Here is a 55,737-nt window from a genome sequence, read left to right on the forward strand (position 1 = left end):
CCAGGCGCCGGAGGAATCGGCCTTGCCGTCGGCACCGGTGTCGGCGGGGGCTTTCGCGGCAGTGCCGTTCGCCGTGCCGGCGCCGTTCGCGGTACCGGAGTCGGCCGTGGCGGCGGTCTTGGTGGGCGTGGCGTCGGGTGCGGGGCGGGGTTTCGGCGAGTGGGGCTGTGGCCGGGGTACGGAGACGCCGCCCTCCTCGGCGCCGTGCCCGCGCGCGGGACGGTCACGATCGGGGGTGCGGTCGCTTGCACCGTGTGCGCCGTGTACGCCGTCACGGTCGCGTTCGCCCCTGCCGTCCCGCGCGGTGTCGCGGTCCCATTGGTCCCGTTCGTCGTCGCGGCCGGCGTTCTCGTCCTTCACGCGCGCGGGGGCCCTGCCGCCGGCGTCCGGGCTCGTGCCGCGACTCCCGTCCAGGTCCTTGCCGTGTCCCCTTTCCGGGCCGTCGTCCTCGCCCCCGTGGCCGCCCTCCCCGTTCCCCTCGCCCTCGTCCCCGGAGAGGGCGACGGTGGCCGGTCGCGGCGCGTCCGCGCGGTGACCGGTGCCGGGAGCGTCGTCCCCGCGCTTGGCTTTTGCGAGGTCACGGTGTGCCTCCAGAAGGCCACCCGCGCGTTCGGCGCCACCCTTGGGGCCGCGCTCGGCACCGCCCCCTGGGTCGCCCTCGGTGCTGCCCTTCGGACCCGAGCCGGGGTGACCACCGTGCTCTCCGGGCCCCGTGTCACCGCTGTCGCTGCCGTGGTCCATGCGCCTCATGTGCTCGGTGTGATCGGTGTGGTCGTGGTCAGTGATGGCGGTCACCGGTCACCTCTCCTTCTGCAGTACGGACAGCGCGGCGATGAGTTGGGCCTGGGGTTCGGGATGGACGTCCAGGGCGTCGAGCGGGGCGAGGCGCCGCTCGCGTTCACGCTGCATGACGCGGTCCACGTGTTCGACGAGCAGCCGGCCGGCCCGGTCGCGCAGCCGCAGCACGCCGTGGGCCCCGAGCCGCTCGGCGAGCCCCTCGCCGGCGGTACGCGCCCGGCGCCCGCCGAGCACGGCCGTGGCGACGAGGGCGGCGACGACCTCCGGATCGGGTGCGCCGGTCCGCTCCAGGACGCGTACCTCGTCCTCGGCGTACTCCTCCAGCTCGCGCCGCCAGCGCCGGGCCGCGAGCCCGATGCGGTGCTCGGCGCTCTCCAGGGAGGCCTTCCGCTCGGCGAGCCCCGGGGCGTCGGCGGCGGGCTCGCGCCGCCAGATGTCGTCGACGCGCTCGTCGGCCGCGGTCACGGCGCACAGCAGCAGGGCGGCCAGGCTGTCCACGAGGGCGTCCAGGAGTTCCCCGGCGGTGCAGTCCAGGGGGAAGGCGCGCCAGCGTTTGAGGGCGTCGCCGGCGAGTACGGCGCCGGACTGGAGGCGCGCCCGCACGCGCGCGTGCTCCTTGTCGTACGCGGTCTCGACGGCGGAGGTGAGCCGGAGGGCCGCCGCGTACTGGGCGGCGGCGGCACCGGCCAGCTCGGGCAGGCGGGACTTGAGCGAGTCGAGGAGGCCGTAGGCCGTACGGGCCATGACGTGGTGGCGGGCCGCCGGGTCCTGGGCGTGGTGGACAAGCCAGCTCTTCAGGGGCGCGACGGCGGTGGCGGGCAGCAGCCCGGCGCCCCAGGCGGATTCGGGCAGCTCGGGCACGGTGAAACGCGGTACGTCCCCGAGCCCGGCCTTGGTGAGCAGGGCCGCGTACTGCCGGGAGACCTCGGAGACGACCTGGTGGGGGACCCGGTCCAGGACGGTGACGAGGGTCGCGTCGTACTCCTTGGCGGTGCGCAGCAGGTGCCAGGGGACGGCGTCGGCGTAGCGGGCGGCGGTCGTGACCATGATCCAGACGTCGGCGGCGCAGATCAGCTCGGCGGCGAGCACGCGGTTCTCGGCGATCAGCGAGTCGACGTCCGGGGCGTCGAGGAGGGCGAGCCCGCGCGGGAGGGTGTCGGCGGTCTCGACGCGCAGCACGCGCGCGGGGTCCTCGTCGGTGAGCACGAGCTCGTCGGCGGGGTCCTGGTGGGGCACCCACACGCGGGTGAGGTGCGGGAGCACACGCATCCCGCTGAACCAGTGATGATCCTCCGGATGGCAGACAAGGACCGGCGTCCGGGTGGTCGGCCGCAGCACACCGGCCTCGCTCACCCGTCGGCCGACGAGGGAGTTCACGAGCGTGGACTTGCCCGCGCCGGTGGAGCCGCCGATGACGGCCAGCAGCGGCGCCTCGGGCTGCCGTAGGCGGGGTACCAGGTAGTCGTCGAGTTGCGCGAGGAGTTCGTCGCGGTTGGCACGCGCGCGTGGCGCCCCCGCGAGGGGCAGCGGAAAGCGTGCGGCGGCGACACGGTCGCGCAGAGCGGAGAGTGTGTCGAGCAGCTGAGGCCGTACGTCCAAGGTCACCACATGCGAAGAATGCCCAATTTTAGGGGAATTCTGAAGCATATAGACATGTCTGCGCGCCGACAGGACAGAACGGGCAGAAGGGATGACCGGGACACGCGCACAGTCCAGGCATAACGAGTGCACAACACCCGGTGCGTCAGGCGCCAAAAGCGGTGCACGATTCGTACCTGCCTGCGATTATCAGGACCGCTTCACCGAACCTCCACATCGAGCCACGGAGGCGAAGCGACAGGGTCGAGGAACCGGGAGCCCTATCCTTGACCCCGGCAACGTCACGGATCAGCCCCCACCAGGGCACCAAGCACGAGGCCACCCCACCGGCCCCCGTAGCTCAGTGGATAGAGCAGGCGCCTTCTAAGCGCTTGGCCGCAGGTTCGAGTCCTGCCGGGGGCGCCAGTATCCGCCCTCCCGCTCGGGAGGGCTTTTCGCAGGTCAGAGCGGATGTCAACGAGTACGACGAAGCCCCGGACGCCCCTCTTGATGATCAAGGGCAGACTCCGGGGCCGTCCGGTTGTCACCGGGTTCTCGCGAGTGGCCGTATCGAATACGTGTCGAAGTTCTCGACCGGCCGAAGATCAGCCGGCGCCCGACGCCTCCGCCTCCGGAAGGTCACCCGCGGCTTCCAGCCGCCGCTTCAGGTCCGGCAGCTGCCCGTCGATGCACCGGGCGTACGTCGCCAGCAGCACGGCAACGCTGTTCCCGGCCCACTCGGCCACCTGAGCGGGCGGGATGCCGTCGTTGAGCCACTTCGTCAGGCGCGTGTTCCGGTTGTCGCAAACGCGCCGTCCGGTGGGTGACTCAAAGACGTGCGGGGGCAGTACGGCCTTACGCGCGCTGCGCCACGCCCGGCGGATGACGGAGCCGGCGAGGATGCCACCGAACTCGCCCTGGAAGAGCAGATCACCCGGCTGGAGCTGTTCATCGGCGATGTGCTGCCGCAGGATGCGCGTGAGGGCCGGGTGCCCCGGCACCGTGCGCGTCTCGCCCTCCGCCCGGCCCTTCAGGTCACGTTGCTCGTGAATCTCACCCGTGTCGGTCCACTGCTTCCCGATCTCCGGCGTCGCCGTGTGGATCAGCAGCTCGCACCACTGGTCGGTGGCGTCGGGCTCAGGCAGGGTCACGTCCTCCACCCGCATGGCTACGGCTTCCTCGGGCCGGGGGCCGCAGTAGTACAGCGTGGCGAAGAAGGCATGGAGCCGCTTGCCGCCCCGAGGCCGGCGGCGAATCCAGTCGAGGATGGCCGCCGCCTGCTCGGGATTCAGCAAGGACCGCTTGTCCACGGGTTCGTGGTCTTCGTGGCTGCTGTCGACTCCTTACCCTTGGGAAGGGGGTTGGCCCGAAGGATGCGCCGCCGGATCGCGTACTTCATGGCGACGTTGAGGATCCGACGGTTGCGCTTGCGGGACCAGGCCGCCGCCTGCTTGCCATCGAGGCGGGTGTCGATGGCTTGCAGGACCTGGTCGACCTTCTCCGGGTCCTCCCAGGCGGAGACGGGCAGGGAATTCCGCTCGACCCACTTGAGGATGGCCACCACGTCTCGGGGAGCGTCAGGACGTCTGTTGGTGTTGAACGCCCATTCGCGAAGAGCCGTCCGCACGGCCGCAGGTGCGAACTGGGTGGGCTTGGCCCGCAGCAGGGCAACGGTGGTCGCCGTCATGGTCTTGGCGATGTTCTTGCGGCTGTTGCCGCCGAGTTGAGGCCAACGGGCGTCCACGTACTCGACGGCGAACTTGTACCAACTCATGGCAGCCGACTTGGAGCGATGGGACACCGGGAGACCCGTGGCGACGACGAATGCCTCGCCCTTGCCCGTGGCCCGGATGAGTTCCGAGCGGAAGCCCCCGGCGAGCGCGACGGTGTTGAAGGGCTCACGCCAGCGCTTGCCCGCGACTACCCAGCGCACGGTGTACGTGGTCTTCCGGGCACCCTTGTAGGTGAGGATCTTGTAGATCTTAACGTCGTACGTCGTCTCCATCAGGCGGCGTCCTCGCAGTCGTCGAGCCAGTGGTCGAGGTCGCTCCGCCGGATCCGGAGGTCGCCGTTCGGGAGCTTGATGCAGCGTGGCGCACGGCGCGTGGCCCGCCAGTCGTAGAAGGTCGAGCGGGAGATGGCCAGTTCCTCGCAGACCTCCGCGAGGGTGAGCATGGTTCGGCGTGACCGGATGGCCGTGGTCATTGCGTGCTCCCTTCGTTCAGGAGGGCGTCGCGGGCGGTTTCGCGGTTGGTCTGGAGGTCACGGGCGATGGTCGCGGCGAGTGCGGCTTCACCCGGGGTGTGGCCGTGGCCGGCGTACTGCCAGTCCGCCAGGACGAGGACGGTGTCCGGCTCGCGGTCTTCGAGGCCGAGGACGGATGCCTCTTGGGCTGCGCGGTAGTCGGCTCGTTCCTGACGGAGGGCGCCGAGGGTGGTGGAGTAGGTGCGCGACTTGGACGAGAAGTGCCCGCGGAAGCCGAGCATGTGGGCCCAGGCCCAGAGGCGCCGGTCCGGGTAGAGGCTGTCCAGGTCGCGGCACGCGGTGATGAGCCGCCGGGTGTGGTCGGGGACCTGGTGGCGGTCGAGTTCGGCGAGTTCGCCGATACGGCGGTCCAGGGTGCCGGTGTTCTCGGCGGCCTTGGTCGCGTACTTGGCCACATAGAGGCGACGGCCTGCTCGGTGATGTCGGAGCCGTCACCGAACGCCTTGACCGGGCGGACGTCAAGCTGTCGGCCCCAGCGGAAGGTACGGGCGGGCTCGTCACCGGCAGCCGGGACCGACACGGACGTGTACGAGTGCGCTGCGGCGGCACGAACGGCGTCCGTGAGGAGGTCGACCGTGGCCCAGACGGGCGGGGGTGTCCCGGGCCCCTCCGGGCCGTCGAGGCGTACGACGGCGTGGAAGTGCAGGGCGCCGCGCTTCTGGAACTCGGCGACCTTGCCGTACGAGACGCGGAGGTGTTCGGCGAGTTCCCGGCGGGGCAGGCCGGCGCGCGCGGCGAGTTCGCGGCGAAGTCGCGTGGTGAAGCGCTGCCAGAGCTGACCGGCGTGGTTGTTGAACAGCACGGCGCCCGCGTAGTCGTAGCTGTCCGGGTCGAGGGCGATGCCCAGTTCCGGAGCGTCGGACGCGTGCGGTGTGCCGCAGCGGCAGGTGCCGTGATCGGGGCGGTTGTGGACCGGGCCGAACGAGGGGGCCGTGAGGGTGGCGAAGACGCGCGGGTGATCGCGGACGGTGGCGGGGATGTCGCGGCGGTCGTCTCCGGCCAGGCCGGCGCGGATCAGGTGGTACGTGTCGCCCGCGTAGGTCCAGGCGCAGGACGGGCAGCGGGAGGCGCGGCGGTTTCCGCAGGCGAGGCGGAGACGTCCGCCCGGCTCCTTCTCGGTGGAGTAGTGGTGCAGGGTCTCGCCGGTGGTCTTGTCCTTGTGGAGAACCCAGCCGGTGAGGTGGATCGGGTCGGAGCAGCCGCCGGTGCGGCGGATCTGGTCCTCCCAGCGGGTGTAGTCCGAGGCCGAGGCCACCCGGAGCACGTCTCCGAGAGTGATCGGGTCAAGCAATGTGTCGGGCATGGGCGCACTCGGTGTCGCGGGTGAGGCGCGGTGGGCCATGCTTGGGGTTCCTTCCGGTTGCGAGATCGGACAGGGTCGGCGCCCGGGCGGCGGATGCTTGGCGGTATCGAGACCGCCCGGGGGCCGGTCAGCGACGCTTTGTGTCGGAGGCGAGCAGGGAGCGCAGGACGACCGCGCAGACGGCGACCGAGGCTCCGGTGATGGCGACCGCCAGGAACAGGGAGACCAGGACGGCTCCGAGCACCAGGACGACGGCCGTGCCGCCGCCGACGAGGGCGAGGGCGGTGCCGGGGGTGAGCTGGACCGTGGGCCGGACCGGCGTGGGAGGCGTCGGGGCGACCGGCGGGGTCCCCGCGCTCGAGATGATGGCGGTCGGCTCGACGACGGGCGGTGTGCCGAGTCCAGCCGGCGTGGGCATGGTCGGGATCTTCGGGCGGAACATCGGTGGTCTCCTCTCGCGGGCTGGTTACTTGACGAGGGCGTTGATGGCCGGGGCGAGGACGCTGTCGGCGAGGAGGAAGCCGCCGAGCAGGAGGACGGCGATGAGCCAGGCGGGCGGGCGGATGAGCTTGACGCCGAGGTAGCCGACGACGAGCAGCGCGAGCCAGAGCGGGACCTGCATGGCGGATGTCTCCTAGCGGACGCGGCAGCGGTGGGTGCGGGCGGCGAGCTGGGCCGCGGACTGGCTGGAGTAGTCGGCGGACCAGCCGCAGCCGTCGGAGCTGCACACGGCGGCGTGCTTGGTCTGGCCGTTGCGGTCGCGGTGCGTGCCGATCTGCACGGGGCCGATGCGCATTACGGAGTGGAAGTGGTCGCGGGCGGGCATGTCAGTCGGTCTCCTCTCGGGTCGTGGTCGGGGCGGGGAAGCCGGCGCGGATGCCGGCGGCGGTGGCCGGGTCGGCGGTGAGGCGGGCGGCTTCCTCGGCGAGCAGGTGGGCGAGGAAGGGCCGGTTGGCGGCGGCCATCTCACGGGCGCCGTCGAGGTAGTCGGAGGCGGTCAGGTCGCCCGGGTCACGGATCACTGGTCTTCCTCTCTCGCCGATCAGGCGAGGTGGGCGGCGATGGCGTCGGCGAGGTGGGGCGGGACACCCAGGCGGGAGCGCAGGGTGTCGGGGTCGATCGGGGCCCCGGTACGAGCGCGGTACTCGTCGGCGACTTTGCGGGCGTGGTCGACAAGGACGGCGGGGACCTGAGGAGCGGAGGCCGGGGCGGGAGCTTTGTCCGAAGGGGACGGGGCCGCGTCAGGCTCGGGTACGGCGTCTGTGGCCGAAGCGGCTTCGGCGTCCGGTACCGGCTGCTGAGCCGGAGGCTCCGCGCCCTCCGCCTCCGCGACGGGTGCCGGCGCAAGCGGCTCCGACTCCGCAGCCGACGAGTGAGCGAGGAGCGTGCCGCCGAGGAAGGCAAGAGCAGGCCATCCGGCGATGCCGAGGCGGAGCAAGGCGGGCGGGTCGGTCAGGTCAAGGAACCCGGCGGTGGCGACGTTGGCACCGAGCGAGGCGCAGAGCGCGACCAGGAACCAGCACCAGGCCAGCCGGGACGGGCCCTCACTGCGCAGGCGCCGCCAGGCGGCCACCAGGAGCAGGTCAACGCTGACCGGGTAGGCCCACGCCTTCCACCCGTTCTGCCCGGCGGCGGAGGCCAGGTCGTGCAGATGCGCGAAGGACAGGGCGCCGGCGATGACGGCCTGCACCAGGACCGCGTCGACACGGAGGCCGTGACGAGCACCCATCAGGAGTCACCCGGGTAGGCGGGGCCACCGTCGGGGTCGTAGCCGTCCGGGAACACGCCGGGCGGCGGCTCGGGCAGGGAGACGGCGAGGGACGCACTGACGGTCTCAACGAAGTCGAGATCGGCGCCGACCGTGTCGGCGTAGAGGGCGAGTTGGCCGAGCAGGAGCACGGTCCGGGCGAAGTCCTCGCAGTTCGGGCACACAGCGAGATCTCCCTTCTTTGGGCATGGCGGGGTAGGGACTTGGCGCGAGAGCGGTCACGCCGACCGGTGGAAATCCGAGAAGTCAGGCGGTAGCCGGGGACCGCTTGGCCGCCGGCAAGGGAGCGTCGGCCGAGCCGGAGAGAGCGGGCCGGAACGGAGCCAGCTCGGGCAGGTCCGGCGTCTGATCGGCATGCCGGTTGCAGATGTTCACGGCCTGTCGAAGTGAGGTGTGCGGGGCACGGATGCGGTGCCACCCTCCGGACGAGTCGCCCGCGATGGCCAGCCCCCGCATCTCCGCCGGGATCTGGATGGCGGCGAGGACGGCGTCCGGGGCGATGTCGCCGAAGGCCATGTTGGCGGAGGTCTCGTCGTTGACACGGTGCGCGGTACGGCCGGTGAGCTGGGCGCAGAGCATGGTGATGCCCTTGCCGAGTTCGGAGCCGAAGCGCTGCCCACAGATTTCGAGGTAGATGCCGGCCGCTCGGCCGAGCTGGGCGAGGCGAACCAGGGCGGTGATGATGCGGTCCCGGCGCTTCTCCTCCTCCTTGTTGGCGTACAGGGCGAGTTCCGCAACCTCGTCGACCAGGACCACGACCGGGGTCGGGCGCAGATCGGTCGGCAGGTCCCAGATGTCTGCGGCGATCTCCGCGTCCGGCACGTCCGCGGCGATGCGCTGCTGGGCCCGGATGACCTGATAGATGCGCTCCATCCGGACCACGAGCGCATCAAGCACGTCGGCAGCGGTGTCGGGGTCGTCGGCCAGCGCGGAGAACCGGCGGGCCAGCGGGAACAGTTCGACCCCCTGCTTACAGTCGATACCGACGAGGGCGACGTCCATCGGAGCGAGTCCGGCGACCAGGTTGCGCTGGTAGACGGACTTGCCGGACTCCGTGGCCCCGAGGGTGAGGGCATGGGGTATCGCCCGGTAGTCGCGGTAGTGCACCGAGCCGTCCTGCCGCAGGGCGACCGGCACCCGCATCGGCTGGGTGTCGGTCTGGGCCGGCATCTGCACCCGCTTGAGTACGTCGTAGCCGGTCATCCGCACCTCTACGACGCCGGAGCGCAGCTCCCGCGAGGTCACGCCGTACATCGAGAAGGAATGCCGGAGCCGGTCCGAGGCGGCGGCGACGTCGAAGGCGTCCTGCCCAGGCCGGAGCTTGAGCCGCAGGACCAGGCCGGTACGAGTCGGCCGCAGCCGCAGAATGCGCGGGGCGCGTGGCCCCGGTGTCGGCCGGTTGGTGGCACGGGCGAGGGCGAGCCGCCACCGCGCGGGCGGAACGGTCAGCCCGCACGCGTCCATGACGGAGCCGTACCGGACCAGGACCCGCACCACGGCCAGCGTGACCCCGAAGGTCAACCAGTACCAGGCGGGACGCCGCCACCGCAGAACACCTACGGCGGCGACGACCAGCACCAGGGCGACCGTTAAGGCGGTCATGATCAGGCCGCCTTGGGCCTTGCGGCGGCATCGGCGAGCGAAGTGACCGCGACCGCGCGGAACGCGATGCCGTGCCGCTTCTGGCCGTTGAAGTCGTTCTCCCAGGGCCGGGCGATCAGGCCGGTAAGCGCGACCGGCGTGCCCATGGCCAGTTCGCCGGTGATGCCGGGCTCCGGGACGGTGATGGAGAGGATCTCCACCTCCTCGTTCGCCGCGAACATCACGTCGACCGTCATCAGCTTGGCACCGGTCTCGGCGTCGGTGGCGATCTCGCCGGTACGGCGGTCACGGACCTTGACCTGCGGGGACTTGGCAACCATCACGACGGCGCCGTTGGTGTCGACGGGAATCTGACGCACAGCGATCACTCCTCTATAGATGCTGAACTCCACCACTCATGTATATGAGTGACAGGAAGAAGAGTGCCTGGCTCCTGTACATGAGTCAACCCGCCACGAAGAAGAACTCGTGACGGGGGGCGGAGAGTTGAGTGCGCGTCAGTCGGCGGCGGGGATCCGGTACTCGAAAACGAACTGGTCAGCGGCCATGAGGGTGTCGCACACCTCGACCACGAGACCCGCGGTCGTGCGGGCCTCACGGATCAGGTGAACCACGGGTGCACCCGGACTCAGTGCCAGCTCCGAGGCTTCCGCCTTGGAGGCCGGCCGCGCTTGCAGCGTCTCGACGAACTCCGCGAACTCATGCCCGTGGTCTTCGAGGCGGGCGTAGATGCCACCGCCGCCGGGGTTCTCGCCGAACAGCTCCGGGATGTCCTTCACGACGTCCCAGGGCAGGTACGACGTCGCCGTCTCGACCGGGGTGCCGTTACGGAAGTAGAGACGCCGGCGAGCCAGCACCTGCGTACCGGCGGGGACGCCCAGGCGCTGGGCGGCATCCTCGGGCGCCTCCATGGGCCCGATGTACAGAACGCTGACCTTGGCGGTGGCGCCGGACTGGGCGGACTCCGCAAGGTAAGCGGCCTGCCCGCCCTGCCGGAGCGAGCGCCGGAAGCGATCGGAGGAGCGGTGCCGCACAGGAGGCCGGTTCTTCACGATCGAGCCCTTGCCGTGCCGGGTCTCGACCAGCCCACTCGCGCGCACCTCGACCATGGCCTTACGGATCGTCCCGCCGGACACGCCATAGCGCTCCACCAGCTCAGACTCACTCGGCACCATGTCGCCAGGCTTGAGAACTCCCGCCCGGATCTGCTGCACGATCTCGTCCGCGATCTGCACGTACCGAGGTCCGGACCCGACCCCTCCAGCCGCAGTTCCCATAGTCCTTCTCTGCCTCCTATGCTCCTCTACATGAGTCAAGCACAGGAAGCGACGCCGTCTCCCCTGCACTCCGTATCCGTGGCCGGAGTGGTGGTGCGCGAGGACGGCCGCCTCCTGGCGATCCGCCGAGCCGACAACGGCACCTGGGAGCTCCCCGGCGGCATCCTCGAACTCACCGAGACCCCCGAGGCCGGCGTAGCCCGCGAGGTCCTGGAGGAGACGGGCATCCACGTCGAGGTGGACGAGCTGACCGGCGTCTACAAGAACCTCACCCGCGGCATCGTGGCCCTGGTCTTCCGCTGCAAGCCGTCCGGCGGCACCGAGCGCACGTCGAGCGAGTCAACCGCGGTTTCCTGGCTCACGCCCGACGAGGTCAGCGAGCGCATGTCCGAGGTCTTCGCGGTCAGACTCCTGGACGCCCTGGACGGCAACGGGCCTCACGTACGTAGCCACGACGGCAAGCGCCTCATCCCAGCGGGATAAAACCTTCTCTCCTTCATCAAGCGCCTCATCCCAGCGGGATAAAACCTTCTCTCCTTCATCAAGGCGGCTCGCTCCGCTCACCGCGCGCGGCCCGGCCCCCGGCCGGGCCTGCGCTCCTGTCTCCGCCCCGCTCCAGCCCGGCCGGCGCCCGTGCCGCGCGTACAGCAATCAGCCACCTGATGCCAGAGAAGGGGTACGTCGTGGCTGGGGCGGTCGGCTCCACGGCTTTAGCCACCTCCCCGGTCCGGGTCCCGCGTCGAGCAAGACCAGGGGGCCACTCGTGCACATTGCGGGCAGGTCCAAAGCCTGCCCGAGTTGCCAACCAGCGTACGGCCCCCTGGTCATGCCCGACCCCAGACCGGGCAGGCCACCGGCCAAACCCGCTCCGCCGGCCTTGCGCTACAACAAAACGGCCGTTACTCACCCGCAATATCTCGTGACTCCGAAACGAGAGAAGCGCCAATTCCGCGCAACCTAAGGGCTGCATTATGCGGTGAGTCCGCTAGTTTATAGCGTCCCTTATTTTCCTCTAGGGCGGCAACCAAAGGACTTGAAAGGAAGTCCAAGCACTCCCGCACGGAGTCTGCTGTTGGACGTGGAGTAACTTCTTTCCGAAGCGCGTAAATAATGTTCTCTACGCTGATGAATCCAGATGCAATCGGGTCGTTGTCGACTGCCTCCTGCAAGGCAAGCGCCAGAATCTTTCCGATAAGCAAGGAGCGACGCTCTGAAGCTGCGTATTGCTCAGCGATCTCGTCCCTATGGGCGTCCGGGCGACTGAAAACGTCCCGCATGTCACGTAGGGAAATTGGGCTGAGTGCATGGCGCTTCAACGCGGAAACGAGATCCTCCACCTGAAGCATCACGACACCGTTCTCTACGGACCAATCCTTCAAACGGGTAGCGAAATCAGGACCGATAACCAGTGCATACTCGGCTTTATGTTTCCGCTTATGATCACGCAGAGCGTCAAATTTAACGCTCGACTCGGCTACAATACCGCTCCCGGAGCTTTTAGCGTCGATGATAACGCGGTAGCTATCACCAGGAGCCAACTGGGCTACAGCAAGGACGTCCGTTCTGCCTGGGCCGCCGAGATGTTCGGCATGAAACCCAAGGAACCGGAAAGCTCGGGCAATCGCCTCTTCGAAGGCCTTACTCTCGTTTCCATCCTTTCCGTACTCTTGCAGATCACGGACGATATCTCCGATCAAGGACCTCGGAGAGTCCTCCTGGTCGGGGACCGGATCTGCAACTTGTGCCTCTGCCGCCACAGATTCTTTTTGTAGGCTCAGAAGCTCGGCAAAAGCCTTGCCGACGCCCGTGACACGGAACCTTTGCCAGTCCACCCGCTCGACAAGACCAGCGTCTTGCAGGAAACCCAATCTAAGGCGGATCTCCCCATTGGAAGCTTGTGCGTACCCAAAGCGCTCTTTTGCCTGGGTGGTGAGACTAGACGTCGTCGAGGGATCGTCGATAACCTTCAGAATCTCACCAAAGAACGAATACCGCGAATGCAAGAATGCAACAAGGACTTGCTCATTCCCGACATCGGTCAACCACTGAGCGTCTGCCGTCGGCGCAAATACATTGAATGCCACCTGCTCAATTAGGCCCATGTGCCGCAGCGCATGCAAAGTTGACTGGAAGGATGAATGTGTGATTCCCAATTGCTCGGCGCATGCATTGCGGAAGTCTTCAGTGGTCATTCCGTCGCCAAGAAGTGAGATCAGGTTCCGAACGGCCTCAGAAGCAGACAGTGAAGATTCATCACTATCCCGGCTTGCCGATTTTGTTCCTCGCGGAATATACCCAATCAAGGGGCGCCGGCCCCGGAGTGCATCCTGGTCCATTTCTGGAGTGTCAGACAGATACTGTACGGCTTCCGAATCTACAGTAGCTACCTCCTCGGCAACTGCCACTTCTCCTTTAGCCTCTTCAGGGGAACACAATTCGATTTTACTAAGCAGTGCTTCTCCTGCTGGAGTGCGTACTACCTGAGTTCCCCAGAGTTCCACCATACCCAGACTTCTGAGCCATCCCGTCCGACGGCGGACTTGATCAAGACTGGACCACGGCAAACCGTAGGTATCCCGCGCAAGGTTGAACAGATCCGTTTGGGAAGTCTTCACCCCAATGCCATTAAGGAGCTCACCGATAAATTTTACGTTGTTGTGAAAGTGGATGGCCAAGGCCTCTGGTTCGGGAGCTTCAAGCCACTTCACTGCAAACTCGCTTGCCTCCCATTGGCCTTCTTTCTCGCGACGGACGACCAGACCGGCCGCAGACAATTGACTGCGGCATAGATTTTCACAGCGAGCCGAAACTTCTTTTCCCTCCAAGTTTTTCCAAATCAGAGTCGATTCGCCACTGCACGGCAATTGGCCAAGAATCTGTCGAAGCATGGATGCCTGAGACTCGATGCCGCCAGAAATGTAGCCAAGCGTATTGACGCGATCACGCCAAGACTTCGGAAGGCTTTCAGCTTGCCGGGTCACTTGCGGCTCCTTCTTCAAGGTCGACTCGTGTTGCCTGGAAGGCTAGAGGGCCGGACTGACACTTGGGACCCGATCTGGTGATTAGGCGTCAAAGCCCACCAGACGTCCGCACATCTAGGGCGGACGGCCTTGAGCGTGTGGCGGCTGAGGTGACAACGCCGATGGACAGCGGCGAACAAGCGCGGACGTCTGCGGACCATCAGCGCACGTGAGAGGCCCACCAGCCCAAGGCAGTTCCTCCACCCAAGTTCCTTCGGGGCCAAGAGGTCATCACTCAAGGTCTCACCACCACGCTTCCGCCGGCGCGGCTCACTCTGGTCGACGGCATGGCTGCGTGGCGAGGCCGGCGGGGGTGCGGCGAGGCATACGCGTGTGCGGTCGGTCGGCTGACCCGCCGTCGTGGCTGGCTGTCGCCGGTTGAGGTTCAGACAGGGCGCATCTCTTCGGCCAGCAAAGCCGCAGTTCAGGTACGAGATCACCCAGCCTCTCTCCTAAAGCGGGTGTCGCAGGTTCGAATCCTGTCGGGGGCACAGAGAACACCAGGCCCCTGGCTCTACCGGTAAGTCAGGTCACTCAATGTCGTCTCATCCTGCTCACGCGCGTCAAACCCCAGACCCCGGCCTCCAGACCCGCCTGGACATCTCCGACCCTGCCGGTGAGCACGCCGCGAGCGATGATGGCGTCGACGGAGTTGAATCCGAAATGAGTGTCGGTGGGTGGCAGTACCGTCGGGGCATGACTGCATGGCCGCCAATTGATCGTGACGATCTACGCAAAGCACGCGGTGACGCGGGCTTCGATACCGTGCTCCCGCTGCTCGTCAGGCGCTTGATAGCCGAGACCGCAAGTGGGTTGGCATCCCTGGACATGCCGGGAGGCTCCGGCACCGCGGTCGGAGGTTTCGACGGCATTGTCACAGCGTCGGGACCGTCGGCGTTCGTGCCGGACGGAACCTCGGTGTGGGAGTTGTCTGTTGGTGGCGGCAACAGGAAGGCCGAGGAGGACTACGAGAAGAGGACGAAAGGGCCGAACGGGCTCGCCACCGAAGACGTCACCTATGTGGAGGTCGTCCTCGACACGTGGAGAGATGCTCGAACCTGGGCCGCCCGCCACGCAGAGGATGGTCGGTGGCGGGAGGTACGCGCGTACAACCTCGACGTGATCGACCTCTGGCTGGAACAGGCGCCCGCCACCACGGCATGGCTTGCTGCCCGACTGGGGAAGGCACTGCCGGGCGTGCGGTCTCTGGAAACGTGGTGGACTGACAGTTGGCTCCGTTCGACGCGCGTCCCACTGGACCGGGCGGTGGTGCTGGCCGGGAGAGAGAAGGGGGCTGCCGACTTCAGCGCCGTACTCGCCACCGGGCGGCCGGTGATCGCGCTAGGTGGTGATCTGCGCCCCGACGAGCTTTGTGCTTTCGTTGCCGCTGCTCTAGAGCAGGAAGGCATCCTGGGGTCCAGCCAGGTGGGGGCGCGAGTGTTGTTCGTTTCCGACAGCAGCAGTCTCCAGCAACTGATCACGCAGCGCCAGCCTTTGATCCTGGTCCTCGCAGACCCGGCGCTCGCACGGGACATTCCACAGCAGCACCCTCACCAGCTCGTGTGGGCGGCGATGCCCGGCGGCCCGTGCGACGTGAAGGTGCCCAGGCTCCACAGCCAGGTCATCGAGTCCCTGTTGCGGTCCGCCGGCATGTCGTACGAGCGTGCGGCCCGGTTCGGCACGCTCGGTCGTCGCAGCCTGCTCGCGCTGCGGCGAGCCTTGGCCCACCACCCGGAGCCGCTCACACCGGAACGGGCCTCGACGCTCGATGTGGTCCGCCGACGGCTGCTCCTGCTGAATTCCTGGAACGGGGACAATCGGGAAGACCGCCGTGTGGTCGGACAGTGCTTGGGACTTGAGTACGAAGAGTTGCAGGAACGGGCCCGGGAGCTCGCCGCCGGGACCGACATCCCTTTCCTCGGCCACCTGGAAGAGATCTGGCACGTGCTCGCTGCTGAGGATGCCTGGACCTTGTTCGGTACATCCCTAACCAGCGACGATCTCCACGTCTTCCGAACGGCAGTCTTGGAAGTACTGACTGAAACGGACCCGATTCTCGACCTAGACCCGGGCGAACGGTGGAGGGCCGGGGTGATGGGCGTGAGACGGCGCTTCTCAGACACCCTTCGCACAGGGCTCGCCCAGTCGCTCGCCCTCTTGGGCACCCTGGGCGCGGATCTAAGGGGCCCCCGAGGCGTCACGGGGGATCGATGGGCACGGCTGGTGGTCCGTGATCTGCTGGAGCAGGCCAACGCTGATGACACGTACAGCTTGTGGCGTTCCCTGGGCGATGTGCTCACCTTGCTGGCTGAGGCTGCCCCGGAGGAGTTCATAGAGGCGATGCACGAGGGCCTCAGCGGCACCACGCCTCTTCACGCTGCCATGTTCACCGACAACGAGCCTGACAATATGGGGCTGGGATCCAGCTCTCCCCACACAAGGTTCCTGTGGTCCTTGGAGGTCCTGGCATGGTCTCCGGAGCACCTCGATGACGCAGTCGACGTACTGACCACGCTGGCCGCCGTGGACCCGGGCGGCCGGCTCTCAAATCGTCCCCTCGCGAGTCTGGTGGGGATTCTCAGCGCTTGGGCTCCCAACACAACCGCCGGTGTCGAGGACCGCATCAGAGTGATCCAACGCCTGGCGCGGAGGCACCCGGTAGTCGGCCGCAAGTTGCTCCTTCAGCTCATTCCTGACAGTCACGCGGTGCAGATGAGCCATCCTGGCCCGCGTTTCCGTGACTGGAAAAGGGACATCGCCGTCACGCTCGGTGATCGATGGAGTGTTACCACCGCCGTTGCCGACCTGCTCCTCGACGAACTCAATGCCGCGCCCGAGCTGTATGTGGACCTGATCGGCAAAATCGACGATCTCCCTCCCAAGCACCGCGCTGAGGTTGCGCAACGGCTGACTGAGCTGGCCTACGGCCTGGAAGATGACGATCAGCGTGCGGTTCTCCACCACGCGCTGCGAGATCAAATCTCACGGCACCAGGAGTATTCGGACACCGCATGGGCCCTTCCCGCGGACGAGCTTCGCCCCCTCCAAGCCGCGTGCGAAGCGCTGGAGCCTCGGAATCCGGTGCTGCGGCACGCCTGGCTGTTCCAATCCCACTGGGTCACGCTCGGCGACATCAGGCGTCGTGACGACTTCGCCGCCTACGACGCGGAAATCCTCGCCCGGCGGGCCACAGCGGTCGAGGAGACAGTCGCGAGCGGAGGACTGGGGGCCCTCGTGGCGCTGGCCTCCGCAACGGAATTCGCAGAGCTGGTGGGCATCGCTCTGGCAGAGCACTCCGAGGACCATGACCAAGAGTTGCTGTCGTGGCTCGAGGAGGACGCCTCACCAGCCAAGAAGGTTGCGACAGGGTACCTGCGTCGGCGCATGTGGGCCCAGGGGAATGATCTCCGCGATAGGCTTCTTTCTCTCACCGAGGTTCCACAGACTCAGGCAACGATCCTGCGGCTCGCCCCGGAGCCAGCCACCGCTTGGGCCAAGCTCGCCGAACTCAGTCCGGAAGCAACAGAACATTATTGGCGCGAGTTCTCCTACTTCGGGCTCGGCTCCGACTTCCCGCGAGCTCTTGATGCGGCCCGGTCGCTGTTGAGCGCAGGCCGTCCCGCAGCGGCGCTGGACGTAATCCTCCTATACAACAGAGAAGGGGACAGCGCAGAGGCCGCTGAGATCGTCGCCACCGGGCTTGAAGACCTCATCGCAGCTAGGTTGAGCGATCCCGAACTCGGCCAACTCAGTTCACGCTTCAAGGAGCTCTTCGCGCTGCTGGCCCGGCACCACGAGCACGTCGGACGTAAACGCATCCTCAATCTGGAGTGGCAGCTCTTCCCTACACTCGGATTCGACGCTGAGGCCCCAACCCTCCACAAGACGCTGGTTGAGGAACCTGAGGCATTCGCAGATTTGGTGACGTGGGCCTTCCGCCCCAGCACCACTGCCGAGGAAGACGCAGAAGATCCCGTCGAGCAGGAGAATAGACGCAGTCTAGCGAGCCACGCCTACAGAGTCCTTCGTACTTTGCGTACATGTCCCGGACTTACAGCCGGCGGGACCCTCGACCCGGTTGCACTGCGCACGTGGGTGATGGCGGCACGGGCAGAACTGGCTGCCAGAGATCGTGCCAGGATCGGTGACGAGCAGATTGGTCAGGTGCTTGCTTTCGCCCCACGCGACCCAGACAACGTGCAGGTCCCGGAGGCTGTCCGAGACCTACTTGAAGAGATCAACAGTAGCGATATCGAACGAGGTCTTAGAATCGGTATCTTCAACAAACGAGGTGTGACCAGCCGGGGACTCCTGGATGGCGGAGTTCAAGAGTCGGAGCTGGCCCGGTCCTTCCGGGAACAGGCCGAACGTGCACGCGCGTGGCCGCGAACCAGAAAGTTGCTCAAAGGGCTTGCGGAGTCGTACGAAGCTGACGCCCGGCGGGAGGACCACGAGGCAGAGCGACGGCACCAGGGCCTGGAGTAGGGCGTACTTGCACGACGACGTCGACGCTTCCGCTCTGCACGATCGCACGGGGCGGGCTCACGAGTTCCGGCACCGGGCCGAGATGGCACTAGGAGACGCTGCCGAAGTGAATGATGTCGGTTCTCACCTCGCTGGCGGCTCGTTGCTATACAGCAGCGGAGTACAGCAACCACCGCAACCGCAACCGACCACCAAAGGCCGTCGAAGACCCCACGACCTGCGTGCTGGACCGCAATGGCCGTCTAGCCGATAGTTCGGGACGAAGCGATCGCGCACCTAAGGTGCACTGCATGACCACCGACACCCCAGCCTGTCCCGAGTGCAACCACCCCATGCGGTCCGGCGGCCTTGTTCTCTTCGAACGGGAGGACGACGGCCGGCGGACCTGCCGGACACTGTGGAGGTGTACCGGTCGGCATGTCTGGTGGCGCTGGGCCGACCGGCCAGACGAGCCTTTGGAGGTCTGCCCAGTCCCAGGGTTGTTCCGCTGACGTCCAACGCTGGCATCAGCGACCCTGGACAGCGGCAACCAGTCGTGGCTCCGACTTACGACGCAAGCCCTGACCAGGGCGGTGGCAAAGCGGAGACGCGCTGATGCAGCCGAGCCGTCTCCGGGGCCGCCCAGCAATGGCAGAAGCCCACGGCATGGTGTCCAGACCGTGGGCTTCGTCGGGCTTCTTGTTCGGCGGGACCAGCAGTCAGGAGACCGGCATCTCAGGTCGCACGCAGTAGGCCGCAGCAGAGGAAGCTGCCTCAGCCTCTGAGACGACGCAGCGACCCCCTTCAGGGTCGATGAGGGTCGCTCACCGCCAGGAGGTGACCGCGACTGACCGCAACGCGGAGAACATCCCGCAACGCCCTGGTCAGTTCCTTCGCCAGCCGTCGCAAGTCTTCCGGGCCAGCGTCCTGGTCGTCGAGGATGTCGGAAGCATGCTCCAGCAACTCGGCCGCCGTCCCCAGCTGCACCGCTTCGATGTTGTCCGCCAGCCGGGACATGTAGCCGGCCTTGTCGTCGGTGTCCAAATAGCAGGGCTTGCCCTCCGGCCCCGACCACGGGAGGAGTCGTAGTTCGTTCGGTGCCGTCATCGTTGGGTTACCTTCTCATCGGTCACGTCGTGGGTGGTGAAGACCGCGTCGACGCGATCCCCGGGGAACACGAGTAGCGCGGCCTCGACGACTCGACCGGTGGAGTCGGTCGCGACCCGTGTGATCGCGAGGGCTGCCGCCGTTGGGCCGATCCGGAGGGCGGATGCTTCGTCCGGTGTCGGTGGACGAGCACATACCGTTTCCCGGACAGTTGCCGGTGCCGAGCCGAGGACGGCGAAGCGCGTGGCCGTGTCCCGCCACGAGGAGTCGTCGCCCAGCACCCCCGCTGGCGCCAGGTCGCGCGGGACGTAGATGCGGGCCAGACCGTGCGGTGAGTCCCCCTCATGGCTGATGCAGAAGAACTCAGCGAGAGGGCTGCCCGTCGGCACCCTCAGCAAGGACGTCAGATGGCCGTCTGCCTGCATGGTGGTGGTGCGAACAGTGACGCGCATAGCCGCTTCTGCGGCGGTCCATGGATCCAGCGTTCCCCATCCCCCGACGTACACGATCTTGCGGAGGCAGCGGCGGACGAAGTTGCCTTTCCCGTGGATCTTCTCGACAAGACCTTCGCCCTGGAGGACTGCGAGCGCACTTCGCAGTGTGGCCGTACTGACCTCGTATCGGTCGGCGAGGTCTGCCTCGGACGGCAGGCGTTCACCCGGTTTGAATGCGCCGGTTGTGATCTGGCGCCGGAGATCGTCGGCAATGTCGTGATGGCGTGAAGGCACAGACTGGGTCACCGCCTTCTCTGCACGCGAACGGCGACGAGCCGGGTTCGCGTGTGTATGGTCAGCAGCTCGCCCGACTCGAAGAGAAGCCGTTTGGCCCCTTGGGGAAGTTGGAAGAGGTCCATGACCCGGCACGCTCTGCCGCCCAGTTGAATGACGTCGCCTCGCTGAACAGTGGTCGCCGTGACCTCGACAGTGGCAACTAGCGCGCCGCCCGGTGCCCAACCGCTCACCGCTGCACCTCCCTGGGCTTTGAGTGGCCCGGGATCGAGTGACACGGGCACGCGCACGTCTCGTAGACAACCGGCAGGTCGATCGGCGCGGAGACGGGAGAGGACTCCGTGCAGAGCGGGTGTGTGCCGATGCGGCAGGCGGTCGACCGGTAGGGGACGGCAGATGCTTCGGTGACGCGGAGCTGTTGGCGTGGAGACATCAGCAGGCCCCCGCCAGGGTCGACCAGGCTTCAGCCGGCAGATGGGAAGCGACGACCACCGCCCGTGGCCGTAGTCGTTGCTCCCAGGCCAGCACGTAGGGGCGGACGAGTGCGTTGTCCTCCCCTGCGAGCGGTAGTCGATGGTTGGCGATGTTGGACACCCGGCCCAGTGGCCGCCTCGACGCATCGGCGGACGGCGGGCAGGCTGGGACCACCGTCGAGCGGGACGTCGTTAAGGGGCGGCGATGCCTGCCCTTGGGGGCGTACCGCGCTCTGGTGAGCGAGACGGCACGGCGGATACGGTTGAGCACGCTGCTCAGCTCCTATCGCTGATGGCTCGGTCCCCCGACATCGCCCGTCGCGGGGACCGCTTTGTGTACGACCGCCCAGAGGGTGCGGCCGTTCAGGCTGGTGGCGAGGAGTCCGAACCGATCGGCCTCGGCCACCACTTCCAGGGCCTCCCGCCATAAGTCAGCGGAGAGCGCTTCCGGTATCTCCGCTTCGACCGACGTGTAGCGGTCGTACTCCTCCACACGCGTGGGAAGCCCGACGGCGGTCAGCCGGGCGACGATGGCCGCCATGCGAGATCCCGAAGCGGGCACAGGGCAGCCTCCGCTAACCGGCGATCACTTTCAGTGAAGCTAGTTAACTAGATTAGAGCTAGTGGACTAGATTTTCCATATGCCTGAGCAGCCGCCCTATCTCCGCATCGCCGACGAACTCCGGCGCCGGATCGCGGAGCACGTATGGGAGCCCGGGGACCGTCTGCCGTCTCGCGCCCAGATCGGCCAGGAGTACGGGGTCGGCGAGAACGTGGTCCGCCGGGCTCAGGAGCTGTTGATCTCCCAGGGTGTGCTGGAGGGCCGCGCCGGTTCGGGCACGTACGTCGCCGAGCCCCGGCAGCGGGTACGGGTGGTTCGTTCGTCCGCCCGTGAGCGGCCCGACGGGTCTCCGTTCCGGGCGGACATGAAGGCCGTGGGCAGGCAGGGGGATTGGGAGAGTCGGACCGAGGCCAAGGTGCCGGCTCCGGCGGACATCGCGGCGCGGCTTGGAATCGCCGAGGGCGACCTGTGCGTCCGGACGACGTATGAGTTCCTCGCCGATGGCAGGCCCGTGCAGCTGTCGACGAGTTGGGAGCCGTACGACCTCACCGCCGGCACTCTCGTCGTCCTCCCGGAGGGAGGGCCGCACGCCGGGGCTGGGGTCGTGAACCGCATGGCCGCGATCGGTGTCACCGTCAGCCACGCCGTGGAGCAGCCCGAGCCGAGGCAGGCGACCGCCGAGGAGGCGTCACTCCTGGGCATCCAGAAGGCCGCGCTCGTCACGCACATCCGGCGGACGTACTACAGCGACGATGGTCGGCCCGTGGAGACGGCGGACATCGTGGTGCCCGCCGCTCACTGCGAGATCGTCTACGAGATTCCGATCAACCGTCAGTAGGGAATGGTCAGAGACGCCGCTTGGGAGGCAGTAGGTGTCGGCCTACCTACGGCGCCGGATGTACCAACCCGGCGCCAGCACGGTGAGGATGCTGACCACGAAGGCCCACACCGTGACGGCGCCGTCGTACGAACGGTAGGCCACGAGAGCGTGCATGCTCTGACGGATACCCAGGACGCTTGGGCGCAGACGGAGGCGTACGAATCCATGAGTCGAATGCGTGTCGAAGTGCAGACGATGACACGCGCGCCGCACAAAGACAAGCAGGTCAGCAAGGGTGTGACTCAAGATCTACCGAGCGCCTTCTAAGCGCTTGGCCGCAGGTTCGAGTCCTGCCGGGGGCGCCATTCTTCGCCCTCCCGCTCGGGAGGGCTTTTCGCTGGTCAGAGCAGGTGTCAGCGGGTACGACGAGGCCCCGGACGCCCTCTTGATGATCAAGGGCAGACTCCGGGGCCGTCCGGCTGTCACCGGGTTCTCGCGAGTGGCCGTATCGAATACGTGTCGAAGTTCTCGACCGGTCGAAGATCAGCCGGCGCCCGACGCCTCCGCCTCCGGAAGGTCACCCGCGGCTTCCAGCCGCCGCTTCAGGTCCGGCAGCTGCCCGTCGATGCACCGGGCGTACGTCGCCAGCAGCACGGCAACGCTGTTCCCGGCCCACTCGGCCACCTGAGCGGGCGGGATGCCGTCGTTGAGCCACTTCGTCAGGCGCGTGTTCCGGGTGTCGTAAACGCGCCGTCCGGTGGGTGACTCAAAGACGTGCGGGGGCAGTACGGCCTTACGCGCGCTGCGCTACGCCCGGCGGATGACGGAGCCGGCGAGGATGCCACCGAACTCGCCCTGGAAGAGCAGATCACCCGGCTGGAGCTGTTCATCGGCGATGTGCTGCCGCAGGATGCGCGTGAGGGCCGGGTGCCCCGGCACCGTGCGCGTCTCACCCTCCGCCCGGCCCTTCAGGTCACGTTGCTCGTGAATCTCCCCCGTGTCCCGACCGCCAGGAGCAGGGAGACCAGGACGGCTCCGAGCACCAGGACGACGGCCGTGCCGCCGCCGACGAGGGCGAGGGCGAGGGCGAGGGCGGTGCCGGGGGTGAGCTGGACCGTGGGCCGGACCGGCGTGGGAGGCGTCGGGGCGACCGGCGGAGCCCCCGCGTTATGGATGAGGCCAGATCTCAAAGTCTGCATCGGATACGGTGCGCCGTCCCCACCGATGGGTGGCGCGCAGCGGCGGCTTCGGCCAGACTCTACTTTTCGGTGCCGCGGGACAGGGCCTTGCTGAGGGCGTCGAGGATCGAGGCCTTTGCGGAGGAATCACGGGGAAGGACGACGCTGAGCACGGCCGTCATGATGAGGGTGACCCGCACCCCGTTCGCCACGTCGGACGTTTGCCCCACCGCTGGAATCCACGGCAGCGCGACGGCCGCGGTGATGAGGACGACCGGGGGCCACACCGCAGCCGCGGTCCTGCGCAGCCGGGAAAGGGCGGTCACCGGCGGAGCCGCGGCGATCAGGGTCTCCCAGTCGTCGGTGATCAGCGCGAGCACTCCAGTCCAGAGGGACTTGGTGACGACGTCGAAGGAGGTTGGGCCGCTGGCCCGGGCTATAGGAGTCCGGTGCTGCCGAATAACAGCGGCCAGCCGCAGCGTGTCGGCCCGCGCGGGCCCGCGTCCGTCCGGGAAGGGGCGGGCGGGCAGTGCCGTCTCCGCCTTGCGGGCCGCTTTCTCCAAGGCACGTTCCACCGCCTTTCGTGAGCGTTCCTCGAACCAGGTGCCGCGGTGGGCACGCGTGACTTCGCAGGCGTCGACCAGGCCGAGGAGCAGCAGGTCATAAGGTCGCAAGACTGGGCGAACCACCCACTTGATCAGGGCGGAGCATATCGACACCCAGACCAAGACGAGCAGGCCCATTGCTAGCAACCACAGAACGCCCTGGGCGACCGTGGCGGCCAAGCGCACCAGGGCATTGCGGGCGGTGGGCCACTGTCCGCCGGGGACGCCTCCCGAGTAGGCGAAGAAGAATAGAGAGACGGAGACGAGGCCGAGGCCTAGGGTTTGGAGTAAGGCCATCCGTCCGGCATGCAGACTCCGCCCGCGGGGCGGCTGTGAGTACAGATGCTGGGTCCACATCACCATGACGGCCGCCACCCCGAAGAAGCCCAAGCCGATCCACACGAAAGCGGAGTGGGGCCTGGGGGCGTCATGCGTGTTGCTGACATGGTTGAGCCAGGGGAAACCAAGGGACACCGTGTCGTTCCCGTGGACTGCCACCAGCCGGATGATCCAGGGAAACGCAGCGGCGAGGAGGAGTCCCCCCGGGATGGCAAGCGGCCACCACTCTTTGGTGACCTCCTCATGGATGGCTCGGCGGGCAGCGGCCCTAGCCACCGCCCTACCGACGAGTGCGGTCTCCTCCGCGTTCAGTGCGATGGCGGTGGAACCTGTTACGCGGTTGCGGTACCGCGCGGCCTCCGCGCGGACGAGCTCAATGGACGGCCAACTCACGTCTGCTCCTCCCGGGGCAGATGAGGCAGGAGAGCCCCCAGCACTATGCCCGCCGAAGCTTGCAAAGACGCACGGTTTGCCTCCTGACCAGTGGCGAACACCGTCCGGATGCAGATACCCGGCGCGCCCTCGCCGCGATCACCCCGTACGAGGCCGACGCCATGCACTGCAACAGCCGTCGCGACCGTGAAAGTGCGAGGCTAGGAGCGCTTGAGATCAGCCGGCGAGCACGCAAGGACGGAAAGGGATTATCGCGCAGGGCCATTGACATCACCAGCTGACGTCAACACTCACGTACGCCGGCGCACGACCCCTGGACTAACCCGGGCCCTTCGTTGTGTACCAACGGCGCTGGGGAGCTATCCGGTTGGCTTCACGTACGGGATGAACACGTCTACGGATCAAGTAAGTCCTGTACACCGGCCGCCCGTCCGGTGTCATGGATGGGACCGACCTGTCTGGAGGGAAGCGTGTCTCAGAGTCACGAAGTAATCCTTGTTCCAGTGCCGCGCGAGAGCGGAGCATAGAGCAGCAACCACAGGGGGGCTGAGTTCGTCGGCGTCGTTTCCCGGACCTGATCTCGTTGTCCTGATCGTTGTCCAGTTCGCCTACGTACGCCGCTGTCCACCGACGTCCGCGCACACTCCTTGACCTGCTACTCGAACGTCACACTGACAACGCGCCCCACGAGCACGACCTTCGGCACTGTGCGGCTCGCACCACAAGCGCACCAGATCGCGCGGGGAACAGCGGGGAATCACGGTGAACGCAGCCAGGCCCTACGGGACCACGGCATGGACGTTGATACAGGTCAGCGCCCCAACCCGCCGCCACCGCCAGCAGCAAGGGGACTGGGAAAGCCAGACTGAGGCCAAGGTGCCCGCCCCGGTGGACATCGCGACGCGGCTCGGCATCGCCGAGGGCGACCTGTGCGTCCGGACGACGTACGAGTTCCTGGCCGACGGCAGGCCGGTGCAGCTGTCCACGAGCTGGGAGCCGTACGACCTCACCGCCGGCACTCGCGTTGTCCTCCTCGAGGGAGGGCCGCACGCAGGGGCGGGCGTCGTGAACCGCATGGCCGCGATCGGTGTCACCGTCAGCCACGCCGTGGAGCAGCCGGAACCGCGGACGGCGACCGCCGAAGAGGCATCACTACTCGGTATCCAGAAAGCGGCACTCGAGACGCACATCCGCACACGACCGGACCGGTGCTGAACCGTGCTGGGGCGGACCCCACCGACGGCAAGGGTGGCCAACGAGATGACCGGTCCAGGCCCCCATCTCGTCGGCACCCGAGTCGATAGCAGCTGGCCCAAGAAGGCTAGCCCCGAGAGCGGACCTGGCAGGTGCGAAGTCGTGACCGGTCATCGGGTTGTCAGTAATGCCACCGATTGGCGCCGGCTCCATAGTCGCAGGTGATCTCGCGCCCTGCTGCGTCCGTAGTCGTCGCCCCCACGTCGATGTTCCGGCAGAACTGGCCAGCGTGGTAGCAGTTACCGGCGTTGGATCGGATGCCGCACAATTCCGTCGTGTTGGAGCTGTCCGATGCGGGCGAGCTGCCAGCCGTCGACGTGCTTCCACCCGAGCTGGAGTCAGAACCGCCCTTTGAGGACGATTCGTGATGAGAGCGAGACCGTGGTGGCGAGGCGCACGCCTCGTTCGTCTTCAGAACCGCGAACGTCAGAGTCCCGGCCCTCTTGGCGCCAGCATCAGGAAACTGCCGGCACACTTTCCAGTTGCCGAGGTGAGACGGACTGCGGTTCAGGTCGCTGAGGTCTGTGTACGTCACCGACCTGACTTGGTGCTTGCGGGCGTCCGCCACAGCCTTCGCAAGGTTCCACTGCTGGTAGTCGCTCAACGGTGCCGAAAGCGACGGAGTCGCCGAGGATCTACCCGAGGGAGAGGCAGTCAGGCTAGGCAACGTTGTGGGCTTGGCGGATGCGCTCCTGACGTGGTCACCGCCAGCGCCCCCCGCTCCGATGGCGAAGCAAGCCGCAGTTCCCACCGCCAAGGCTCCGTAGGCCAGAAGTCGCTTCTTCGCCCTGCTCTTCGCGCTCCGAGCAGCGTTGGACTTGGTGAGTTTCCTGTCACCAACATGCTCGACAAGTCGCTCTCGTTCCGTCTTCGGGCGACGTGGCGGAGGCGGCACGATCCGCTCGGGAATCTTGACCTGGATGGTCTGTTCGCTGCGTGGCACCCAGTCGAGTCGCCGCGCGTCCATCTCTGCGCGGAGTGCTTCCAAAGCCTCCTGCTTCGCCAGCTGGGGATCCGGTGCAGAGAACGGGAACCGGCGGGACCAGTCACTCTTGTGGCAACGCGCGCAGTTGGAAACGCCTTCGCCGCTGACGCGCATCAACCGGCCTACGCCGTGTCCACAATGCGGGCACGTGTGCCTCACTTCGAACATGGTCCCCCTCCCCTGACCTGCACATATTAGGGCTGTACTTCAACGCCCTTCTGCTTGGGCGGCCAGTTGTTCGCCGGGGCGGCGATGGCGAAGCACGAAACCTTTGATAGATCACCTGCGCTGAACGAGACGATCAGGATGCCGCGCGGCGCGGCCCGCCTCAGCGGGCGGTCCACAAGTGAGCCCCCGCGAGCAAGCCCTCGCTCGCGACGACCCTCACCTGGCGAGTGGGATCATCCATGGGTGGCAGACATACGGCTCCCCCGCGGTTGGACTCTTCAGCGAATCCGCGATGTCTCGGGAGACCAAGAAGCCGCCGCCCTGGATCCCGATCGGCCAGTGAAGTGGGTCAGCGTCGGCGAGGCCCACGAGATGCCACACCCAGAAGTCGTCCTCGGGTTCCACAGCCTGTGCCTCGTGAAGCCTGTCGATGACGACGACTGGTACATGGGCAGCCTGTACGACGACGGCAGCATCGACTGCTGGACCACCTACGGCGACCTGTACGAGGCACTACGCGGCCTCTAGAAGCGTGCTCCACGGCGACGTCGCGCTTGAGTGTCTCACCGCGTGACGGCCACGACGGACAACCGCGAACAGCCGCCATCGTCAGCGGACCATCAGCGCAGGCCACACACGCAGCAAGCAAGAGCAGCGCTCATACCGAGTTGCTTCGGGATCAAGCGGCCGTCGTGCCAGGCCGTGCGGTACTGAGGGAAGCGGCAGTATCTAGTCGGCCATCAGGTCGTTCTCAACGGCGGGAGCCAGCCTGGCGAGCCAGTGCTGCGTCTCGGTCGATTCCAGGATGCGGTCGAGACGGAGGGCCGGCGTCATGTGCTCGAACACTCGACCCGCGCCCATGGCGTAGTTGCCGTTCGGCGGGTGCAGGACGAGGACGCGGGTGCCGTGGAGGAGGCCTATGTCGGCCGGCACGCCTTCCGGGCTGATGTAGGTCCCCTGGCCGTCGAAGAGGCGGAAGCAGCGGATCGCCGGGTCGTCGGGGCCGAGGTACGGGTTGCCGCTGGTCGCCGCCTCGACCCAGGAGCGCGCTGGGCGGTTCCCAGCGACCAGGCCCTGTCCGGGGTCCCCGACGAGCCGATCGGCCAGGAGGATGTGCAGCTGGCCGTTGTCCCCGACACCACTCATCGTGAGGGCGTATCCCCAATGTGTACGGGGGTCGATGACGATCAGCGGCTCGTCGTCAAGGACAGCGGCCAGCGCGCCGACCCAAGCAGCGCGCTGGGATCGATGTGCGACCGCTGCGGCATGTTCGCGCAACTCGGCTTTGACGTCGCCGGGGACGGCCGCACGGAAACTCGCGTCCGCCATGACGGTGATCAGGGCTTTGAGCCAGTCCTCCATGTCGAACCAGGACATGGCGACGCGGGTCATCGTGTTCTTGTCGAGGCCCCGGCGCCATCGGGTCAGCCTGGTCAGTGTCCGCACCAACTGGTGTGTGCTGGCACTCACCGGTTCGGGCAGCGGCCGCCCGCGCGCTGCTTTCTCCCAGAAGTCCGGCACTGCCTCGTTGAGCATCATGGCTTCCGAGGCACGCTGCGGCAGCACGTCGACGAGAGCCATGGGGGACGCGCCCCACTCGACGCAGGCGCCGGCCAGCACCGCGGTCATGGCGAAGTCCCCGCCAAGACCCGGCAGCAAGGGCGCGAGGGCTTCCACGGCAGTCGTCAGGCTCTCGGGCCCTCCCGCCCGAGCGGTATCCGCAAGCCGCTTCATCGCGGCTCGGTAAGCGGGCGCGGAGCCCGACCTCATGTGCGTGACGAGTTCGTCGACCAGGCGCGGTATCTCCGAGGGCACCGGGGGAGGTTAGCAGCGGTGATGGCCCGTTCAGAGTGGTCATACGCTGGCATCTCCGACGGCAGTGACGGCGGCACTGACGGCGACGTCGGCGGACGTCAGCGGCATTGAGCGGCCTGACGCCGTTCCGGCGACAGCAAGGGTCTCCGGCTGGCACTTCAAGCGGTCACCCGACCCCGACGCCGATCCTGGGCGCCAGCCCTGCGTGACGAACCGGACCAGCACGCCGAACGCAGGCCCCGCCGAAGGAGTTTGCCACCCGCGCGAGCGGCAAGGCGGACTCTATGAGTCAGTCGAACAGCGGCACGAATGGAAGTTCCGTATCCAAGCGGGGTGCGTCCGCCAAGGCGCGGCAGGCCACGGCGAAGGCGACTGCTCCCGCGTCACAGGCGGCGGACAAGGCGGCCGAGAAGACCGGTGACGTCGCGTCGGCTGCCGCCCGGAAGGCCGAGCCCGTGGCCTCGGCAGGCACGGCGGTCGTGCACGGTGCGGCCGAGCGGGTCCAAGCCGGGCGCCAGGCCGTCGTCGCCGCCTCGGGCCAGGCCGTGGCCTTCGCCAAGACGGCCTGGACGGCGGTCGCCCATCGAAAGGCTCTCGCCGCCGGTGTGGGCGCGGGCCTGTCGGCGTTGGGTGCCACGTCATACCTGGCGGGTCGTCGCGCGGTGCGCCGCACGCACGGTCCCCTCACCCGGCTGACCGGCGGTCGGATCTGAGCAGTATCCGGAAGCTGCGGCCGGGGCGGCGACGGCACTCGGTGATCCGGCGCGGCACCTGCGAGGTGCCGGCGGCGCACACCGACGACGTCCGCTCGCGTCTTCCCGGCGCATGGCCGCAGCTTCGGATCCCGCTGCGGTGCCGGTCCAGCCCTCCCACCCGGGAGGGCTTTTCGCTGGTCGGGGCGGAGCATGCGGCGTTAACGTTTTTACTGGTCAGCCGAATGTTGCCAGGTTCCCTCACTTTGCTGAAGCCGGCCACCACCCCGCAACGAGCCACGGCGGCCCCGGTGGCCCCCGATGTTCATCGGAAGGGGCATGGCTCGGCAGACGGAGGCGGTGAGAGGGGCCGTCGGGTGGTGCGGGACCCGCTGGGAGGGGTGTTCGGGGGCGCGCTAGAGTCGCCGGACGGGAGGGAGATCTCGTGCGACTTCGCTGCGTGGTGCTGGACGACTTCCAGGGTGTGGCGACCCGGCTGGCCGACTGGGCGGTGATCGAGGACCAGGTGGAGGTCGTCGCGCTGCGCGAGCACCTCGCGGGAGAGGACGCCCTCGCCGCCGCGCTCGCCGGGTACGACATCGTCGTGACCTTGCGCGAACGCGTCCCTTTCCCCGCCTCGCTGATCGCCCGCCTCCCCCGGCTGAAGCTGCTCATCGCCTCCGGGATGCGCAACAGCGTCATCGACTACGCCGCCGCCGAGGCGCACGGCGTCACCGTGTGCGGTACGGCGAGTTCCAGCACCCCGCCTGTCGAGCTGACCTGGGCGCTGCTGCTCGGCCTGGCCCGTGGGATCGTCCAGGAGAGCAACGCGCTGCGCGGGAACGGGCCCTGGCAGTCGACCGTCGGCGCCGATCTGCACGGGCGCCGGCTGGGTCTGCTCGGGCTGGGGAAGATCGGCGCCCGGGTCGCCCGGGTCGGCCTCGCCTTCGGGATGCGCGTCAGCGCGTGGAGCCAGAACCTCACCGAGGAGCGCGCCGCAGAAGTGGGCGTCGAACTCGCCGGGTCGAAGGAGGAGTTGCTGCGCGACAGCGACTTCGTGTCCGTCCACCTCGCCCTCGGTGACCGTACCCGCGGCCTCGTCGGCGCCGCCGAGCTCGCCCTGATGAAGCGGACCGCCTACCTCGTCAACACCTCCCGCGCCGCGATCGTCGACCAGGACGCTCTGCTGGCCGCGCTGCACGAGGGACGTATCGCCGGCGCCGGCGTGGACGTCTTCGACATCGAGCCGCTGACGGACGGTCATCCGATGCGCTCCGCGCCGCGCCTCCTCGCCACGCCCCACCTCGGCTACGTCTCCCACGCCAACTACACGACGTACTACGGCCAGGCCGTGGAGGACATCCAGGCCTATCTGGCGGGTTCCCCCGTACGCCGGCTGCCTGCCTGAGGACCGGAACCGGCCGGGCGGCACGGTGGGACGGACGGGGCAGGCGGCACGGTGGGACGGACGGGGCAGGCGGCACGATGTGGCCGAGCGGCCGGGCACCACTGCACGACCGGTCCCTCAGGCGGCCCGGCACGGCTCGTCAAGCGGCCGGGGGCCGTACGCGTTCGTAGACGCCCTCGCTCCGGCGCAGTTCGTGCAGGTCCACGAGGTACCGCCGGAGCGTCACATGGTCGATCTCGTCGGACCCCTCGCACCAGGCCCGCAGGCGTTCGTTCACGACCCGTTCCGGGTAGGCGACCCCCGGCTCGAAGGTCCGCTCCGCGATGTGCCGCAGCACCTGCTGCTTGCGGGTCCACTGGACCGGCAGCCGGAGCAGACGCCCGTCCCGGACGAAGGTGCCCACCACATCGCCCGGGACAGGGCGCGCGGAGCGCTCCGCTGCGCGCGGGCGGGCGAGTTCGCGCAGGAGGTCGTGGGCGACGGCCAGGCCGTCCTCCGGTCCGTCCGTCACTGCGCCCTGCTCGCGCAGTCTGAGCAGGGCGAGAGCCGTGTCCTTGAGCGGGAGGCCCGCCGTCTCGGCCACCTGCCGGGTGCTGCGCGCGCCCAGCGCCACCGCCGCGAAGGCCCGCAGCCTGTTCTCCTCGGCGAGCAGACCGATCAGCTGCCGTGACCGCTCGCCCGCGTCGGGGACGTCGCCGGGAACGTTGTCCGTGTCCATACCCGGAGGGTAGGGGCGGGCCCCGGCCGACGCCCGTGAATTAACCCCGGCCCGCCCGGCAGCCCCCACCCCGCCCAGCCTGCCTGTTAAAAGAGTGATCCCCCGCTGATCACCGTGACCAGCCCGGTGCGGCGCCGTTGAACGGGAAGTGCGGCGGCTGCTCCGCCGTCGCGTTTCCCGAGCTACAGAAGGAGAACGTGATGTCTCGCATCGCGAAGGCAGCCGGTGTCGCGCTCGGCACCGGTGCAGTGGTGGTCGGCGGGGCCGGGCTGGCCCTGGCCGACGCAGGTGCCGAGGGTGCGGCCGTCGGCTCCCCGGGCGTGGTGTCCGGCAATGTGATCCAGGTTCCGGTGCACATCCCGGTCAACGTGTGCGGGAACACCGTGAACATCGTCGGGCTGCTGAACCCGGCGTTCGGCAACACCTGTGTCAACGACGGCGGCCACGGCAAGACCGGCAACCCCGGTCCTGGTCAGGGCGGCTACGGCAACTGAGCGGGCCGACACCCACAGGCCAGAGCCCCGGCACCCCGAACGCCGGGGCTCTTGCCGTTCCGGCCCGGTACGCGGGCCCGTGCGCACGCGTACCGGCTGCTCACGCGTACCGGTAGATCCGGCTCACGTCCTCCAGCTGGTCCGGCGTCTCACTCCACGGCGGCAGCTTCTCGTGCCGGGCGATGACCCGGTGGTGCTGTGTGTCGGAGCGGCCGGGCGGCTCGGCCGGGAGGTAGCGGCGGTTGCGGTGGGCCCGCTGCCAGCGGTACCACTGCAGGTCGAGAAAGGCGTGGTGGAGCCAGAACACCGGGTCGTTGACGGACGCGCCGCCGAGCATGGCGCCGCCGACCCACCGGTGCACCCGGTTGTGGTTCCTCCAGGAGCCGCTGCCGCTGCCGGTGCCCCAGCCCTCCAGCTTGTTGCGGAAGCCCTTGCGCACGGTCGAGTCCCAGGGCCAGGCGTCGTAGACGGGGTCGTCCAGCGCCCACTGCAGCTCGCCGCGGGTGGGCAGCTGGAGAGGTGCGGCGGAGCGGCCGAGGTCCCGGGTGAGGAACTTGCCGTCGGTGACGCCCTCCCTGAGGGTCCAGTGGCCCGCCGCGTAGGCGAACGGGCCGGTCATCACCTGCCGGTCGGAGCGGCGGCCGTTCCCGCCGAGCAGGTCCTTCGTCCACGGCACGGAGGACCTCGTACGGTCCCGGGTCCAGTCCCAGTACGGCACCGTCACCGAGGAGTCGACGCGGCGCAGTGCTCGCTCCAGTTCCAGCAGGAACCTGCGGTGCCAGGGCAGGAAGGACGGCGCCATGTGGGCGGTGCGCAGCCCGTGCTCGCCGTCGGCGGTGTAGAAGTCGATGTGCAGGCGCACGAACTCGTCGTACTCACCGCGCCGTTTCAGCGTCAGCAGCGCGTCCACGAACCGTCGTCGCTCGCCGGCGGTGAGCGTGCTGACGTCCTTACGCACGTACGCCATGCCGGCCCCCCTGGTGCGCCGGTTCCCCGGTGCCCGCGCCGAAGTGTCCGCCGAACGGGTGCGGCGCCAGGTCGCGCAGCCGTTGGCCGGGCCCGATCTCGTCCACGGCCGCCCGGGTCGCCTCCAGCGGCGTCCGGTACGACGTGTAGTGGTCGATCATGCTCAGCCAGGTGCCGTCGGCCCGGCGCATCAGGTGCAGCGGGCTGCCGTCGACGGTGATCCGCCACTCGGTGCCGGTCTCCTCGTGACCTGTGGCGGGCACCGGGACACCGCGGATACGGCGGCCCCGGTAGCTCTCGTCGAAAGAGCTGCCGCCGGGGTCCTCGGCCGGGGGCGCCGGCCGGGAGGCGGCGACGAGCGGTGCCAGTGCCAGCGCGGTGGCGGAGGCCAGCAGCCCCCGCGCCATCTCCCGCCGGGACGGTCCGGCCGCCTTCGCCCCGGCCCGCCGCTGCGCACCGACCCCTGCTCCGCCCATGCCGACGACCATGCTCGCTCCTTCTGTGGTTCACGGTGTTCGTACCGGCTAACCGGCCGGGAGCGCGCGGAGTCACCGTCCAGGGGCCATACGGCGGGTACGGCCGCGCCCGGCTACCGTCCCGGACCCGTGCCGACGCCGCCGTCCGCGGTGGTCCGCAGGACGGGGGGAAGGACAGCCGCCCGCGGAATCGTGGCGCCCGGCAGCCCGGCTCCGCCCCCGTCGGGTGCGGTCAGGGGGGCGTCCAGGGACAGGCCGGGAGTGAGGGCTCGCAGGTCGCCGGTGGGCGAGTCCACGTCGACGTGGTCGAAGCCCTCGTCCAGGAGGTGCGGCAGCGGAGCCCTGGCGTCCAGGCCGGGCAGCCCACTGGTCACCGGCAGCCGGGGCAGGGTCCGGTCCGGGAGGAGCCGGCCCGTGACGTACCGGGGTCCGTCGGGGGCGCCCGGCTTCAGCAGCGGCAGCTCGGCGCCGAGCCTCGGCACCTGCGTGCCGAGCGCCGTGGAGGCGCCGCCCAGGGGCACGGGGACGGGGGCCGTACCGGCCGCCGCGGCCGGGGCGGCTGCCCCCACGGTGGCCGCGACGCCCGTGACGACGGCGGCAAGGATTCCTCGGGTGGTCGGCTTCATGTCAGGTACGGTCCCTTTCACGATTGCGGGGGTTGGAGGTCCGTACCGGGTAACGAGCGGAAAACGCCTTCATTTCACGATTCCCCCGAGTGCCGTAATAGTCGGCTCGTCGAGAAAGCTCGAACCCGTCCGCGGCGACGGTCCGGGAGGCCGGCAGGCCGAACGGCTCCGGTGCGGGGCGGACGAGGGGGCGAGCCCGCCGCTTCCGGGCCGCGCACCGGGGCGTCAAGCACGCAGGCTGCGGGCGGGCAGGTAGACGTGCGCGGCGGCGTTCGTCGTTTCCGGGGCTCCCGCGAACGCGGCCAGCTCCGCGCCCGCGACCGGCTGGCGGGGGCCGATCGTGGGGCAGACGCGCGTGGTGAACATGAAGTAGGTGTAACCGAGTTTCCCGACCGCCTCCAGCCACTCCGCCGGCGGCGTGACCTGAGTGGTGACGTTCGGCATCTGCAGGACGATCTGGCCGGCGACGACCAGCATGCTGACCTTCAGGCTCGGCCGGGTGGTGCCGTCGACGGGATCGCCGCCCACCGGCAGGCGCATCTCGTCCAGAAGCCGCGCCACGGCGGCGGACGCGCCCTCCGGGCCGCCCGGACCGTCGCCCAGAGAGCAGGCGAGCAGGCAGGGGGTCCTGCCCGCGCCCTCCTCGTTCCTGGCCATCCAGGCGAGCAGGGCGAGCGTACCGAGGTCGGTGGCACGGAAGGGGCGGAAGGGGTGGATTTCGCTGGATACTGAGGTCACCGCGCGACCCTATCGACGGGCCCTGGCGTGCCCCGGCCGCTCGTCACCCTTCCGGAGCAGTGTCCTGAGCCACTCCACACGATGGAGGGATGCGGCCCCGTCACGCAGCGCATACGCCGAGGGCCGGCTCCGCGTGGCTGCGGGACCGGCCCGGACGGGGCGGAGGGCGTCAGCTCTTCAGCGGCAGACCACCGAGCAGCGGCCGGTGGTTGACGGATGTGGTGACGTCCTTCAGGTTGCTCAGCACGGACTCCTTCTTCTCCGTGTCGAGCGCGTTCGACTGGTGCTGTAGCGGCATCAGGTCCTTCACGGTGGGCGGCTTCTGCGTGAGCTGGGCGAGCGCGCCGTTGACGCTCATCGGCGGCAGGTGGTGGGCGTCGTAGGCGAACGCGGGTGCGGCGACGCCGGCAAGGGCCACGGAACCCGCGACTACGGCGGCGGCCTTCAGGGACTTCATCGTGTTCCTTTCTTCGGCAACTCACGTCACCCAAGGGTCTCTGACGCCGTGTCTAACGATGCCCGGCCGGGCCGGAAACTCCATGTGCAGAAGACATATGAAATTGCCGTGCAGCCGCCGGAAACCATCCGCCTCAGCTGGTCGCCGACGGGCTCGGCTCCGTGGGGAGGCTGGGCAGTGAGGGCAGGGATTCGACGCTGGGAGCGGTCGTGTCCTCGTCGAGGAGCGTCGGGTCCAGCAGGCCGGCCAGACCGGACACCACGTCGGTGGCGGACGACAGGAGCTGGTCCAGCTGCCCGGTGACCGCCTTGACCAGATTGTCGATCGCGGTCTCCAGCTCGGACAGCGCGTCATCGGCCAGGTCGCGGGAGGCGGGCGGGTCGACGAAGCCCGGGTGCCGCTCGGCCGCCCGCGCGGTGAGGGCCGCCGGGGCGGCGGAGACCGCGGGGGCCGACGCCGACGCGGCGGCGGTGGGGCGCGCGGGTTCGGCGGAGGTCGCCGGCGCGGTCGGCGTGGCGGTGGTGGGCTTCGTGGGCGTGGCGGAGGCGGTCGGAGACGAGGGGGCCGTCGCGGGCTTCGCGGACGCCGTGCCCGTCGCGGGCTTCGCGGACGCCGTGCCCGTCGCGGGCGCCGAAGGAGCCTCGGGTTTCACGGTGCTCGTCGCGGACGCGGGGGCCGTGGGCTTCGCCGATGCGGCAGGAGCCGCGGATGCCGTCGGCGTCGCCTGGGCGGGCGCCGTCGGGGCGGCGGGCTTCGGGTCGCCGGCGGCCTTGACGACGGCCTGCTTCGCCGCCTCCCCCAGCCGTCCGGCCTCGCCGGCGGAAAGCCTGCCCTTCTCCAGCGACTGGTTGAGCAGGTCGACGACCGGGCCGAGTGCGGGAGCGGCGGTGCCAAGGGCCCTCGCCCGCGCGAGCAGCTTCTCCTTCTCCGCTGTCTGGACGGGCGCGCGGGAGGCGGCACGGTCGTGCCCCCGGGACGGGTCGGCGGCGACTGCGGCCGGGCCGGTGATGCCGAGCAGGACGGACGCGCACAGGACGGTGGACGCGAGACGCCGGACAGGCAGATCACGCATGGGTGTTCCTCTCGGTGAACGGTGGGGACCTATGACCACCGTCAATTCACCGATCAACCTGCGCAACCGCTCGCGCACGCCTGGTGATCCATTCGGAGGAGCACAAAACCGGCCGGCCACCCCGCGACGTGCACGCGGGGCGGACGGCCGGCCGAAGGGCTGCGTCCCGACGTCAGTCGTTGACGCAGGCGTTGCCGAACGCGGGGTTCAGCAGGGCGATGACGTCGACGGTGTTGCCGCACACATTGACCGGGACGTGGATCGGGACCTGGACGACGTTGCCCGACAGCACGCCCGGCGACTTGGCGGCGGCGGCGCTCGCGCCGGCGTCGGCGGAGGCAGCGCCGGCACCGCCGGCGACGGCCGCGACGGCGGCGGAGGTCAGGACCAGGCCCTTCGCGATACGCGACATGGAGAGGTGCTCCTTGGGATCGACACAAACATCCGAGCGGATGCCCGGCGCAGTGTCAACGCGCGGCGCTGCCAGGGGTTGTGCCGCCAATGGGGTGACATGAAGGCGGACTGCCTTCACCTTTCCAACACACTTGCAAGCTTTGTCCGTATTTATAGGTATATCGACTAGAGTTGCGGATCTCCTCAGTCCGTGCGAAAGGGCACCGCCGGTCATGCGCAATCTCCTCGGTCCGCTGCTGCGTACAACGGCGGGCGCCCTCGCCTGCACCACTCTCGCCGCCCTCCCGGTCCTGGCGACCCCCGCCGCGGCCCGGACCGGCACACAGCCCTCCCCCGAGGTCACACCGGTCTTCGCCCTGCGCCATCACGCCGTGCAGCGCGGCGGCTTCGTCCGCGCGGCCAACGCCTCCCTCAGCTGCCGCGCGTCGGAGGCGTCCGCGTGCCAGGCCGCGCGGGCAGGACGGGCCGGGGGGAGCGCCGACTTCGACATGGCCTACGTCGACGTCGACAACGACCCCCGCACCTACAACTCCTCCCGGGCCGAGGTCCGCGTTCCCGAGGGCGGCCGGGTGACGTACGCCCGGCTGTACTGGGGCGGCAATCCGCTCGCCGGCGAGCAGAAGCCACCGCGTGACAACGGACGGGTACTCGTCGCCGGACCGGGCGGCACGTACGAGGAGGTCCTCGCCGACACGGTCGAGGGCCACCGGGTGGCAGACGGCGCGAACGCCTTCCAGGCCTCGGCCGACGTCACCCGGCTGGTACGGCAGAGCGGCTCGGGACTGTACACCGTCGCGCAGGTCAGCATCGCCACGGGCAGGCCGGCGGCCGGGGCGTGGGGCGGCTGGACCCTGGTGGTGGCGTACGAGAACCCCGCGGAGCCGCTGCGCGAACTGGCCCTCTGGGACGGTCTGGACTCGCTGGACACCCCCGTCGACGTCCGGCTCGCGGGGATGCGCGTACCGGCCGGGGCGGGTGGACGCGTCGGTCTGGTGGCGTACGCCGGCGACCGGGGCAGCGTGGGCGAGACGTTCACGCTCTCTGTCGGTCCCCGGCGTACGCCCGTCGCACTGCACGACTCCGTCAATCCTCAGGACGACGTACTCAACTCCACGATCAGCGAACCGGGTGACGTACCCGTCCGGCGGATCCCCGACTACGCCAACACGCTCGGCTACGACTCCGACATGTTCGATCTCGGCCGGGCTCTGCGGCGCGGTGGTGACCAGCCTGGCTTCCGGCTCGTTTCCCACGCGGACGCGGCATGGGCCGGCGCGCTCTTCGCCGCCGTGGACACCCGTGAGTAAGAGGCGCGTTCACGACCGCCGTCCCAAGCGCCCCACGAGCGAGGTAACCCGCGAATGCACCATCCAGCACCCGATCTTCGACCCCGGGTCCTGCACCTCGCGCAACCCGTCGACGGCGGTGTCGCCCGAGTCGTGCTCGACCTGGCGCGGGCCCAGCTCGCGGCGGGCCTGCGCGTCACGGCCGCCTGCCCGGGCGGCGCACTGGCCGCCGGCCTGCGGGAACTGGGCGCCGACCTCCGGCACTGGCAGGCGGACCGGTCCCCGGGCCCCACTCTGCCGGGCGAGGTACGACGGCTCGCACGCCTGATCGACGAAGTGCGGCCCGAACTGGTGCACGCGCACAGCGCCAAGGCGGGACTGGCCGCGCGGCTCGCCGTCCGCGGGCGCGTCCCGACCGTGTTCCAGCCGCACGCCTGGTCCTTCGAGGCGGTCGGCGGCGTCACCGCCGCGCTCGCCCTGCGCTGGGAGCGGTGGGGGGCGCGCTGGGCGGACCGGGTGGTGTGCGTCAGCGAGGCGGAGCGCGCGACAGGTCTGCGCGCCGGGGTGCGCGCGGCCTACGCGGTCATCCCCAACGGCGTCGACACCACCCGCTTCTCACCGGCTCCGGCCGCCGGCACCGCGCCCGGCGGCTCGGCAGCCACCTCTGCCGAGGAGCCCCCACGGGAACCGTCCGTCCCCGGCGACGAGAGCTGCCCCCTCGTGGTGTGCGTGGGCCGCCTGTGCCACCAGAAGGGTCAGGACGTACTGCTGCGGGCCTGGGACGAGGTCCTCGGCGTGCTGCCACGGGCGCGACTCGTGCTCGTCGGCGACGGCCCCGACCGCGAGGCCTTACGGCGACAGGCACCCTCCTCCGTGCACTTCACCGGTGCCGTCGCCGACCCCGTGCCCTGGTACCGGGCCGCCGACCTGGTGGTGCTGCCCTCGCGCTGGGAGGGCATGGCACTCGCCCCGCTGGAGGCGCTGGGCTGCGGAACACCCGTGGTACTCACCGACGTCGACGGCGCCCGCGAGAGCCTGCCGCCCGCGCTCGCCGCGCGCTGCCTGGTACCGCCGGAGGACCCCACGGCGCTGGCCGCAGCGGTCACCGGGCTGCTGTCCGATCCACCGCTGCGCGCGGCGCTCGGCGACCAGGGCCGTCGGCACGTCCTGTCCACGCACGACGTGCGGCTCACCGCCGAACGGTTCGCGGCCCTCTACCGCGCCCTCCTCGACACCGCCGACACCGGCTGCGACGCCCCGGCGGCGGCCGGCGGAACAGCCGAGCTCGTACCCTCCGAGTGCAGGGAGTCCATCCACTCGTGACTGCGGAAAGCACCGTCCCCTCCCCGGGCGCGCAACCATGGGACCACGGATTCTCGCCCGTCTCCGTCCTGCCGGCCCGCCCCGAAGGCGGCTTCCGGTTCGCGCTGCGGCGCCCGCCCGAACGGTCCGCCTCGCCGGTGCCGCTGCTCGCCGCGGACCTGTTCGCCGCGTTGGTGGGCGGCATCGCGCTGGACGAGGCCACCCGTCGGCCGCTGCCGGTCGCCGTCCTGGTGTCCGGCGCGCTGCTGCTGCGCCCGCACTCCGCACGGCCGGTGCACGGCGTGCTCGACGAACTGCCCGTGGTGTGCGGGCGGATCGCGGTGGTCTGGCTGGGCCTGGCCGCCCTGCTCGCCGCCTACGCCCCGGGGCGCGCCCTGACCGTCTCCACACTGCTGCTGGGCTGCGCGCTGCACGCGGCGGCAGCGGGTGCGGGCCGGGGCGCGGTGCACTGGCATCGCCGGGTCGCGCTGCGCCGCCGGCCGCGTCCCGCCCTGGTGATCGGGCCCGCGGGGACCGCCCGGCGGGTGGCCGCGGCGCTGCTGCGGCAGCCGGGCTGCGGGGTGCGCCCGGTGGGCGTCGTCGCGGAACACGCGGACGACGCCGGCGGGCTGCCGGTGCTGACCACCGGCGAGGAGGTGGAGCGGGCACTCATCCAGAACGGGGTGCGGGTCGCCCTCACCGTCCACCCGGCCGTGCGCACCGAGCGGAGGCCGCTGCTGCGGGCGCTGGCCGAGTCCGGCTGCACGCTGTGGGAGGTGGACGCGGACAGCCCGGCGTACGGGATGCGCGATCAGCTCTCCGGGTTCGCCGTGCGCCGCCTCGACCTCGGCGGGCGGCGGCGGACGAGCGTGGCCAAGCGGCTGCTGGACATCGCGGTGTCCGGGACGCTGCTGGTACTGGTCAGCCCGCTGCTGCTGGTGTGCGCGGTGGTGCTGCGGCTCACCGACGGCCCCGGGGTGGTGTTCCGGCAGGAGCGCATCGGCAAGGACGGACGGCCCTTCACCCTGCTGAAGTTCCGCACCCACCGCCCGGTCGACGAGCACGAGGCGGCCACCCGGTGGAGCGTGGCCGGTGAACGGAAGATGAGCCCCTTCTGCCGGTTCCTGCGGCAGACCTCGTTGGACGAGCTGCTCCAGCTGTGGAACGTCGTGCGGGGGGACATGAGCCTGGTCGGCCCGCGCCCCGAGCGCCCCTATTTCGTCGCGGAGTTCAGCCGGAGCTACCCCGGCTACGCGTTCCGCCACCGCATGCAGACCGGGATCACCGGACTCGCCCAGATCAACGGGTTGCGGGGCGACACCTCGATCGAGGACCGGGCCCGCTTCGACAACGCCTACATCGACAACTGGTCGCTGTGGCAGGACGTCTGCATCCTGCTGCGCACCGCCGCCGCGCTCGTACGGTCGACGGGAAGCTGACCGATGACCCTCGCCCCGCCCTTCCACCGCCCCGTGCGGCCGTCCCCGGTGCTGCCGGTACTGGCCGTGGTCGCGCTGCTCGCGCTGCCGGTCGCCCCCGGCGGCGAGGGCGGTGCGGGCCCCGCCGACGCCCTGTCCGCGCTGGTCGTCCTCTTCTGCGCGGTGCGCCTGCTGCGGGCGCGCCGCCGCCCGCTCACCCGTGCCGCCGCGCTGATCCTCGGGCTGCCGGTGGCCGGTCTGGCACTGGCCGCGCTGCACGCGGTCGCGCCGGGCGCCGGGATCACCGGGCTCGGCCGCTACCTCCAGGTCTTCGTCCTCGTTCCGGCCGCCGTCGTGCTCCTCGTCCGCGGCCGGGCCGACTTCCGGCTGCTGGCCTGGTCGGTGGTGGCCCTCGCGGGGTGGCAGGGGACGGTGGGCGTGCACCAGTACGTCACCGGCACCGGCGCTTCCTACCAGGGCCAGGACATCCGCGCGGTCGGCACCTTCGGGGCGACGGACGTGATGGGCATGGCGACGGTGGTGTCGTTCGGGCTGGTGTGCGCCGTGGGCCTGGCGCTCGGCCGGTCCGCGGAGCGGGGCCGGGCGCTCGCCGCGTGCTGCGCGCTCGCCCTCGCGGTTCCGCTCGCCCTGTCCTTCAGCCGGGGCGCCTGGATCGCGACCGCGGTCACCGTCACCGTCCAGCTGGCCCTGGCCGGGTTGCGGCGGGCGCTGAAGGCGGGGGCGGCCGTGCTGGCCGCGGGGGTGGTGCTGGTGGGCGGGTTCGGGGTGGGCACGGCGATGCTCCAGGAGCGGTTCGACAGCATCACCCAGGTCACCGACGCGCCCGACCAGTCGGTCACCGACCGGTACACGATGTGGGCCGCGGCCGTCGACATGTGGCGTGAACGCCCGCTGACCGGCGTCGGTCTGAAGGGCTTCCCCGAGCACCGCGACGGGCACGCCTCACTCGCGCTGTCCTCGGGCAGCGACATCGCGGGCGCGGGTGCCGCCTACCGCCGGCAGCCGCTGCTGTCACCGCACAACATGTACCTGCTGGTGCTCGGTGAGCAGGGTCTGACGGGACTGCTGTGCCTCGCGGGCTCCTGGCTCGCCCTGCTGGTGTGCGCGCTGCGCGGCCTGTGGCGGGCCCGTGCGGCCGGCGGCCGGGGCCTGGACTGCGCGCTGATCGCCTGCGGGCTGCTGGTGTGGCAGCTCGTGGACTTCGCGTACGCCGACATCGGCGGCCCGTCGACCGTGCTGACCGCGGTGTGCTTCGGCCTGGTCGCCTGGTGGGCGCTGGTGGGCGCGGAACGGTCCGCCTGCGGTGACATCACCGCCGTACCCGCCGCGCGGGAGAGGGTGACGGGGGAGGCGGCCCTGCGATGACGGTCACCCGCCCGAGCCGGGGGCGGCAGCCGGCCCCCCGCCGGACGCCCCCGCCGCCCCACCGGACCCGAAGGCCGATGAGATGACGCGCCCCGGAACCGGTGGCGCACCGGGGCCGCGGCCCGGTACGGCGTACGGGCCGGCGGCTGACGCGCGGATCCTCCCGGATACGGCACACCGGCCGGCGGCGGACGCCGGAGCCGGGGCCGGCGGCGTCGCTCTGCCGGTGGCCCGGTCGGCCGAACCCCCCGCGCTGAGACCCGCCGGCACCGCGGCGGGCCGGTCCGGCCCCCCGGCACCCCCCGACCCCACCGAGACGAACATCGCCCCGACCCCTGTGCCACCCCTCTCCGACCCCACCCCGGCGTCCGCCCCACCGCCCCCCGGTCCTGCCCCGGCACACCCGCCCCTCGCCCCCACCTCACCGCACCTCGCTGCCCTCCCCGATCCGGCCCCCGCGCCCGCGGCCCGTGAACAGGCCCCGCCCACCGGGCGTTTCCTCGCTCACGCCGCCCTCGTCACGGCCTCCCTCTCCATCGCCGCGGCGCTGCTCGGGCTGGTGCGGGACCAGTCGCTGGCCCGGCTGTTCGGGGCCGGGCGGGACACGGACGCCTTCCTGGTCGCCTGGACGGTGCCGGAGTTCGCGGCCACGCTGCTGATCGAGGACGGGCTGGCCTTCGCGCTGATCCCGGCGTTCAGCATGGCCCTGGCCCGCCGTGCGCGGGGCGCCCCGGGCGATCCGGTGCGGGCGCTGGTGGCCGGCACCCTGCCCCGGCTGGCCCTGGCGTTCACGGCGGTCGGGGCGCTGCTCGCGGTGGCCGCGCCGCAGTTCGTCGCCGTGCTCGCGCCGGGCCTGCCCGACCCCGCCCTCGCCGTGGACTGCACCCGGCTCACCGCGACGTGCGTGCTGAGCTTCGGCCTCGCCGGGTACGCCAGCGCGGCCCTCAGGGCCCACCGCCGCTTCCTGGCACCGGCCGCGATCTACCTCGCGTACAACGCCGGCATCATCACGGCGATGCACGCGCTCGGCGGCCGGTGGGGCGTGCGGTCCGCCGCGTTCGGGGTGGCGGCGGGCGGCTGTCTGATGGTGGCGGTCCAGCTGCCCTCCCTGGTGCGGCAGTTGCGCCATCGCGGGATCAGCGGGACGCAGGCCAGGGCCGCCGCCGCGGCACAGCCGTTGGACGTGCCGCTGCTGGCCACCGTGCTGCTGTTCGCCCTGTGCCGGCAGTCGCAGGTGCTGATCGAGCGGTTCCTCGCCTCCGAGCTGCCCGCCGGGGCCATCTCGCACCTGAACTACGCGCAGAAGGTCGCGCAGATCCCGATGACGCTGTCGATGATGCTGTGCACGGTCACCTTCCCGTTGGTGGCGCGGGCGCTGGCCGACGGTGACACCGAGCGGGCCCGGGACCGGGTGGAGCAGGATCTGGCGCTGGCCGGCTGCCTGGTGCTGCTCGGCACGGCCGCCGTCGTGGCCTGCGCCCCGCAACTGATCGGACTGCTGTTCCAGCGCGGCGCGTTCACGGCCCAGGACACCGCGACGACCGCCGGTGTGATGCGGGTCTACGCGCTCGGCCTGCTCGGCCAGACCCTGACCGGCGTCCTGGTCCGCTCCTACTTCTCGGCGGGGCGCGCCACCTGGTACCCGGTGGCCGCGATGACCGCGGGCATCGTCGCCACCTCCTGGGTCGGCGCCTGGACGCTCGGTTCCTGGGGGGTCACCGGGATCGCCGCCGCCAACGCCTCCGGCATCACCGTCACCGCCGTCCTGCTCCTCGCCGGGATGCGACGCCGCAGCGTGCCCATCCGGACCGGGCCGGTGCTGCACGAGCTGAGCCGGCCGCTGCGGGCGGCCGTGGTGGCCACCGTGGCCGGCGGGTTCGTGGGGAGCCTGCCGTCGGCGCCGCTCGCCGGGCTGGCCGCCGGCGGCGCCACGGTGACCGTCGTGTTCGTCCTGCTCGGCTGGGCGCTGGGCGCCCAGGGCTTCGCCCCCGCACTCCGTTCCGTACGCACCCTCACCCGAAAGCTCGCCCATGCCGTCCTCCGTTGAGTCCCCGGCCCCCGCCCGGCACCTCACCCCCGGCCCGGTCCCGTGGATCGCCATGTACCACTCGGTCGGCGACTGCTCCGACGACCCGTACCACCTCACGGTCAGCCCGGACCGGCTGGAGCGGCAGCTGCGCTGGCTGCGCCGGCGGGGGCTGCGCGGGGTGTCGGTCACCGAACTCCTCGCCGCCCGGGCCCGGGGCGAGGGACGGGACCTGGTGGGCCTCACCTTCGACGACGGGTACGACGACTTCCTCGGCAACGCCCTGCCGTCGCTCACCCGCTGGGGGTGCACGGCGACCCTGTTCGTGCTGCCCGGCCGGCTCGGCGGCGACAACGCGTGGGACCGCCTCGGCCCGCGCAAGCCGCTGCTGACCGCCGAGGGCATCCGGCGGGCCGCCGACGCGGGCATGGAGGTCGGCTCGCACGGCCTCACCCACGTCGACCTCACCCGGGCCGACGACGGCCTGCTGAGGGCCGAGACCGCCGAGAGCCGGGCGGTCCTGGAGGAGCTGACCGGCGCCCCGGTCACCGGGTTCTGCTATCCGTACGGCACGGCCGACCGGCGTGCCGTTCAGGCCGTGCGGGAGGCCGGTTACGCCTACGCCTGCGCCATCGACCCCGGCGAGCTGACCGGTCCGCACGCCCTGCCGCGCGTGTACGTCGGGCAGAACGACACCGCCGTACGGCTGTTCCTGAAGTACCGGCTGCACCGGCTGCGCCGACGGCCCGTCGAGGGGCTGCGGTGAAGGCCCTGCACATCATCACCGGGCTCGGCGTGGGCGGTGCCGAGCAGCAACTGCGGCTGCTGCTGCGGCACCTGCCGGTGGCGTGCGAGGTGGTGACCCTGACCAACCCCGGGCCGGTGGCCGACGGCCTGGCGGCCGACGGGGTCCCGGTGACCCACCTCGGCATGACCGGCAACCGCGACCTGGCCGCGCTGCCCCGGCTGGCCCGGCACATCCGGCGCGGCCGGTACGACCTCGTGCACACCCATCTGTACCGGGCCTGCCTGTACGGCCGGATCGCCGCCCGGATGGCCGGGGTCCGCGCGGTCGTCGCCACCGAGCACTCCCTCGGCGACTCGCAGATGGAGGGCCGGCCGCTGACCGCGGGGGTGCGCGCGCTGTACCTGCTGGGCGAGCGGCTGGGCCTGTCCACGGTCGCCGTCTCCCCCACGGTCGCCGCCCGGCTCGCCCGCTGGGGGGTGCCCGAGCCGCGCGTCGAGGTCGTGCCCAACGGCATCGACCTGGCTGGGTTCGCCTTCGACCCGGACGCCCGCCGGCGCACCCGCGACCGGCTCGGGCTGCCCGCCGACGCGTTCGTCGTCGGCGGCGTCGGCCGGCTCGTCCCCGGCAAACGCTTCGACGTGCTGATCCACGCCCTCGCCCGGCTGCCGGCCGACTGCCGGCTGCTGCTGGTCGGCGGCGGCCCGCAGGAGCCCGCGCTGCGGCGGGCCGCGCGGGAGGCGGGTGTCGCCGGGCGGGTGCTGTTCGCCGGGGAGCGGCCGTACCTGCCGGACGGCTCGGCCGGGCCCGGCCTGCCCGCGCTGGCCTCGGCGATGGACGTGCTCGCCGCCCCCTCCCCCGAGGAGGCGTTCGGCCTCGCGGTCGTGGAGGCGCTGGCGGCCGGCCTGCCGGTGCGCTACAGCTCCTGCCCCGCCCTGGACGACCTGCCGCCCGGGGCCGCCCCGGACGCGGTGCGGGTCCCGTGCGACGCCGGCGCCTACGCCCGCGCGCTCGCCGGGGTCCGCGCCGCCGGGCCCGGTCCGCGCACCGCCCCCGAGGCGGCCCGCCACTACTGCATCACCCGCAGCGCCGCCCGGCTCATGGACGTCTACGCGGCGGCGCTCGCCCGTACGGTCCCCCCGTCCCGATCCCCCGAGGGAGTCATCCCGTCATGACCGAGAACCACGTCCCGCACCGCCGGACCTCCCGCCTCCGCGCGCTCCCGCCCTGGTCGCTCGTGGCGGCCGGTGTCCTCGCGGGCGGCCTGCTGGGCGGCGGGTACGGCGTGCTGAAGTCTCCGGAGTACACGGCGACCAGCTACGTGGTCGCCGTTCCCGGCGAGCGGACCGACACCGCAACCGCGCTCGGTTTCGCACAGGCCTACGGCCGGGTCGCCACCCAGGTGGCGGTGCTCGGCGACGCCCAGGTGTGGGCCGGGGTTCCGGTGCGCACCCTGCGCGACAGCGTGCGCACCGCGACGTCGCCGGACGCCCCCATGGTCGCCGTCTCCGCCACCTCCGTCCGCCCGGACCAGGCCGCCGACATGGCCAACGCCGTCGCCCGCGCACTCATCCGGCACGCCGACGCCGCCAAGGCCGAGACCCACGTCGGACTCATGCAGTTCTCCCGTGCGGGAAAGCCCGGCACGCCCACCTCGCCGTCCGCCGCGGTGACCGGACTGGTCGGTGCGAGCGCGGGCGGGCTGCTCGGCGCCCTCGCGCTGCTGGTACGGCCCAGGCGGCGTACGGCGGAGGAGATCACACCGTCGCCTTCCGTGCCCGGTCCGGCCGTCGCCGCCGACGCACACGGCCAGCTGTGATCGCCACGTACCCGGCGGGCACCGCGCGCCCCGCCCGCGCCACGGGACTGATCAGCGAACTCGTCACCGACGAGGAGAGATTCGCCGCGCTGGCCCCCGCCTGGGGGCGGCTCTTCGCGCGGTGCTCCGCCGCGACCCCGTTCCAGAGCCATGCCTGGCTGCACTCGTGGTGGCTGTCGTACGGCCTGCCCGGGCGGCTTCGGCTGCTGGTGGTACACGCCGGACGGGAACTGGTGGCCGCCGCGCCGCTGATGCTGGTCTGCCGACCGCTGCCCGCGCTGGTGCCGCTCGGCGGGACGATCTCCGACTACGCCGACGTGCTGCTGGACGACGGCGACAGCGGGCGGGCGGCCGGCGCGCTCACCGAGGCGCTCGCGGACGCGGCAGGCACGGCGCTGATCGACTTCCGCGAGGTACGCCCCGGTGGCGCGGTGGAGCGGATCTACGACCGCTGGCGCGGGCCCCGCCGCACGGTGAGCGACTCGTTGTGCCTGGAGCTGCCTGCCGTACCCATGGACGAGCTGATCGCCAGGCTGCCCTCGGGCAAGGCCGGCCAGCGGGTACGGGCGAAGCTGCGCAGGCTGACCGCGCTGGGTGTCCAACGGCGGGCGGTGGGCCCGGACGAGGTGGACGCGGCGATCGGCCGTCTGCTGGAGCTGCACCGGTTGCAGTGGCAGGACCGGAAGGTGACGGAAGAGCACCTGAGACCCCGGTTCCGCCGGCATCTGGTGCGCGCGGTGGGCTCGATGGTGCGCTCGGGGAACGCGGTGGTCACCGAGTTCCGCATCGGGGACGACGTGGTGGCCGTCGATCTGACCCTCGTGTCGGGCGGCCTGGCCGGCGGCTACCTGTACGGCGCCCATCCGGACCTGCGCCGGCAGAAGGTGGACGTGGCGGTGATGCTGCTGGACGCCTGCGCCGAGTACACCGGCGGCGGCGAACCGCGCACGCTGAGCCTGCTGCGCGGAGACGAGCCGTACAAACGGCACTGGCGGCCCGAACAGGTCGTGAACAGACGGCTGCTCATGGCCCGGCGGCGCACCGCCCCGCTGCTGATGGCCGCGCTGTGCGACGCGAACGCCCGGCAGCGGGGCAGGGAGGTGCTGCTGCGGTGGCGGGAGCAGGCCCAGCGCTGACGGCCGCGGGACCGTCAGTCGAAGGGGGCGCAGAATGACTCGCCGAGCCAGTACGCGACCCAGTCGACCAGGGCCGACGGCGAGCAGCTCGCCACGGGCCGGGTGGTGAGCGTCGGCTCGAGTGCGGGCGCCGGGGTCGGCGTGGGCACCTGGGCCGGCTGCTCGCCGCGGCCGTACAGGGCGGCCCGGTAGATCCGGGACGAGCGGGGGTTGGCCGAGCACTGCCACACGCCGTGCGGGCAGTAGTCGGTCAGCGTGTTGTACAGCGGTGCGTGCGCGTCGATCCAGTCGAGCATGCGCCGCATGTACTCGGCGTTGTCACCGTTGCGGAAGAGCCCCCATTCCGGATAGGAGATGGCCTTGCCGTGGGCCTTCGCGAAGTCGACGTGCTGCTGGAGGCCGTAGGGCTCGGTGACCTGTTCGTCGAACGACATCCCGCTGGGCTGGTCGTAGGCGTCCATGCCGATGATGTCGACCGTGGCGTCACCGGGATAACACTCCGTCCACGGCACGGCGTCCCGGCCTCGGCTCGGCGTGAAGTCGAACCGGAATCTCTGCCCCGGCACCGAGCGCATGGTGGCGACGATCCTGTTCCAGTACGTCTTCCAGGCGGCGGGGTCCGGCCCGCAGCGGTGGGTGTAGGTGATGCCGTTCATCTCCCAGCCCAGCACGATCACGGTGTCCGGCACCCGCAGCGCGACCAGCCGCTCGGCGAGCGTCTTGAAGTGATGGTCGAACGCGCCGTCCGCGGCCTGCCGCAGCAGCCACCGCACCTGGACGTCCGAGACGTTCTCCTCGTTGCGCTCCTGCATCGGCACGTTCAGGACGAGCATCCGGTCCGCCTTCTCACGCCGCCACTGCGCCCATGCGTCCAGGAAGCCGGGCGCCCCCTCGATGTCCTGCCAGCGGCCCCCGGGCAGATAGGTGTGGGCGACCTTCAACTCGGTCCCACCGAGCCAGTGACTCAACTCGGCCATGCGGGCGACACCGAGCGGCCCGGAGTCGAGGAACGCCCCGAAGTCCGCGAGGGGGCGGCCGGAGCCGGGAGGCACGGGGGTCCGCGACGGCGTCGGGGGCAGGGGGACGGGGAGCGTGCCCGGCGGGGAGGCCGGTGGAAGGAGTGAGGGGGAGGGCACCGTGGGGGCCGGCGTCGGAGCCGTCGGGGTGGGGGTGGCCGGGACGGCGGCGCGCGTCGCTCCCGAGTCCACGGCGAGCCCGGGGCCGGCCGCCAGGGTGGCCGACGCGAAGAGCGCCGCCGCGATGACGGTGACCGGTCGCCCGGCCCGGGCCCTGCGCTGTTGCGGAGCCATGCCCGCTCCTTTCTGCACCCGCCACTCGGTGTCGCGGCGTCGCGTCATCCGGCGACCGGCGCGCAGTCATATCAATACGACTGATGCCGGTACGGATATCGCTTTCGCCCCACCGAACCCCCACACGGGTGAAGGGCACACGCTGCCCGGGCACGGCGGTTGCGGAGTGGTGGAGCGCGGGGCACGGGAGCACGGCGCGCAGTGCGGCATCCGGGCGCTAACGGCGTGAGGCGGAACGGCCTCGCCGGTACAGGATCAGCCCGGCGGCGATCAGGGCGGCGCTGACGGCCGACGCCGCGATCATCGCGGGGCCGGCACCACCGGTGTGCGGCAGCGTGGGCGGCTTCCCGGGGAACTCCGCCTCTCCACCGCCGGGAGGGGTGCTGCGGCCGGTGCCAGGGGACGCTCCCTCGCCTCCGCCGTAGGGACGCGGGGCGGACTCCTCACCGCCGTACGGGGGAGGGCTCGTCCTGCCGTCGACGGTCCCGGGGCCTGCGGGTTCTTCAGCCGGGCGGACGACGCCTCGGCCCGGTAGGACGTGCGTCGTCGTGGTGGCGCAGGAGTCGGCGAATGCCGGGTTCAGCGGCCCGGCCGCGTCGCCGGAGGGGCCGCAGACGCCGACCGGGAGGCTGGCGGAGGCCCGGATGCCGTTCCCGGGCAGCACGCCGGCGGAAACCCGCGCGGCATCCTGCGCCCGGGCCCTGCTCGGAGACGAGGCAAGGCCGGCCCCGGATCGCGGAATCGACGGATCGGCGATCCGGGGCCGGCCAGTCCGCAGCCGGGGCTGGTGCCTCGTGCCGCGTCGTCACTTCTTGTCGATGTCCCCGTTGATGCAGGTGTTGCCGGCCGCCGGGTTCAGCGCAGCGAGGAGGTTGATCGTGTTGCCGCAGATGTTGATCGGGATGTGGATCGGGACCTGGACGACGTTCCCGGACACGACGCCCGGGGAGTTCGTGGCGGCACCGTGGGCCTCGGAGTCGGCGAAGGCGGGTCCGGCCAGGCTCAGGGCCAGGATGGCGCCCGCAACGGCGGCAACGGTCTTCTTCATGAAAGTTCCCTTCTTTGGGGTCATGCCCCAATGACGGTCAGAACCGTGTGAGCACGACGTGAACGGTCGGGGCACGGAACGAGGGATAGACACATCGGAAGGCCGCAGAACGCGGAAAGCTCGACAATCACTCGATCGCACCCCTTCCTCAGCACTGTTCCTCGCCCGAATTCGACGAAAAAGCCCGGGCGGCCCGCAGACGGTACAGCGGACGGCCCGGGCCGGCAGACCGGCTCAGCTTTCGCCGTTGGCCGAGAGGACCGACAGGTCCTCCAGGACGTGGGAGAGCGCGCCGTCGCGCTTGGCGTTCGTCGAGTTGTCGGAGCACTGCTGCTGCAGGTGGTCCGAGAGAACCGGGATGTCCTGGATCGTGCCGCCGATGGCCGCGTCGACGGCGACGTCGGTGTCCTGGACACCGAGGCACGGCTTGTTGAGCGAACCCTGCACCAGGGAGAGCTGCGGGCTCAGGTTGCCCTTCGTCGCCGAATTGCCGAACGACGACACGGCGCCGTTGCCGTTCGCTACGGTCGGTCCGTCGTCGTTGCCGATGGCAAGCGCCTGCGGCGCAGCCGCCACCGCCATTCCCACGACAGAAGCGGCGGTCGCTGCGGCGACCATTGCCTTCTTGAGCACTTCGCGTTCCTTTCCTCGTAACGACGCATGCCCTACTGCCTCATCAACCCGGCGCATCGGAAATGGTTCCGCCGGTTCACTCGGTTGGAGCGCACACGCCTGAGGGATGACAAGAAGTCACCCATCCGAAAACCACACCACCAGTCCATCTCGTCGGCCGACAGGGTGAACGGGAGAAACCAGGGGCAGGCCTTGGAGTTGACCACAGCGCTCCGGTACGGGGTTTCCTCAGAAAGGACTGGCCAGTGATCAAGAAGATTGTTGCCACTGCGGCCGTCGCCGCTTCCGCCATGGGCGCCTCCGCCGCCGCGGCTCCGCAGGCGCTGGCGCTCGGCAACGACGACGGGCCGACCGTCGCGAACGGCAACGCGGGATGGCAGACCTACGGCAACTCGGCCACGTACGGGAACATGAGCCCGCAGATCGCTCTGATCCAGGGCTCTTTCAACAAGCCGTGCATCGCGGTGAACGACCTTCCGGCCTCCGTGGACGCGGCCGTCGGCGGTGCGCTCCAGGATGTTCCGATCCTGTCCGACCACATGCAGCAGCAGTGCACCGAGAACTCCTCGAACGTCAAGCGCGACGGCGCGCTGGCGCACCTGCTGGAGGACGTGTCGATCCTGTCCCAGAACTCCGAATCCGGTCACTGAACCCGGTCCGCGAAGCGGGTCGCCGAGTCCTCGGCGGCCCGCTTCCGCGTGTCCGCCGCCGCACCGGCCGGTCAGCGCCGGTACAGCTCCTCGATCTGCTCCGCGTACACGGCCGTCACCGCGTGCCGCTTGACCTTCAGCGACGGGGTCAGCAGCCCGTTCTCCTCGGTGAACTCGCCCTCGACCAGCGCGAACGCGCGGATGGACTCGGCGCGGGAGACCGCCTCGTTGGCGTGGTCGACCGCCTTCTGCACCTCGGCGCGCAGCCGCTCGTCGCGCACCAGCGCGGACAGCGGGGTGTCCGGCGGCAGTTTCCGTACGGACAGCCAGTGGGCGACCGCTTCCGGGTCGAGAGTGATCAGCGCGGCGACGAAGGGCCGGTTGTCGCCGACGACCAGGCACTGGCCGACGGGTGAGCGGCTGCGCAGCCGGTCCTCCAGGACGGACGGCGAGACGTTCTTGCCGCCGGAGGTGACGAGGATGTCCTTCTTGCGGCCGGTGATGCTGAGGTAGCCGTCGTCGTCGAGCGCGCCGAGGTCACCGGTCGCGAACCAGCCGTCGCGCAGTACGGCGTCCGTGGCGGCCGGGTCGTTCCAGTACGACGTGAAGACCACCCCGCCCCTGATCAGCACCTCCCCGTCGTCGGCGAGGCGCACGGAGACGCCCGGCACCGGCCGGCCGACCGTGCCGGGGCGGGGGCCGAGCGGGGGCACGACCGTGGCGGCGGCACTGGTCTCGGTCAGTCCGTAGCCCTCGTAGACGGCGATGCCGGCCGCGAGGAAGAACAGGTTGAGGTCGCGGTCCAGTGGGGAGCCGCCGCTGATGGCGTACCGCGTCCGGCCGCCCAGCTCCTTGCGGATGCGGCGGTAGACCAGCAGGTCGTACAGCGCCCAGGCGGCGTACAGGCCGGGTCCCGGGCCCTTGCCGGTGCCGAGGAACTTCCGCAGGTGGGCCTCGCCGAAGCGGACGGCGACGCGTTCGGCGCGGTCGAAGGAGGCGGCCCGGCCGAGTTTCTCCGCGGTGGCCCGCCCGGTGTCGTGGATCTTCTCGAAGAGGTACGGCACCCCGACCAGGAAGGTCGGCCGGAACTCCTTGAGCGCGGGCCGCAGTTCGTCGGGGCGCACGCTCGGGAAGTGGCCGGTCTCGATGCGGGCCAGCAGGCAGGCGAGCTGGAGGGTGCGGCCGAGGATGTGGGCGAGCGGCAGGAAGAGCAGCGTGGACGCGGCCTGGCCGGTGACCGCCTGGAAGACGGGGTGCAGCAGCTCGACGGTGTTGGCCGCCTCGGCGTGCAGGTTGGCGTGGGTGAGGACGCAGCCCTTGGGGCGGCCGGTGGTGCCGGAGGTGTAGCAGAGGGTCGCGATGGTGTCGGGGCCGAGCGCCCCGCGCCGCTTGGCGAGTTCGTCGTCGGGGAGGTGCCGGCCGAGGACGGCGAGGTCGCCGAGGGCGCCGGCGTCGAGCTGCCACAGGCGCGGGGGGTGCGGGTGGCCGGCCGTGCCGGTGGTGACGGTGGCCGCGTTCGCCATGGTCTCGGTGACGACGAACCGGGCCCCGGAGTCGCGGACGATCCACTCGACCTGCTCGGCGGAGGAGGTCGGGTAGACCGGCACGGACTGGCCGCCGGCCGCCCAGACCGCGAAGTCCAGGACGGTCCACTCGTAGCGGGTGCGGGACATCACCGCGACCCGGCCGCCGGGTTCGAGCCCTGCGGCGACGAGCCCCTTGGCGACGGCGGCGACCTCGGCGGCGAAGGCGGACGCCGTCACCGGCTGCCAGGCGCCGCCGCGGTCGCGGCGGCGCAGCAGCACGGCGTCGGGGGTCTCGGCCGCGTGCGTGAACGGCAGGTCGGCCAGGGAGCCGGTGGTGAGCGGGGGCGCCAGGGGCGCGGCGCGCACCTCGCGGACCGCGCCCGTGGCGTCCCGGACGACCTCCACCGCGGCGCGGTCCGCGAGATCGGCGCGCCGCCGTGCCCGTTCCAGATCCCTGCGTACGCCCATGACGGCTCCCGGTGGCGGTGCGTGGCCTGCCCAAGACCTCTACGGAAAGGTCAACTTACTCGGAAGTAAGGAAAGGTCAATGGGGCCCGCGCAGTCCACGCGGCGTTCACTGGGCGGGCTCGGTGCCGCTCGCCTGGCGGATGGCGTCGGCGAGCCCGCGCACGTCGGCGTCCTCGGTGGTGGCGGCCAGCCCGGCGGCCCTGCGGGCGAGGCCGGTCAGGCTGGGGGCGCCGGGAAGGGCCGGGCGGTCGGCGGAGCCGGTGCGCAGGGCGTCGGCGAAGTACGCCGCGACCGCGGTGACCTGGAAGCGGGGGCTCGCCCCCCAGACCGAGCCGGCCAGGGCCCCGGTCTCCAGGCCGCCCGACGCCTCGTGCGGGTCGCGGGTCCGCGGGTCGAGCCAGCGGACGGTGGCGGTGGCGAGGTGACCGCGGGCGCCGTGCCGGGTGTGGACGGCGTACAGGGCGGTGACGGTGTGCCCGGGGCCGACCTCGCCGCCGTCGACCCGGTCGTTGCGGAAGTCCCGGTCGGCGACCCTGCGGTCGTCGTAGCCGACGAGGCGGAAGGCGGTGACGGTGTGCGGGTCGAAGGCGACCTGGGCCTTGGCGTCCCGGGCGGTCAGCTCGATGTTCCTCGGGAGCTGACCGGCGAAGACCTTGTCGGCCTCGCCGGGATCGGAGACGTACACGGTGTGGCCGTCGCCCCGGTCGGCGAGGCGTTCCATGAGGGAGTCGCCGTAGGTGCTGCCGACGCCGACCCCGAAGAGGGTGATGCCGTGTTCGCGGCGGGCGTCGTCGATCCGGCGGAGGATCGCGTCCGCGCTGGTCTCGCCGGTGTTGGCGAGGGCGTCGGAGACGAGCACGACCCGGTTGGTGGCCCCCTTGCGGGCGCCCTTCACGGCGGTGGCGTAGCCCTCCTCGACGCCCGCGCCGAGGTTGGTGGAGTTCTGCGGCTCCAGGCTGTCGATGGCGTCGCGGACCGCGCCGCGGTGGCCGCCGAGCCGGGTCATCGGCAGCACGGTCTCGGCGTCCTCGCTGAAGGTGACGAGCGCGACGGAGTCTTCGTCGCGCAGCCGGTCCGCCAGGGTGGTCAGGGCGTGCTGGGCGAGGTCCAGGCGGCCGGGTTCGCCCATGGAGCCGGAGGTGTCGATGACGAAGGTGAGCGCGGCGGGCGGGCGGTGCGCGTCCGGCGCGGCGGGCCGGGTGGCGAGGCCGACGCGGACCAGGGACCAGTCCGGTTCGCCGGTGCGGGCGCCGTCGACGGTGACCGTGAAGCCGTTGCCGTCGGGCCGCCGGTAGTCCTGGCGGAAGCTGTTGACGAACTCCTCGGGCCGCACGGTCCGCGGATCGGGCCTGCGGCCTTCGGCGAGGGTGCGGCGGGCGTAGGTGTAGGAGGCGGTGTCGACGTCCAGCGCGAAGGTGGACAGCCGGCCGCCGGCGTCCTGGCGGACCAGTCCGGACCCGCCGTCGCGGGCCTTGTCGTCGGCCGTCCGCGCGGCACCGCCCGCGCTGCACGCCGTCAGCAGCACTCCGCCCGCGGCCGTGAGCGCGAGCAGCGCCCGCCGTGTCCGCCGTGTCCGTCGGTTCCCGTACCGGTCCATCGCGTCCTCCCCGTCGGCCTGTCGGCACCGGACGTGTGCGTCCGCTGCCGACTGTGACGGGGCGGGGGCCGGGAGCGTGCGTACCGGGGAGTTGCGGATGGATCTCGAACCGGCCACGACGGCGGCCCCCCGTGACCGGCGGGTGACGTGCCGGTGACCTAGGGCCTCTCGTTTGGATCATGCCGGGCTCGCGGGCCCTGGCACCGCGCCTCGCCGCGTTGTCGTCGGTTGCCATGGCTCCGCCATGGCGCCCTCCTCCGCCTTGCGACGCACGGCACCAGACCCCGCTCCCTGATCCGGCCTGATCCAAACGAAAGACCCTAGGACACGACGTCCTTGCGGGCGAAACCCCGGAAGGCCAGCGCGAACAGCACCAGGGCGTACGTTACGGAGAGCGCGGTGCCCTGGATCATGCCGGACCACTCGGGGCGGGGCTGGACGGCGTCGGCCCAGGCGAACTGCCAGTGCGCGGGCAGGAAGTCGCGCCAGTGGCCGAGGGCCGTGACGGCGTCCAGGACGTTGCCCACGATGGTCAGGCCGACCGCGCCGCCGACGGCGCCGAGCGGGGCGTCCGTCCTGGTGGACAGCCAGAACGCCAGTCCGGCGGTGACCAGCTGGGACACGAAGACGTACGCCACGGCCACCAAAAGCCGCTGGGCCGCCGTGCCCACCTCCAGCGCGCCGCCGGTCGGTATCTGAAGCGGCCCCCAGCCGTAGGCGGCCGTGCCGGCGGCGAGCGCCACGAGCGGCAGCAGCACGATCGCGGCGAGGCTCATGCCGAGCGCGACCACGAGCTTGGACCACAGCAGCCGGGCCCGGGGTAC

At 70.5% G+C, this 55,737-nt stretch carries 54 protein-coding genes, 2 tRNA genes and 3 pseudogenes (2 of these 59 only partly in view); 19 read left to right on the forward strand and 40 right to left on the reverse strand.

The features are described from left to right. On the reverse strand, positions 1-795 hold the start of the coding sequence (locus AB0946_RS02765; RefSeq protein WP_366758822.1) for a GTPase. It extends 1,710 nt beyond the left edge of the window; only the first 795 of its 2,505 coding nucleotides appear in the window; it begins with the start codon at positions 793-795; its stop codon lies off the left edge, out of view. Positions 796-798: 3 nt separating this feature from the next. Continuing rightward, complete coding sequence (locus AB0946_RS02770) at positions 799-2,406, reverse strand: dynamin family protein (RefSeq protein WP_366758823.1); 1,608 nt, start codon at positions 2,404-2,406, stop codon at positions 799-801. 320 nt (positions 2,407-2,726) lie between these two features. Here AB0946_RS02770 and AB0946_RS02775 point away from each other — a divergent pair. Further along, positions 2,727-2,802: transfer RNA gene (locus tag AB0946_RS02775), tRNA-Arg, on the forward strand. Between the two features lie 179 nt (positions 2,803-2,981). Here the strand turns inward: AB0946_RS02775 and AB0946_RS02780 are convergent. The 13 genes and pseudogenes from AB0946_RS02780 to AB0946_RS02840 all read right to left on the reverse strand — a co-directional run bounded on the left by AB0946_RS02780 (position 2,982) and on the right by AB0946_RS02840 (position 10,591). Next, a complete protein-coding gene (locus AB0946_RS02780) occupies positions 2,982-3,686 on the reverse strand; it encodes a site-specific integrase (RefSeq protein ID WP_366758824.1) in 705 nt (234 codons plus the stop codon). Further along, positions 3,665-4,381, reverse strand: a complete 717-nt coding sequence (locus tag AB0946_RS02785) for a hypothetical protein (RefSeq protein ID WP_366758825.1) — start codon at positions 4,379-4,381, stop codon at positions 3,665-3,667. Before AB0946_RS02785 ends, AB0946_RS02780 begins: the two co-directional genes overlap by 22 nt. Continuing rightward, complete coding sequence (locus AB0946_RS02790) at positions 4,381-4,581, reverse strand: helix-turn-helix domain-containing protein (RefSeq protein ID WP_366758826.1); 201 nt, start codon at positions 4,579-4,581, stop codon at positions 4,381-4,383. Before AB0946_RS02790 ends, AB0946_RS02785 begins: the two co-directional genes overlap by 1 nt. Then, positions 4,578-5,944, reverse strand: a pseudogene (gene repSA / locus AB0946_RS02795) (replication initiator protein RepSA). Before repSA ends, AB0946_RS02790 begins: the two are co-directional and overlap by 4 nt. A gap of 127 nt (positions 5,945-6,071) precedes the next feature. After that, the gene (locus AB0946_RS02800; protein WP_366758827.1) at positions 6,072-6,386 is read right to left on the reverse strand and encodes a SpdD-like protein; all 315 of its coding nucleotides are present in this window, start codon (positions 6,384-6,386) and stop codon (positions 6,072-6,074) included. Between the two features lie 24 nt (positions 6,387-6,410). Beyond that, the gene (locus AB0946_RS02805) at positions 6,411-6,566 is read right to left on the reverse strand and encodes a hypothetical protein (RefSeq protein ID WP_101417603.1); all 156 of its coding nucleotides are present in this window, start codon (positions 6,564-6,566) and stop codon (positions 6,411-6,413) included. 12 nt (positions 6,567-6,578) lie between these two features. Continuing rightward, positions 6,579-6,770 (reverse strand): mobile element transfer protein, encoded by a 192-nt coding sequence (locus AB0946_RS02810; RefSeq protein WP_356340743.1) that lies wholly within the window; start codon positions 6,768-6,770, stop codon positions 6,579-6,581. A gap of 1 nt (position 6,771) precedes the next feature. Then, a complete protein-coding gene (locus AB0946_RS02815) occupies positions 6,772-6,966 on the reverse strand; it encodes a hypothetical protein (RefSeq protein WP_366758828.1) in 195 nt (64 codons plus the stop codon). A gap of 20 nt (positions 6,967-6,986) precedes the next feature. Continuing rightward, positions 6,987-7,673 carry a DUF2637 domain-containing protein gene (locus tag AB0946_RS02820; RefSeq protein WP_366758829.1) on the reverse strand — a complete coding sequence of 229 codons (687 nt, stop codon included), beginning with the start codon at positions 7,671-7,673 and terminating at the stop codon, positions 6,987-6,989. Beyond that, on the reverse strand, positions 7,673-7,876 hold the full coding sequence (locus tag AB0946_RS02825; protein ID WP_366758830.1) for a hypothetical protein: 204 nt from the start codon (positions 7,874-7,876) through the stop codon (positions 7,673-7,675). Before AB0946_RS02825 ends, AB0946_RS02820 begins: the two co-directional genes overlap by 1 nt. 82 nt (positions 7,877-7,958) lie before the next feature. Further along, positions 7,959-9,314, reverse strand: coding sequence for an FtsK/SpoIIIE domain-containing protein (locus AB0946_RS02830; protein WP_366758831.1), 1,356 nt, complete (start codon positions 9,312-9,314; stop codon positions 7,959-7,961). Positions 9,315-9,316: 2 nt separating this feature from the next. Then, a complete protein-coding gene (locus AB0946_RS02835; protein WP_361783559.1) occupies positions 9,317-9,673 on the reverse strand; it encodes a hypothetical protein in 357 nt (118 codons plus the stop codon). Between the two features lie 138 nt (positions 9,674-9,811). Next, positions 9,812-10,591, reverse strand: coding sequence for a GntR family transcriptional regulator (locus AB0946_RS02840; RefSeq protein ID WP_361783556.1), 780 nt, complete (start codon positions 10,589-10,591; stop codon positions 9,812-9,814). A gap of 18 nt (positions 10,592-10,609) precedes the next feature. Between AB0946_RS02840 and AB0946_RS02845 the strand changes: the two genes are divergently transcribed. Further along, a complete protein-coding gene (locus AB0946_RS02845) occupies positions 10,610-11,074 on the forward strand; it encodes an NUDIX domain-containing protein (RefSeq protein ID WP_366758832.1) in 465 nt (154 codons plus the stop codon). A 416-nt stretch (positions 11,075-11,490) separates the two neighbouring features. On the opposite strand, the gene AB0946_RS02850 is transcribed toward AB0946_RS02845, so the two are convergent. Beyond that, a complete protein-coding gene (locus tag AB0946_RS02850) occupies positions 11,491-13,572 on the reverse strand; it encodes a hypothetical protein (RefSeq protein WP_366758833.1) in 2,082 nt (693 codons plus the stop codon). Between the two features lie 455 nt (positions 13,573-14,027). On the opposite strand from AB0946_RS02850, the gene AB0946_RS02855 reads away from it, so the two are divergent. Further along, positions 14,028-14,102: transfer RNA gene (locus AB0946_RS02855), tRNA-Arg, on the forward strand. A 205-nt stretch (positions 14,103-14,307) separates the two neighbouring features. Then, the gene (locus AB0946_RS02860) at positions 14,308-18,096 is read left to right on the forward strand and encodes a hypothetical protein (RefSeq protein ID WP_366758834.1); all 3,789 of its coding nucleotides are present in this window, start codon (positions 14,308-14,310) and stop codon (positions 18,094-18,096) included. A 783-nt stretch (positions 18,097-18,879) separates the two neighbouring features. Here the strand turns inward: AB0946_RS02860 and AB0946_RS02865 are convergent. The 4 genes from AB0946_RS02865 to AB0946_RS02880 all read right to left on the reverse strand — a co-directional run bounded on the left by AB0946_RS02865 (position 18,880) and on the right by AB0946_RS02880 (position 20,924). Then, a complete protein-coding gene (locus tag AB0946_RS02865) occupies positions 18,880-19,182 on the reverse strand; it encodes a hypothetical protein (RefSeq protein ID WP_366758835.1) in 303 nt (100 codons plus the stop codon). Then, on the reverse strand, positions 19,179-19,922 hold the full coding sequence (locus AB0946_RS02870) for a GntR family transcriptional regulator (protein ID WP_366758836.1): 744 nt from the start codon (positions 19,920-19,922) through the stop codon (positions 19,179-19,181). Before AB0946_RS02870 ends, AB0946_RS02865 begins: the two co-directional genes overlap by 4 nt. Then, positions 19,919-20,143, reverse strand: a complete 225-nt coding sequence (locus AB0946_RS02875) for a hypothetical protein (RefSeq protein WP_225810407.1) — start codon at positions 20,141-20,143, stop codon at positions 19,919-19,921. Before AB0946_RS02875 ends, AB0946_RS02870 begins: the two co-directional genes overlap by 4 nt. Positions 20,144-20,666: 523 nt before the next feature. Next, positions 20,667-20,924, reverse strand: coding sequence for a hypothetical protein (locus tag AB0946_RS02880; protein ID WP_366758837.1), 258 nt, complete (start codon positions 20,922-20,924; stop codon positions 20,667-20,669). A gap of 100 nt (positions 20,925-21,024) precedes the next feature. Here AB0946_RS02880 and AB0946_RS02885 point away from each other — a divergent pair, with 100 nt between their 5' ends. After that, on the forward strand, positions 21,025-21,783 hold the full coding sequence (locus AB0946_RS02885) for a GntR family transcriptional regulator (protein ID WP_366758838.1): 759 nt from the start codon (positions 21,025-21,027) through the stop codon (positions 21,781-21,783). A 525-nt stretch (positions 21,784-22,308) separates the two neighbouring features. On the opposite strand, the gene AB0946_RS02890 is transcribed toward AB0946_RS02885, so the two are convergent. From AB0946_RS02890 to AB0946_RS02905, 4 genes and pseudogenes are all read right to left on the reverse strand, one after another. Then, positions 22,309-22,419 (reverse strand): integrase, encoded by a 111-nt coding sequence (locus tag AB0946_RS02890; protein WP_366758839.1) that lies wholly within the window; start codon positions 22,417-22,419, stop codon positions 22,309-22,311. Between the two features lie 153 nt (positions 22,420-22,572). Beyond that, positions 22,573-22,704, reverse strand: coding sequence for a hypothetical protein (locus AB0946_RS02895; RefSeq protein ID WP_366758840.1), 132 nt, complete (start codon positions 22,702-22,704; stop codon positions 22,573-22,575). A 65-nt stretch (positions 22,705-22,769) separates the two neighbouring features. After that, positions 22,770-22,964: pseudogene (locus AB0946_RS02900) on the reverse strand (hypothetical protein); the annotation flags it as partial. 59 nt (positions 22,965-23,023) lie between these two features. Then, positions 23,024-24,280, reverse strand: a complete 1,257-nt coding sequence (locus AB0946_RS02905) for a hypothetical protein (RefSeq protein WP_366758841.1) — start codon at positions 24,278-24,280, stop codon at positions 23,024-23,026. 843 nt (positions 24,281-25,123) lie between these two features. Here AB0946_RS02905 and AB0946_RS02910 point away from each other — a divergent pair. Then, positions 25,124-25,474, forward strand: a pseudogene (locus AB0946_RS02910) (UTRA domain-containing protein); the annotation flags it as partial. Between the two features lie 1,942 nt (positions 25,475-27,416). On the opposite strand, the gene AB0946_RS02915 reads toward AB0946_RS02910, so the two are convergent. Then, complete coding sequence (locus tag AB0946_RS02915; protein ID WP_366758842.1) at positions 27,417-28,502, reverse strand: hypothetical protein; 1,086 nt, start codon at positions 28,500-28,502, stop codon at positions 27,417-27,419. Between the two features lie 284 nt (positions 28,503-28,786). On the opposite strand from AB0946_RS02915, the gene AB0946_RS02920 reads away from it, so the two are divergent. Next, positions 28,787-29,215: a hypothetical protein gene (locus tag AB0946_RS02920; protein ID WP_366758843.1), complete on the forward strand. Its 429-nt coding sequence runs from the start codon at positions 28,787-28,789 to the stop codon at positions 29,213-29,215. Between the two features lie 424 nt (positions 29,216-29,639). Beyond that, complete coding sequence (locus AB0946_RS02925) at positions 29,640-30,602, forward strand: D-2-hydroxyacid dehydrogenase family protein (protein ID WP_366758844.1); 963 nt, start codon at positions 29,640-29,642, stop codon at positions 30,600-30,602. Between the two features lie 139 nt (positions 30,603-30,741). Here the strand turns inward: AB0946_RS02925 and AB0946_RS02930 are convergent, their stop codons facing one another. After that, a complete protein-coding gene (locus tag AB0946_RS02930) occupies positions 30,742-31,320 on the reverse strand; it encodes a DUF2087 domain-containing protein (RefSeq protein WP_366758845.1) in 579 nt (192 codons plus the stop codon). A gap of 200 nt (positions 31,321-31,520) precedes the next feature. Here AB0946_RS02930 and AB0946_RS02935 point away from each other — a divergent pair, with 200 nt between their 5' ends. Beyond that, positions 31,521-31,814 carry a chaplin gene (locus tag AB0946_RS02935; protein WP_366758846.1) on the forward strand — a complete coding sequence of 98 codons (294 nt, stop codon included), beginning with the start codon at positions 31,521-31,523 and terminating at the stop codon, positions 31,812-31,814. A 100-nt stretch (positions 31,815-31,914) separates the two neighbouring features. On the opposite strand, the gene AB0946_RS02940 is transcribed toward AB0946_RS02935, so the two are convergent. From AB0946_RS02940 to AB0946_RS02970, 7 genes are all read right to left on the reverse strand, one after another. Beyond that, positions 31,915-32,781 (reverse strand): tyrosinase family protein, encoded by an 867-nt coding sequence (locus AB0946_RS02940; RefSeq protein ID WP_366758847.1) that lies wholly within the window; start codon positions 32,779-32,781, stop codon positions 31,915-31,917. Further along, on the reverse strand, positions 32,765-33,268 hold the full coding sequence (locus tag AB0946_RS02945) for a tyrosinase family oxidase copper chaperone (RefSeq protein WP_366758848.1): 504 nt from the start codon (positions 33,266-33,268) through the stop codon (positions 32,765-32,767). The genes AB0946_RS02940 and AB0946_RS02945 overlap by 17 nt, the downstream gene beginning before the upstream one ends. Before the next feature lie 101 nt (positions 33,269-33,369). After that, positions 33,370-33,882: a hypothetical protein gene (locus AB0946_RS02950; protein WP_366758849.1), complete on the reverse strand. Its 513-nt coding sequence runs from the start codon at positions 33,880-33,882 to the stop codon at positions 33,370-33,372. Between the two features lie 225 nt (positions 33,883-34,107). Further along, on the reverse strand, positions 34,108-34,620 hold the full coding sequence (locus AB0946_RS02955; protein WP_366758850.1) for a DUF5949 family protein: 513 nt from the start codon (positions 34,618-34,620) through the stop codon (positions 34,108-34,110). Between the two features lie 169 nt (positions 34,621-34,789). After that, on the reverse strand, positions 34,790-35,077 hold the full coding sequence (locus tag AB0946_RS02960) for a hypothetical protein (RefSeq protein ID WP_366758851.1): 288 nt from the start codon (positions 35,075-35,077) through the stop codon (positions 34,790-34,792). A gap of 133 nt (positions 35,078-35,210) precedes the next feature. Beyond that, complete coding sequence (locus AB0946_RS02965) at positions 35,211-36,149, reverse strand: hypothetical protein (protein WP_366758852.1); 939 nt, start codon at positions 36,147-36,149, stop codon at positions 35,211-35,213. A gap of 172 nt (positions 36,150-36,321) precedes the next feature. Next, positions 36,322-36,561, reverse strand: a complete 240-nt coding sequence (locus AB0946_RS02970) for a chaplin (RefSeq protein WP_366758853.1) — start codon at positions 36,559-36,561, stop codon at positions 36,322-36,324. Positions 36,562-36,775: 214 nt separating this feature from the next. Here AB0946_RS02970 and AB0946_RS02975 point away from each other — a divergent pair, with 214 nt between their 5' ends. The 9 genes from AB0946_RS02975 (at position 36,776) to AB0946_RS03015 (ending at position 47,681) form a co-directional block, all read left to right on the forward strand. Further along, on the forward strand, positions 36,776-37,870 hold the full coding sequence (locus tag AB0946_RS02975) for a DUF3344 domain-containing protein (RefSeq protein ID WP_366758854.1): 1,095 nt from the start codon (positions 36,776-36,778) through the stop codon (positions 37,868-37,870). Between the two features lie 54 nt (positions 37,871-37,924). Then, entirely contained in the window at positions 37,925-39,172 is a 1,248-nt protein-coding gene (locus AB0946_RS02980) for a glycosyltransferase (RefSeq protein WP_366758855.1), read from the forward strand. After that, positions 39,169-40,590: an exopolysaccharide biosynthesis polyprenyl glycosylphosphotransferase gene (locus AB0946_RS02985; protein ID WP_366758856.1), complete on the forward strand. Its 1,422-nt coding sequence runs from the start codon at positions 39,169-39,171 to the stop codon at positions 40,588-40,590. The genes AB0946_RS02980 and AB0946_RS02985 overlap by 4 nt, the downstream gene beginning before the upstream one ends. A 3-nt stretch (positions 40,591-40,593) precedes the next feature. Beyond that, positions 40,594-41,955 carry an O-antigen ligase family protein gene (locus AB0946_RS02990; protein ID WP_366758857.1) on the forward strand — a complete coding sequence of 454 codons (1,362 nt, stop codon included), beginning with the start codon at positions 40,594-40,596 and terminating at the stop codon, positions 41,953-41,955. A gap of 337 nt (positions 41,956-42,292) precedes the next feature. Continuing rightward, entirely contained in the window at positions 42,293-44,002 is a 1,710-nt protein-coding gene (locus tag AB0946_RS02995; RefSeq protein ID WP_366758858.1) for a lipid II flippase MurJ, read from the forward strand. Further along, positions 43,986-44,747: a polysaccharide deacetylase family protein gene (locus AB0946_RS03000; protein ID WP_366758859.1), complete on the forward strand. Its 762-nt coding sequence runs from the start codon at positions 43,986-43,988 to the stop codon at positions 44,745-44,747. Before AB0946_RS02995 ends, AB0946_RS03000 begins: the two co-directional genes overlap by 17 nt. Continuing rightward, the gene (locus AB0946_RS03005) at positions 44,744-45,901 is read left to right on the forward strand and encodes a glycosyltransferase (protein WP_366758860.1); all 1,158 of its coding nucleotides are present in this window, start codon (positions 44,744-44,746) and stop codon (positions 45,899-45,901) included. Before AB0946_RS03000 ends, AB0946_RS03005 begins: the two co-directional genes overlap by 4 nt. Next, positions 45,898-46,545: a lipopolysaccharide biosynthesis protein gene (locus tag AB0946_RS03010; protein WP_366758861.1), complete on the forward strand. Its 648-nt coding sequence runs from the start codon at positions 45,898-45,900 to the stop codon at positions 46,543-46,545. Before AB0946_RS03005 ends, AB0946_RS03010 begins: the two co-directional genes overlap by 4 nt. Next, on the forward strand, positions 46,542-47,681 hold the full coding sequence (locus tag AB0946_RS03015; protein ID WP_366758862.1) for a GNAT family N-acetyltransferase: 1,140 nt from the start codon (positions 46,542-46,544) through the stop codon (positions 47,679-47,681). Before AB0946_RS03010 ends, AB0946_RS03015 begins: the two co-directional genes overlap by 4 nt. 14 nt (positions 47,682-47,695) lie before the next feature. On the opposite strand, the gene AB0946_RS03020 is transcribed toward AB0946_RS03015, so the two are convergent. The 4 genes from AB0946_RS03020 to AB0946_RS03035 all read right to left on the reverse strand — a co-directional run bounded on the left by AB0946_RS03020 (position 47,696) and on the right by AB0946_RS03035 (position 50,672). Next, the gene (locus tag AB0946_RS03020) at positions 47,696-48,991 is read right to left on the reverse strand and encodes a glycosyl hydrolase (RefSeq protein WP_366758863.1); all 1,296 of its coding nucleotides are present in this window, start codon (positions 48,989-48,991) and stop codon (positions 47,696-47,698) included. 217 nt (positions 48,992-49,208) lie between these two features. Continuing rightward, a complete protein-coding gene (locus AB0946_RS03025) occupies positions 49,209-49,769 on the reverse strand; it encodes a chaplin family protein (RefSeq protein WP_366759133.1) in 561 nt (186 codons plus the stop codon). A 27-nt stretch (positions 49,770-49,796) separates the two neighbouring features. Then, on the reverse strand, positions 49,797-50,039 hold the full coding sequence (locus tag AB0946_RS03030; RefSeq protein WP_366758864.1) for a chaplin: 243 nt from the start codon (positions 50,037-50,039) through the stop codon (positions 49,797-49,799). 234 nt (positions 50,040-50,273) lie between these two features. Then, on the reverse strand, positions 50,274-50,672 hold the full coding sequence (locus AB0946_RS03035; protein ID WP_366758865.1) for a rodlin: 399 nt from the start codon (positions 50,670-50,672) through the stop codon (positions 50,274-50,276). Positions 50,673-50,917: 245 nt separating this feature from the next. On the opposite strand from AB0946_RS03035, the gene AB0946_RS03040 reads away from it, so the two are divergent. Beyond that, positions 50,918-51,322, forward strand: a complete 405-nt coding sequence (locus AB0946_RS03040; protein ID WP_366758866.1) for a rodlin — start codon at positions 50,918-50,920, stop codon at positions 51,320-51,322. A gap of 71 nt (positions 51,323-51,393) precedes the next feature. Here AB0946_RS03040 and AB0946_RS03045 read toward each other — a convergent pair whose 3' ends face one another. The 3 genes from AB0946_RS03045 to AB0946_RS03055 all read right to left on the reverse strand — a co-directional run. After that, positions 51,394-53,316, reverse strand: coding sequence for an AMP-dependent synthetase/ligase (locus tag AB0946_RS03045; RefSeq protein WP_366758867.1), 1,923 nt, complete (start codon positions 53,314-53,316; stop codon positions 51,394-51,396). 106 nt (positions 53,317-53,422) lie between these two features. Next, on the reverse strand, positions 53,423-54,913 hold the full coding sequence (locus tag AB0946_RS03050) for a von Willebrand factor type A domain-containing protein (protein ID WP_366758868.1): 1,491 nt from the start codon (positions 54,911-54,913) through the stop codon (positions 53,423-53,425). Between the two features lie 320 nt (positions 54,914-55,233). Further along, positions 55,234-55,737, reverse strand: the 3' portion of a protein-coding gene (locus AB0946_RS03055) for an ABC transporter permease (protein ID WP_366758869.1). 351 nt of this gene lie beyond the right edge of the window; only the last 504 of its 855 coding nucleotides appear in the window; its start codon lies off the right edge, out of view; it ends in the stop codon at positions 55,234-55,236.

Origin of the sequence: Streptomyces sp. NPDC046870 (assembly GCF_040704595.1) — a bacterium.
In the GTDB taxonomy this organism is placed as follows: Bacteria; Actinomycetota; Actinomycetes; order Streptomycetales; family Streptomycetaceae; genus Streptomyces; species Streptomyces argyrophylli.

Coding starts and splice junctions, on each gene's coding strand:
- AB0946_RS02785 (WP_366758825.1), bottom strand. CDS start 4,381: ATGGAGACGACGTACGACGTTAAGATCTACAAGATCCTCACCTACAAG.
- AB0946_RS02790 (WP_366758826.1), bottom strand. CDS start 4,581: ATGACCACGGCCATCCGGTCACGCCGAACCATGCTCACCCTCGCGGAG.
- AB0946_RS02800 (WP_366758827.1), bottom strand. CDS start 6,386: ATGTTCCGCCCGAAGATCCCGACCATGCCCACGCCGGCTGGACTCGGC.
- AB0946_RS02805 (WP_101417603.1), bottom strand. CDS start 6,566: ATGCAGGTCCCGCTCTGGCTCGCGCTGCTCGTCGTCGGCTACCTCGGC.
- AB0946_RS02810 (WP_356340743.1), bottom strand. CDS start 6,770: ATGCCCGCCCGCGACCACTTCCACTCCGTAATGCGCATCGGCCCCGTG.
- AB0946_RS02820 (WP_366758829.1), bottom strand. CDS start 7,673: ATGGGTGCTCGTCACGGCCTCCGTGTCGACGCGGTCCTGGTGCAGGCC.
- AB0946_RS02830 (WP_366758831.1), bottom strand. CDS start 9,314: ATGACCGCCTTAACGGTCGCCCTGGTGCTGGTCGTCGCCGCCGTAGGT.
- AB0946_RS02840 (WP_361783556.1), bottom strand. CDS start 10,591: ATGGGAACTGCGGCTGGAGGGGTCGGGTCCGGACCTCGGTACGTGCAG.
- AB0946_RS02845 (WP_366758832.1), top strand. CDS start 10,610: ATGCTCCTCTACATGAGTCAAGCACAGGAAGCGACGCCGTCTCCCCTG.
- AB0946_RS02860 (WP_366758834.1), top strand. CDS start 14,308: ATGACTGCATGGCCGCCAATTGATCGTGACGATCTACGCAAAGCACGC.
- AB0946_RS02865 (WP_366758835.1), bottom strand. CDS start 19,182: ATGACGGCACCGAACGAACTACGACTCCTCCCGTGGTCGGGGCCGGAG.
- AB0946_RS02880 (WP_366758837.1), bottom strand. CDS start 20,924: ATGGCGGCCATCGTCGCCCGGCTGACCGCCGTCGGGCTTCCCACGCGT.
- AB0946_RS02885 (WP_366758838.1), top strand. CDS start 21,025: ATGCCTGAGCAGCCGCCCTATCTCCGCATCGCCGACGAACTCCGGCGC.
- AB0946_RS02920 (WP_366758843.1), top strand. CDS start 28,787: ATGAGTCAGTCGAACAGCGGCACGAATGGAAGTTCCGTATCCAAGCGG.
- AB0946_RS02930 (WP_366758845.1), bottom strand. CDS start 31,320: ATGGACACGGACAACGTTCCCGGCGACGTCCCCGACGCGGGCGAGCGG.
- AB0946_RS02935 (WP_366758846.1), top strand. CDS start 31,521: ATGTCTCGCATCGCGAAGGCAGCCGGTGTCGCGCTCGGCACCGGTGCA.
- AB0946_RS02940 (WP_366758847.1), bottom strand. CDS start 32,781: ATGGCGTACGTGCGTAAGGACGTCAGCACGCTCACCGCCGGCGAGCGA.
- AB0946_RS02945 (WP_366758848.1), bottom strand. CDS start 33,268: ATGGTCGTCGGCATGGGCGGAGCAGGGGTCGGTGCGCAGCGGCGGGCC.
- AB0946_RS02950 (WP_366758849.1), bottom strand. CDS start 33,882: ATGAAGCCGACCACCCGAGGAATCCTTGCCGCCGTCGTCACGGGCGTC.
- AB0946_RS02960 (WP_366758851.1), bottom strand. CDS start 35,077: ATGAAGTCCCTGAAGGCCGCCGCCGTAGTCGCGGGTTCCGTGGCCCTT.
- AB0946_RS02965 (WP_366758852.1), bottom strand. CDS start 36,149: ATGCGTGATCTGCCTGTCCGGCGTCTCGCGTCCACCGTCCTGTGCGCG.
- AB0946_RS02970 (WP_366758853.1), bottom strand. CDS start 36,561: ATGTCGCGTATCGCGAAGGGCCTGGTCCTGACCTCCGCCGCCGTCGCG.
- AB0946_RS02975 (WP_366758854.1), top strand. CDS start 36,776: ATGCGCAATCTCCTCGGTCCGCTGCTGCGTACAACGGCGGGCGCCCTC.
- AB0946_RS02980 (WP_366758855.1), top strand. CDS start 37,925: ATGCACCATCCAGCACCCGATCTTCGACCCCGGGTCCTGCACCTCGCG.
- AB0946_RS02990 (WP_366758857.1), top strand. CDS start 40,594: ATGACCCTCGCCCCGCCCTTCCACCGCCCCGTGCGGCCGTCCCCGGTG.
- AB0946_RS03000 (WP_366758859.1), top strand. CDS start 43,986: ATGCCGTCCTCCGTTGAGTCCCCGGCCCCCGCCCGGCACCTCACCCCC.
- AB0946_RS03010 (WP_366758861.1), top strand. CDS start 45,898: ATGACCGAGAACCACGTCCCGCACCGCCGGACCTCCCGCCTCCGCGCG.
- AB0946_RS03020 (WP_366758863.1), bottom strand. CDS start 48,991: ATGGCTCCGCAACAGCGCAGGGCCCGGGCCGGGCGACCGGTCACCGTC.
- AB0946_RS03030 (WP_366758864.1), bottom strand. CDS start 50,039: ATGAAGAAGACCGTTGCCGCCGTTGCGGGCGCCATCCTGGCCCTGAGC.
- AB0946_RS03045 (WP_366758867.1), bottom strand. CDS start 53,316: ATGGGCGTACGCAGGGATCTGGAACGGGCACGGCGGCGCGCCGATCTC.
- AB0946_RS03050 (WP_366758868.1), bottom strand. CDS start 54,913: ATGGACCGGTACGGGAACCGACGGACACGGCGGACACGGCGGGCGCTG.